The 57,671-nt window shown below is 29.4% G+C and carries 45 protein-coding genes, 1 tRNA gene and 1 riboswitch (1 of these 47 running past the window's edge); of the genes, 15 read left to right on the top strand and 31 right to left on the bottom strand.

Annotation, left to right across the window (positions count from 1 at the left end; genetic code table 11):
* Positions 1–102 precede the first annotated feature (102 nt).
* Positions 103–1,239, bottom strand: a complete 1,137-nt coding sequence (locus tag I6E31_00005; GenBank protein MCF2638345.1) for an ATP-binding protein — start codon at positions 1,237–1,239, stop codon at positions 103–105.
* A 312-nt stretch (positions 1,240–1,551) separates the two neighbouring features.
* Here I6E31_00005 and I6E31_00010 point away from each other — a divergent pair, with 312 nt between their 5' ends.
* From I6E31_00010 to I6E31_00045, 8 genes are all read left to right on the top strand, one after another.
* Positions 1,552–2,028 carry a hypothetical protein gene (locus tag I6E31_00010; protein ID MCF2638346.1) on the top strand — a complete coding sequence of 159 codons (477 nt, stop codon included), beginning with the start codon at positions 1,552–1,554 and terminating at the stop codon, positions 2,026–2,028.
* Entirely contained in the window at positions 2,025–2,582 is a 558-nt protein-coding gene (locus I6E31_00015; protein ID MCF2638347.1) for an RNA 2'-phosphotransferase, read from the top strand. Before I6E31_00010 ends, I6E31_00015 begins: the two co-directional genes overlap by 4 nt.
* Positions 2,583–2,650: 68 nt before the next feature.
* On the top strand, positions 2,651–5,314 hold the full coding sequence (locus tag I6E31_00020; GenBank protein ID MCF2638348.1) for a tetratricopeptide repeat protein: 2,664 nt from the start codon (positions 2,651–2,653) through the stop codon (positions 5,312–5,314).
* A 390-nt stretch (positions 5,315–5,704) separates the two neighbouring features.
* Positions 5,705–5,781, top strand: a tRNA-Ala gene (locus tag I6E31_00025).
* A gap of 170 nt (positions 5,782–5,951) precedes the next feature.
* A complete protein-coding gene (locus I6E31_00030) occupies positions 5,952–6,863 on the top strand; it encodes a membrane lipoprotein lipid attachment site-containing protein (protein MCF2638349.1) in 912 nt (303 codons plus the stop codon).
* Between the two features lie 149 nt (positions 6,864–7,012).
* Positions 7,013–7,939: a TIGR01212 family radical SAM protein gene (locus tag I6E31_00035; GenBank protein MCF2638350.1), complete on the top strand. Its 927-nt coding sequence runs from the start codon at positions 7,013–7,015 to the stop codon at positions 7,937–7,939.
* Positions 7,930–8,781 (top strand): MurR/RpiR family transcriptional regulator, encoded by an 852-nt coding sequence (locus I6E31_00040; protein ID MCF2638351.1) that lies wholly within the window; start codon positions 7,930–7,932, stop codon positions 8,779–8,781. Before I6E31_00035 ends, I6E31_00040 begins: the two co-directional genes overlap by 10 nt.
* Before the next feature lie 66 nt (positions 8,782–8,847).
* Positions 8,848–9,675 (top strand): glucosamine-6-phosphate deaminase, encoded by an 828-nt coding sequence (locus I6E31_00045; protein ID MCF2638352.1) that lies wholly within the window; start codon positions 8,848–8,850, stop codon positions 9,673–9,675.
* A gap of 53 nt (positions 9,676–9,728) precedes the next feature.
* Here I6E31_00045 and I6E31_00050 read toward each other — a convergent pair whose 3' ends face one another.
* Entirely contained in the window at positions 9,729–10,790 is a 1,062-nt protein-coding gene (locus I6E31_00050) for a hypothetical protein (GenBank protein ID MCF2638353.1), read from the bottom strand.
* Positions 10,791–10,820: 30 nt separating this feature from the next.
* Entirely contained in the window at positions 10,821–11,333 is a 513-nt protein-coding gene (locus I6E31_00055; protein MCF2638354.1) for a nitroreductase family protein, read from the bottom strand.
* Positions 11,334–11,540: 207 nt separating this feature from the next.
* On the opposite strand from I6E31_00055, the gene I6E31_00060 reads away from it, so the two are divergent.
* Both I6E31_00060 and I6E31_00065 read left to right on the top strand, forming a co-directional pair.
* Positions 11,541–12,305 (top strand): threonine/serine exporter family protein, encoded by a 765-nt coding sequence (locus I6E31_00060; protein ID MCF2638355.1) that lies wholly within the window; start codon positions 11,541–11,543, stop codon positions 12,303–12,305.
* The gene (locus tag I6E31_00065) at positions 12,306–12,764 is read left to right on the top strand and encodes a threonine/serine exporter family protein (GenBank protein MCF2638356.1); all 459 of its coding nucleotides are present in this window, start codon (positions 12,306–12,308) and stop codon (positions 12,762–12,764) included.
* Between the two features lie 13 nt (positions 12,765–12,777).
* On the opposite strand, the gene I6E31_00070 is transcribed toward I6E31_00065, so the two are convergent.
* Positions 12,778–13,071 (bottom strand): HU family DNA-binding protein, encoded by a 294-nt coding sequence (locus tag I6E31_00070; protein MCF2638357.1) that lies wholly within the window; start codon positions 13,069–13,071, stop codon positions 12,778–12,780.
* 185 nt (positions 13,072–13,256) lie between these two features.
* Between I6E31_00070 and I6E31_00075 the strand changes: the two genes are divergently transcribed.
* Positions 13,257–14,648, top strand: a complete 1,392-nt coding sequence (locus I6E31_00075; GenBank protein MCF2638358.1) for a hypothetical protein — start codon at positions 13,257–13,259, stop codon at positions 14,646–14,648.
* 50 nt (positions 14,649–14,698) lie between these two features.
* Here I6E31_00075 and I6E31_00080 read toward each other — a convergent pair whose 3' ends face one another.
* The 17 genes from I6E31_00080 to aroE all read right to left on the bottom strand — a co-directional run bounded on the left by I6E31_00080 (position 14,699) and on the right by aroE (position 40,611).
* On the bottom strand, positions 14,699–15,568 hold the full coding sequence (locus I6E31_00080) for a DUF2156 domain-containing protein (protein MCF2638359.1): 870 nt from the start codon (positions 15,566–15,568) through the stop codon (positions 14,699–14,701).
* Between the two features lie 80 nt (positions 15,569–15,648).
* Positions 15,649–17,031, bottom strand: a complete 1,383-nt coding sequence (gene pepV, locus I6E31_00085) for a dipeptidase PepV (GenBank protein ID MCF2638360.1) — start codon at positions 17,029–17,031, stop codon at positions 15,649–15,651.
* Positions 17,032–17,052: 21 nt separating this feature from the next.
* Positions 17,053–17,799 carry a VacJ family lipoprotein gene (locus I6E31_00090; protein ID MCF2638361.1) on the bottom strand — a complete coding sequence of 249 codons (747 nt, stop codon included), beginning with the start codon at positions 17,797–17,799 and terminating at the stop codon, positions 17,053–17,055.
* The gene (locus I6E31_00095; GenBank protein ID MCF2638362.1) at positions 17,789–19,063 is read right to left on the bottom strand and encodes a serine/threonine protein kinase; all 1,275 of its coding nucleotides are present in this window, start codon (positions 19,061–19,063) and stop codon (positions 17,789–17,791) included. Before I6E31_00095 ends, I6E31_00090 begins: the two co-directional genes overlap by 11 nt.
* Before the next feature lie 61 nt (positions 19,064–19,124).
* The gene (locus I6E31_00100) at positions 19,125–20,327 is read right to left on the bottom strand and encodes a threonine ammonia-lyase (GenBank protein ID MCF2638363.1); all 1,203 of its coding nucleotides are present in this window, start codon (positions 20,325–20,327) and stop codon (positions 19,125–19,127) included.
* Between the two features lie 128 nt (positions 20,328–20,455).
* Positions 20,456–23,551: a UvrD-helicase domain-containing protein gene (locus I6E31_00105; GenBank protein MCF2638364.1), complete on the bottom strand. Its 3,096-nt coding sequence runs from the start codon at positions 23,549–23,551 to the stop codon at positions 20,456–20,458.
* Positions 23,548–26,217 carry a PD-(D/E)XK nuclease family protein gene (locus tag I6E31_00110; protein ID MCF2638365.1) on the bottom strand — a complete coding sequence of 890 codons (2,670 nt, stop codon included), beginning with the start codon at positions 26,215–26,217 and terminating at the stop codon, positions 23,548–23,550. Before I6E31_00110 ends, I6E31_00105 begins: the two co-directional genes overlap by 4 nt.
* 236 nt (positions 26,218–26,453) lie before the next feature.
* Positions 26,454–27,707, bottom strand: a complete 1,254-nt coding sequence (purD, locus tag I6E31_00115; GenBank protein ID MCF2638366.1) for a phosphoribosylamine--glycine ligase — start codon at positions 27,705–27,707, stop codon at positions 26,454–26,456.
* Between the two features lie 27 nt (positions 27,708–27,734).
* Positions 27,735–29,237, bottom strand: a complete 1,503-nt coding sequence (gene purH / locus I6E31_00120) for a bifunctional phosphoribosylaminoimidazolecarboxamide formyltransferase/IMP cyclohydrolase (protein ID MCF2638367.1) — start codon at positions 29,235–29,237, stop codon at positions 27,735–27,737.
* 15 nt (positions 29,238–29,252) lie between these two features.
* The gene (locus tag I6E31_00125) at positions 29,253–29,831 is read right to left on the bottom strand and encodes a phosphoribosylglycinamide formyltransferase (GenBank protein ID MCF2638368.1); all 579 of its coding nucleotides are present in this window, start codon (positions 29,829–29,831) and stop codon (positions 29,253–29,255) included.
* Entirely contained in the window at positions 29,819–30,820 is a 1,002-nt protein-coding gene (locus I6E31_00130) for a phosphoribosylformylglycinamidine cyclo-ligase (GenBank protein MCF2638369.1), read from the bottom strand. The genes I6E31_00125 and I6E31_00130 overlap by 13 nt, the downstream gene beginning before the upstream one ends.
* Before the next feature lie 98 nt (positions 30,821–30,918).
* Positions 30,919–32,319, bottom strand: a complete 1,401-nt coding sequence (locus I6E31_00135; GenBank protein ID MCF2638370.1) for an amidophosphoribosyltransferase — start codon at positions 32,317–32,319, stop codon at positions 30,919–30,921.
* A gap of 93 nt (positions 32,320–32,412) precedes the next feature.
* Positions 32,413–32,892, bottom strand: coding sequence for a 5-(carboxyamino)imidazole ribonucleotide mutase (purE, locus tag I6E31_00140; GenBank protein ID MCF2638371.1), 480 nt, complete (start codon positions 32,890–32,892; stop codon positions 32,413–32,415).
* Between the two features lie 90 nt (positions 32,893–32,982).
* Positions 32,983–36,708 carry a phosphoribosylformylglycinamidine synthase gene (locus I6E31_00145; GenBank protein ID MCF2638372.1) on the bottom strand — a complete coding sequence of 1,242 codons (3,726 nt, stop codon included), beginning with the start codon at positions 36,706–36,708 and terminating at the stop codon, positions 32,983–32,985.
* A 56-nt stretch (positions 36,709–36,764) separates the two neighbouring features.
* Positions 36,765–38,429, bottom strand: coding sequence for a formate--tetrahydrofolate ligase (locus I6E31_00150; GenBank protein ID MCF2638373.1), 1,665 nt, complete (start codon positions 38,427–38,429; stop codon positions 36,765–36,767).
* Positions 38,430–38,698: 269 nt separating this feature from the next.
* Positions 38,699–38,796, bottom strand: a riboswitch (purine riboswitch).
* Between the two features lie 89 nt (positions 38,797–38,885).
* A complete protein-coding gene (gene aroQ / locus I6E31_00155; protein ID MCF2638374.1) occupies positions 38,886–39,335 on the bottom strand; it encodes a type II 3-dehydroquinate dehydratase in 450 nt (149 codons plus the stop codon).
* Positions 39,336–39,795: 460 nt separating this feature from the next.
* A complete protein-coding gene (gene aroE / locus I6E31_00160) occupies positions 39,796–40,611 on the bottom strand; it encodes a shikimate dehydrogenase (GenBank protein ID MCF2638375.1) in 816 nt (271 codons plus the stop codon).
* Between the two features lie 215 nt (positions 40,612–40,826).
* Here aroE and I6E31_00165 point away from each other — a divergent pair, with 215 nt between their 5' ends.
* On the top strand, positions 40,827–41,240 hold the full coding sequence (locus I6E31_00165; protein MCF2638376.1) for a DUF2628 domain-containing protein: 414 nt from the start codon (positions 40,827–40,829) through the stop codon (positions 41,238–41,240).
* A gap of 52 nt (positions 41,241–41,292) precedes the next feature.
* Here the strand turns inward: I6E31_00165 and I6E31_00170 are convergent, their stop codons facing one another.
* From I6E31_00170 to I6E31_00195, 6 genes are all read right to left on the bottom strand, one after another.
* Positions 41,293–41,727, bottom strand: a complete 435-nt coding sequence (locus tag I6E31_00170) for an N-acetyltransferase (protein MCF2638377.1) — start codon at positions 41,725–41,727, stop codon at positions 41,293–41,295.
* 1 nt (position 41,728) lies between these two features.
* Complete coding sequence (locus tag I6E31_00175) at positions 41,729–41,875, bottom strand: hypothetical protein (GenBank protein ID MCF2638378.1); 147 nt, start codon at positions 41,873–41,875, stop codon at positions 41,729–41,731.
* A gap of 78 nt (positions 41,876–41,953) precedes the next feature.
* Positions 41,954–42,295 (bottom strand): arsenate reductase family protein, encoded by a 342-nt coding sequence (locus I6E31_00180; protein ID MCF2638379.1) that lies wholly within the window; start codon positions 42,293–42,295, stop codon positions 41,954–41,956.
* Between the two features lie 12 nt (positions 42,296–42,307).
* A complete protein-coding gene (locus tag I6E31_00185) occupies positions 42,308–45,103 on the bottom strand; it encodes an SMC family ATPase (GenBank protein MCF2638380.1) in 2,796 nt (931 codons plus the stop codon).
* Positions 45,100–46,278, bottom strand: coding sequence for an exonuclease SbcCD subunit D (locus tag I6E31_00190; GenBank protein ID MCF2638381.1), 1,179 nt, complete (start codon positions 46,276–46,278; stop codon positions 45,100–45,102). The genes I6E31_00185 and I6E31_00190 overlap by 4 nt, the downstream gene beginning before the upstream one ends.
* A gap of 1 nt (position 46,279) precedes the next feature.
* Complete coding sequence (locus I6E31_00195; protein ID MCF2638382.1) at positions 46,280–49,120, bottom strand: ATP-dependent helicase; 2,841 nt, start codon at positions 49,118–49,120, stop codon at positions 46,280–46,282.
* A gap of 213 nt (positions 49,121–49,333) precedes the next feature.
* Here I6E31_00195 and I6E31_00200 point away from each other — a divergent pair, with 213 nt between their 5' ends.
* From I6E31_00200 to I6E31_00210, 3 genes are read left to right on the top strand one after another with little or no spacing between them, the layout of a single operon-like run.
* The gene (locus I6E31_00200; GenBank protein MCF2638383.1) at positions 49,334–49,795 is read left to right on the top strand and encodes a GNAT family N-acetyltransferase; all 462 of its coding nucleotides are present in this window, start codon (positions 49,334–49,336) and stop codon (positions 49,793–49,795) included.
* A gap of 20 nt (positions 49,796–49,815) precedes the next feature.
* Positions 49,816–50,370, top strand: coding sequence for a chromate transporter (locus I6E31_00205; GenBank protein ID MCF2638384.1), 555 nt, complete (start codon positions 49,816–49,818; stop codon positions 50,368–50,370).
* A complete protein-coding gene (locus I6E31_00210; protein ID MCF2638385.1) occupies positions 50,367–50,891 on the top strand; it encodes a chromate transporter in 525 nt (174 codons plus the stop codon). The genes I6E31_00205 and I6E31_00210 overlap by 4 nt, the downstream gene beginning before the upstream one ends.
* Positions 50,892–51,021: 130 nt before the next feature.
* On the opposite strand, the gene I6E31_00215 is transcribed toward I6E31_00210, so the two are convergent.
* From I6E31_00215 to I6E31_00230, 4 genes are all read right to left on the bottom strand, one after another.
* Positions 51,022–54,438, bottom strand: a complete 3,417-nt coding sequence (locus I6E31_00215) for a hypothetical protein (protein ID MCF2638386.1) — start codon at positions 54,436–54,438, stop codon at positions 51,022–51,024.
* Positions 54,439–54,604: 166 nt separating this feature from the next.
* Positions 54,605–55,909 carry an MATE family efflux transporter gene (locus tag I6E31_00220; GenBank protein ID MCF2638387.1) on the bottom strand — a complete coding sequence of 435 codons (1,305 nt, stop codon included), beginning with the start codon at positions 55,907–55,909 and terminating at the stop codon, positions 54,605–54,607.
* Positions 55,910–56,060: 151 nt separating this feature from the next.
* Positions 56,061–57,200, bottom strand: a complete 1,140-nt coding sequence (locus I6E31_00225; protein MCF2638388.1) for an ABC transporter ATP-binding protein — start codon at positions 57,198–57,200, stop codon at positions 56,061–56,063.
* A gap of 9 nt (positions 57,201–57,209) precedes the next feature.
* Positions 57,210–57,671 carry the 3' end of an ABC transporter permease subunit gene (locus tag I6E31_00230; protein MCF2638389.1) on the bottom strand. 1,122 nt of this gene lie beyond the right edge of the window, so the window shows 462 of its 1,584 coding nt (coding positions 1,123–1,584); its start codon lies beyond the right edge, outside the window; it ends in the stop codon at positions 57,210–57,212.

A 57,671-nucleotide genomic window follows, 5' to 3' on the forward strand; every position in this document is an offset into this window, starting at 1 on the left:
AATTTTATCATAGAAAGCTATTTAAAGCATTTATTATTTTAATTTACAGACTTTTTTTCACATTCTCATAATATTCTCTAAGAATTTGATTGTACCTCTTATCTATTTTATTCTTTGTAAAAATTCTTTAAATTGTGGCACTGTAAAATCTATCTCTCCATATCTTGTAGGGTATATTATATTTTTTCTTATTAAACTCCCTCTCACTGGAGATATATTTTTTAAAGGCTTTCCTAATATATTTGCTACATTTGCCATAGTACATGGTAGTTTATCACAATCACTCATAGCAAACATAAATTCTTGCTCTTTTTTAGTGCATTTATTAAATCTTACTTTAAAAAAGCTTTTATCTAATTCCTCTAAAAATACTTTTTTATTTTCTTTTACTATGTCTAAAGTTATATCTTGGCATTTTTCACTTATTAAATAGCAAAACAGTTGGATAAAGAATGGGTATCCACCTGTAATATTATATATTTCTTCTAGAGCTTCCTCTGTATATTTGATATTAAAAGCTTTTCCTGGGTTTACAATAGCTTTTACTGCATCTTCATACTTTAAAGAATCTATTGGCTGAAACAGAAACATTCTTTCTGCATAAGTTTTTGATTCAGACATAGTTACTAAAACTCTAGGTAATCCTGCTCCTATTATAGTAATTGGTAATCTTTCTTGATTTATTTTATGTTGAGCAGTTATTAAAGCTTCCATCTCATCTTGCTTAGCATATTGAATTTCATCTAAAAATATAACTATTGTTCTCTTGGCTTCTCTTGCTAATTTTCCTAAATTAACCATTAAATCTACAAAATTATGTTCAAAAGTTCCCATGCTTATTTTCTTTTCTATGCTTATACTTTCTTCCCCAACACTATATGTTAAGCTTAAATTCATTAAGCTTTGTTTTACTGAATCAAATAGATGTTTAATCTGTTCTATTTTACTTAAACTTATTATCACTTGGTTTGTATAAGCTATTAAATCTTTTATAAAACTATCTTTCTCTTTGATTTCAAAGTTAAAAGTTATTACTTGCTTGCTATCTGCATAGTTCTTTAAATAAGTTAATAGAACTGTTTTTCCTACCCCTCTTAATCCGTAATATATAATAGGTCTTCTTGGATATCCTAAAATTAACGAATCTATACTAGCCTTAGCTTCATCTATAATTTCATCTCTTCCTGCAAGATATTCTGGTAACATTCCTGATACAGGTGTATATGGATTAATCAACATAGTTTCTCACCCCTTTTCTCCCTTATTATATCATAAAGTTTAATTAAATAGAAACAACATTAACTTTTGATATTAAATTTCAATTTTAAAGTGTCTTGAAAATATTTTTTTATATAGAAATATCCTTAAAAATGATATAATAATATTAAATAAAAGATTATTTTTACCTTAAGCAAAGGAGGAAATTTTTATGAGATACAGTGAAAATGAAAGAATAGAAATTATAAAATTTATAGAGGAAAATTTTGGAAAAGTTGAAGAAATATATGAAAGTTAAAAGAATTGGATAGCTATATTAACTAGGAGAGTTTTATGGAAAACTATAAGGTAAAAAGCAAAATAAATATTTTATCTAAAATAGTAGACAGTTTTTTTATAGGGTTTTCTTGCTTTATAGTTTATTTTGGACTAAAAACAGGAGTTTCCTTTTCTAAAAATAGTTATACTATTTTTACAATTTTATTAGGAGTTTTTTATGGATTTATATTTATAAGGGATTTTCTTTTCTATAAAACTCTTAAAATTACTCATTATGAATTGATATTTTTTTATCCTATTTTGAGAAGTGAGATAAGAATAGAGAAAAAAGATATACAAAAAATTGATTTTATAGAGAGTGAGCATATACCTAAACTTTGGATCTATTATTATAGAGTAAAAATAACTATGGAAAATAAAAACTATATTATATCCTCAAAGGATTATAGAAACTTTTGGGAGATTTTAAATAATATTGGAGCAAAACTTCCAAAAAGAAAAATTGAAAGCTATAAGGAGAGGGAATTATGAGAAAAGTAGATGATGTAAAACTAGGAAAATTTTTAAGTCTTATCCTTAGGCACAAACCTGAAACAATAGGGATAACCTTAGATAAAAATGGTTGGGCTGATGTAAAAGAATTAATAGAAAAAGTAAAACTTTCTGAAAGATATATTGATATGGAGATTTTAGAAAGGATAGTTAGAGAAAACAGTAAAAAAAGATATAGTTTTAATGAAGATAAAACTAAAATTAGAGCTAGTCAAGGACATTCTATAGAAGTAGAGCTAAATCTTAAAGAGATGACACCACCAAAAATCCTATATCACGGAACAGCCACTAGATTTTTAGAAAGTATCAAAGAAAAAGGAATTTTAAAAATGAATAGACAATATGTTCATCTATCTATGAACATTGAAACTGCTAGAAATGTTGGACAAAGACACGGAGAAGTGATTATTCTTTCAATAGATATAGAGGGACTTAAAAATATAGGGCATAAATTTTATCTATCAGAAAATAAAGTTTGGTTATGTGATGATATTCCAAGCAGATATATTTTATGGGATAAAGTTATTAGATAAAAACTTTTTATAAATTTTTTTCGTCTAATAAAAGATAAAAACAACTTTAGCAATCTAAAGGAGGGCTTATGGCTATAATTACAGAAAAATGGAAAAAATTATTTGAAGAGGCTGATTACCTTGGAGAGATTTTAAATGGATTGGCAGAGATACAAAGAGAAAATGGCTATACTGATGAAGAGATGGATAACGATTTAGATGTAGCACTTTGGAAAGCTTATGTCTATAACAATATGGATTCTTATGAATATTATGAGCTATCAGAAAAGACACTTGCTAAAGTAAAAGATGAGGGTGTAAAAAGTGGTGTATGGTGTTACAGATACTCTTGTGCTTTAGTTTATCTTAGAAGATTTGATGAGGCTTTGGAATATAGCAGACTTGGAACTAAAGTTGAACCAGAGTACCCTTGGGGTTGGTTACAACTTGGTAGACTTTGTTACAAATACAATCTTTTAGATGAAGCTTACAATGCAATAGATAAAGGACTTGAACTTGTACCAAATGATTATGAATTTTTAACTTTAAAAGATGATATAGAAAATGATAGAGGATATGCTTATACAAATTCTCACTATATAGATGAAGAGGCAGATAAAAATTCAAGAGAAAGATTGATAGATATTGATGATGATGAGCTGTATCAAGATTTTGTCAATAAAAGTGATTTGGAAAAAGAATTAAATATACTTCATAACCAAGGTAAAAACCAAGAGATTATTGCTATAATTAACTCTTTACCTGAAGAGGATTTAAATTATGATATTCTTGGGAAACTTGCAAGAGCATATAATAATAACAATCAATGTGAAGAGGGACTTAAAGTTTTACTCTCTTTAAAAGATGAGGGAGAAGAGAACTCACTTTGGAACTTCCGTGTAGGTTACTCTTATTACTATTCTGAAAAAGCTAAAGAAAATCCAGAATATTTAGAAGAAGCTAAAAAGTATTTTGAAAGATGCCTTGAGCTAAACCCTAACGAACCTGATGGAGATGTTCTTTTAAGATGGGTTTACTCTGATTTAGGAAATAGAAAACTAGATGAAGAGAAAAATGATGAAGCTTTTGAGTATTTCCAAAAAGCTAGAGATTTAGCAAAGGATACAGATGATATTATAGCCACTGAATCAGAATTTGCTTGGGCATATGATTATATAAAAGATTTTGAAAAAGCTTATGAGCATTTACAAACTGCTATTTCTCTAGGAAGAGATGATATTTGGTTACATTCTGAATTAGGGTTCTGTCTAGGTGGAATGAATAAATATGAAGAGTCTATTGTAGAGTTTGAAAAAGCTATTGAGCTTGGTATAGATGATTCTTGGGTATATGCAAAACTTGGAGCTTTGTATAAAGAGTTAGAAAAATATGATAAAGCTTTAGAAAATTATTTAAAAGGTTTAGAGGTAGATCCTGAAGATATCTATATTATTTGTGAATTAGCTTGGTTATATGATAATGTAGAGGAAAACTGTGAAAAGGGATTGGAATATCTAAATAAAGCTCAAGAGTTAGGTAGAGATGATATCTGGATTAACTCTGAATTAGGTTGGGTATATAATCATCTTAGGGATCATAAAAAAGCTCTTTCTTATTTGGAAAAAGCTAAGGAATTAGGTAGAGATGATGAATGGATAGCTTTTGAAATAGGATATTCTCTTGTAAGATTGGATAAAATTGAAGAGGGAATTGAGCAATATAAAAAGGCTATTGAATTAGGGAAAGATGATATTCCTACAAATGGTGAGCTTGGATATTGGCTTGATTATTTAGAAAAATATGAGGACGCTTTTATCTATCTTGAAAAATCTAAAGCTCTTGGAAGAGATGATTTTTGGATAAATTCAGAGATGGGATTCTGCTTAAATAGATTAGGAAGATATGATGAAGCTGTACTTTTTTTAGAAAGAGCAATAGAGTTAGAGAAAACTAATGAATGGGTATTCTCTGAACTTGCATTCTCTTTAAAGAGTTTAAATAGATATGAAGAGGCTTTGGAATATTTTGGAAAATCTGAAGAATTAGGCAGAAATGATGAGTGGTTAAATTCTCAAATAGCTGAGTGTTTAGAAGATCTTGGAAAAGTAGATGAGGCTATTGAAAAACTTAAAGCTTTTGTTGTTACAGAGAATGGAAATAGTGTTCCAATTAATTCACAAATAGCTTACCTTTACGGAAAATTAAATAATCCAGAAGAGGCATTGAAATATCTTTATGAGGCTGAAAAACTTGGAAGAAATGATATTTGGCTATATTCTGAAATTGGTTGGAATTTAAGTGGACAGCCAGAAAAATATGAAGAGGCTTTGGAATATTTTGAAAAAGCTGTTGCTCTTGGTAGAGAAGATGATTGGATTAATGGACAGATCGGTTTCTCTTTAGCAAAACTAGGAAGAACTAAGGAGGCTTTAGAGCATTTTGAAAAAGCTAAGTTTATAAATCCAGATAGTGAATGGATCTCTTATCATCTTGGTTCTTGTTATAGAAAACTTGGAGAGATTTCAAAGGCAATAGAAATTTTAAAAATTTCAGCAGAAAAAGGGGAGTATAGAGGTTGGACAGAGTTAGAACTTGCTTGGTGTTACGCCCTTATTGATGAAAAAGAAAAAGCTCAAGAGTATTTGAAAGAGGCTGATTCATATATTGGTGGAGAAATTCTCAACTCACCTGAGCTAAAAAAAGATGTTGAAACAATAAAACAATTGATTTCAACTACAAGTTATCTAGCTTAAACTTATAAAAATAATTACTTACCTATTTATAACTACAAGCAAATATAAAAAATAAAGATTTATCCCAATATCAACTAAAGCCGTAATTCACTGGAGAATACTAGAATCCCTCAGCGAAATGAAGTTAAGAAAATGCAACGTGTTTGAGACGAAGTCGAGTTTTGCATTTTCAACGGAATAAGCCTAGGGATTCTTTATTCTTTAGTATGAAGGCTAGTTGATATTAAAAATATAAGTTTAGGAAAATGATCTTTAAATGATAACCTAGTATTATGAAAATTAAACTTTAAACTAAATAATCTTTTATAGAATTTAGATAGCTAAATAAAGAGATACTTTAAAAAAATATTGACAAAATAATATGATTATGATATTATAATTTTTGTCCGTGGGGATATAGCTCAGTTTGGGAGAGCGACGCACTTGCACTGCGTAGGTCAGCGGTTCGATCCCGCTTATCTCCACCAAAATTAAAAATTATGCCACTCTTAATGGGTGGCTTTTTTATTTCCTAATTAAAAATATAATTTTCATATAAGATGTTCTTAAATCTAAAAAAATAGCTTATTTATTATCACTTTACTAAAACTTGTGGTATAATAATATTAAGAAACAATTTGAAATATGGGAGGAGCTTATGAAAAAACTATATTTTATTTTAATTGGAATCTTATTAATGTTAACAGGTTGTTCAAGTGATGAGGATTATATAAACACTGTGAAAAAAATCACTTTTCCTGATGGTGTAACAGTTGAAAAATTAGTGGATAACAATATCAAAGGTGGAGAAACTTATCTAGTAAATGATAAAAACTTCCTATTTAATGAAGCTGTTCTACTTATGTTGTCCTTCGGTTCAAAAGATGAAATTAATTTTGCTTTAAAACAAGGTGGTTTCACTGTTCCAGAAAAATTTTCAGAGGTTAAATGGGCAGTTGAAGGAGAAACTAAAAATGGAAAAGTTATAGTAGCATCTAATGATAAAATAAAAGTTAGAATAGAAACTGAAAAAAATGGAGATTACATTGAAACTAAAACAAGTGATATTGTAACTTCTGATATTGCTACTAATAAAGTTATTCCTCAAGAGGAACTTGATATTATGCTAGAATTCTATAATTTAGCATTAAAAAATGGTTACACTAACCAAAAAGTTGAAGAAACTAAAGAGCCTGAAGAGAGTGAATATAAACGTTTTGATGAGAAGGCATTTTTGAAAAATGAGTTTGGAGAAAATGTTGTAAAATACTATCCTAGTGGTAGAGTTCAATTTATAAGTGATGGATATATGGAAGTTGAACTTGAAGATAGAAGTAATCTAAAGGAGATAGCTGAAGGGATAGTATGGCTACAAGATAATATAGGAAAGCAATATGTAAATGCTCTTGTTGATTACTCAATAGAGTTAGAATATCAGATTATAGCTGAAAAATTAAATAAGAAAATAACTAATAGTGATAAAGAAAAAATAAAAAAATTAGAAGTTCAAGCTCTAAAAGTATTTGATAAACTTCAAGAAGAAGTAAATAATACAAACGAAGAGGAATAATTGATATATACTGCACCTAAAATCTTAGACAACTAAGATAGAGGGTGCAGTTTTTTTATAATTTATATTTATTTAACTAAAATACTTGTTATAATAAAAAATTTTGATTAAAATATAGATAAGAATATTAAACTAGAAAGGATAAAATAATGGAAAATAGAAAAAGATATAACTCCTTGGATAATTACTTCAAAAATACCTTTGGAGAAAAAATATATAAAGTTTCCCTTGATGGTGGATTTACTTGTCCAAATAGAGATGGAACTCTCAGTACAAAAGGGTGCATATTTTGTAGTGAGAGAGGAAGTGGAGATTTTGCAGGGAGCAGAGGAAAGAGCATAAATGATCAGATTGAGGAGCAATTAAAACTTATTGAAAGAAAGTTTCCAACTGGTAAAGTTATTGCCTATTTTCAAAATTTTACAAATACTTATGGTAATGTAGAATATCTAAGAAAGATATATTATGAAGCTCTCTCACATCCAAGAGTAATAGGGTTAGCTATTGCCACTAGACCAGATTGTTTACAAGATAAAGTAATAGATTTGTTAGATGAGATAAATAAAAAGCATTTTTTATGGGTTGAATTAGGGCTACAAACTATTAATGAAGAGGTGGCAAAAATAATAAATAGACAATATCCACTTTCTACATATATAGAGGCTACTGAAAAATTAAATTCTAAAAATATTAAGTTTGTAACTCATATAATTATAGGTTTACCACATGAAAAAGAGGATGATCCATTGAATACAGCTATATTTTCTGAAAAGTGTGGAACATGGGGAGTGAAAATTCATCTTTTACACATTATAAAAAATACACGTTTAGAGGAATTTTATAACAACAACGAAATAAAAATTCAAAAAAAAGAAGAATATGTGAAAAAAACAGTTAAAATTTTAGAGAATTTGTCGTATAATATAGTTATACATAGATTGACTGGGGATGGAAACAAAGAGACTTTAATATCTCCACTTTGGAGTTTAAATAAAAGAGATGTTTTAAATTCTATTGAAAAGGAGTTAAAGAATCAGAATATATATCAAGGAGATGGACATAAATCATGGGAATAATTATTAAATTAAATGCTATGAAAAATCAGTTAACATCAATAGAAAAGAAAATTGCTGAATATATATTAGAAGATCCTGAAAGAATAAAAAATCTAACAACTTATGAGATAGCTCAAAATTGTGACACAAGTCAAGCATCTATTGTAAGATTTTCTAAAAAGCTAGGATTTTCAGGTTTTCCAGATTTTAAACTTTCTTTAAGTCAAGATATTGGAAATAGAAAAGCTGAATCTCATGTTAATATAATGCACGAAGAGTTAAAATCAACAGATTCTTTTGAGATCATTGGGAAAAAAGTTGCCACTGAAAATATTAGAGCTGTCAATAATACCTATGAGATTACAGATTTTAAAGAGTTGGAAAAAGCTGTACAAGCTATTAATAGTGCAAGAAAGATTATGCTTGCAGGAGTTGGGTTCTCAGGAATAGTTGCAAGAGATCTTTATTTTAAATTGATGGAGCTTGGAAAAGTTGCATCTTTTGAAAATGATAGCCACATGCAATTAAGTTACCTTTCTACTATGAATGAAAATGATATTCTTTTTGTTATCTCTCATAGTGGAAAAACATTAGAACTTTTCAATCTTGCAAAGGTTGCTAAAAATAAAGGGATAAAAATTATAACTTTAACAAGTGTAGCAAACAATCCTATTAGAGAGTTAGGAGATATCAGATTGAGCACTGTTGAGATGAAAAGCGACTTTAGAGCCACAGCTTTATCACCTAGAATATCACAACTTACTGTTGTAGATATGATATATATAAAATTGATGTTAGAAAATGAAAATTTACAAGATTATATTTTCAATGCAATTGAGCTTGTAAAAGATTCAAAGCTTTAATTTAATAGGGCTGACAGTAGTAGATCTACTTAATTAAAATAAAAAAATTAATTTGGAGGAAAAATTATGAGAGTTGTTATCACAGACAAAAATGTTGGAGATTGGGCAGCAGTATATGTAGCTAGAAAAATCAATGAATTTAAACCTACTAAAGAAAGACCATTTGTACTAGGACTACCTACAGGAGGAACTCCATTAGAAATGTACAAAAGACTTATCCAATTAAATAAAGATGGAATTGTTTCTTTTGAAAATGTAGTTACTTTTAATATGGATGAATATGTTGGACTTGCTCCAGACAATGATCAAAGCTATCACCACTATATGTTCTCTAACTTCTTTAATCACATTGACATTCCTAAAGAAAATGTAAATATTCTTAATGGACTTGCTGAAGATTATGAAGCTGAATGCCAAAGATATGAAGATAAAATCAAATCTTATGGAGGAATTCACCTATTCTTAGGAGGAATCGGACCAGATGGACATATTGCTTTCAACGAACCAGGATCTTCTCTATCTTCAAGAACAAGAGATAAAGAACTTACTATGGATACAATAGTTGCAAATGCTAGATTCTTCAATGGAGATATCAATGCAGTTCCTAAATTAGCTCTTACAGTAGGAGTTGGAACAATTCTTGATGCTAAAGAAGTATTAATAATGGTTACTGGATTAAACAAAGCAAGAGCATTACAACATGGAATTGAAGAAGGAGTAAACCACATGTGGACAATTTCAGCTCTTCAACTTCACAGAAAAGGAATAATCGTTTCTGACGAAGCTGCTTGTTCTGAATTAAAAGTTGCTACTTATAGATACTTCAAAGATATGGAAAAAAATAACCTAGATACAGATAAATTACTAGCTGATCTTTATGCTGAAAAAAGATAATAGATAAAATTTAAGAGCTGTTGCAAATAATTTGCACAGCTCTTTTTTTATATTTATATTTTTTTAAAAGAGCTTTCTTCTTTAAGTTTTGGAAGATTTTCTCTCATAATTAAATTATGATTCTCTTTTTTTAGGTTTATTCTTTTATCATTTTTATATGTATATTTTATTTTCTTTCCATTAGTAGTAATATATTCAGCTGCTCCCTCTTTTTTCCCATTAACATATGTATATTTTTCTATATCTCCATTGATATAAAAATACCTAGCCTTTCCTCTCTTAATACCATCAATATAGAAATACTCTTCTATATCTCCATTATTGTAAGTGTATCTAGCTTTTCCATTCTTTATTTTTTTATCGAAACTATATTCCTCTATGTCTCCATTTGAAAAAATATATTTGGCAGAATTTTTTCTAACTCCTTTAACATAAATATATTCTCTATAATCTCCATTGGGATAAATATGTTTTAATAACCCTTCTTTAAGGTTATTTACATAGAAGAACTCTTCCTTAACTCCATTTGAAAAAATTCGTCTAGCTGCACCTTGTTTAATCCCATCATTATTATATGTGTACTCTTCTACATCTCCATTGATATAAGTAAATTTAGCTGCTCCATTTTTAACATTATTAACATATGAAAACTCTTCCATATTTCCATTATCATATTTAATTTTAGAAATCCCATTTTTTATCCCATTATTATAACTGACTTCCTCTATTTTCCCATCATAATATTCTATCCAAGTACCATCCTTTTTTCCAAAGTAATATTTTCCCTCTCCTATAACACTTCCATTTTGTGAATATTCTTTTTTCACTTCAAAATTATTTTTATAAACAATTATACTAATTAAAGAAATAACAATTGCTAACCCTATAAAAATAAATGATTTTAAAGATTTTTTAGACTCTTTTTCTTGTTCTATTTTAATTTCCTTTATTTTATTTTCCTGTTTTGTTTTTTCAACTTCATTTTGAATTTTTTCATTATTATTATGACTAGTACTATATTTTTCTCTTATTGTTTCAATAGCCTCATTTATTCTTTTTAATCTTTCTTCAGATGTTTCTTGAAAATCTTCTGAGTTTTTAAAACCTTGTTGCATTATCAATCACCTATAAAATTTTTTATTTATTTAAAACCTATTATAATGAACTTTTAATAAATTTATATCTTCATCTGTGTACTCTGCTTTTTCTTCATCAGCATATCCTAAAGCTATAAAGCAAAGAACTCTATAATTTTCAGGAAGCCCTACTATTTTTGCAAACAACTCATCAGAAGGTTCATCATTTGGACTAAATCTATCTCTAAGTTGTAGCCAACAACTTCCAAGCCCCATTTCATGTGCTTTCAATTGAATTGTATAAGCTGCTATTGATCCGTCCTCTATCCATGTTCCAGCTTTATTGCAGTCTACAACAACAGCAATTCCAGCTTGAGCAGTTTCTAAAAAGTTAGCTCCTGCTTTTTTTATACCTATTAATTTTTTTACCTCTTTTTCATTTTCAAAAACTATAAACTCACAAGCTCTTGCATTATGTCCAGTAGGTGCAACTATAGCAACTTTTAAAAGCTCATCTATTATCTTTTTTTCTACAGGAATATTCTTATACTTTCTAATACTTCTTCTTGATAAAAAATTCATAATCTCATCTCCCTTAATTTCTGTTTTAACAATATAATTATATCATAAAGAATAAAATATATTAAAATAAATATAAACTACAAGGGGAAGTTTGTTATAAAATTAATAATAAGTAAAAAAGAGGATTAACTAAAGAAATTTATATTTTTAATATTTAAAATCTATGTTATAATTTACATGGATAAATTAAACATTGGAGAGTATAACATGACAAAAAAAAATGAGTATAAAATTTTATCTCTAGCATGTCATGCTGGAAAAATTCTTCTACAAAATGGAGCAGAGGTATATAGAGTTGAAAACTCTGTATGTCAAGTAGCTAAATCCTATGGATTAATTCCACAATGTTTTGCTACTTTAACTTGTATAATTATAACATTGAAAAATTCAGATGGAGAGGTTGTATCATTAGTTGAAAGAGTTAATTCAAGAAATACAAATTTAGATAAAGTCTATCAAGTTCATACTTTATTAAAAAATCTTTCTAAATACAATTATGAAGAGTTGGAAAATAGATTGCTAGAAATTGAACAAGATAAGCCCTACTCTTTCCCTATAAATATTTTTGGAAACTGCTTAGGAGCTGGTTTTTTTACTTTCCTTTTCTCTGGAAATTTTCATGAATTTATAGCAGCTTTTCTTTGTGGTATCTTGGTAGCATTTACCTCTAAAATCACTGATATGCTAAATTTAGGGGTTTTCTTTACTAATCTATTGTGTGGTGCTATATCATCTGGAGCAGCCTGTATTTTCCTACGTTACGGCTTTATAACTGATGTTTCTATTCCAATTATATCTACTCTTATGATTTTAGTTCCTGGAGTAGCATTTATAAACTCTATGAGAGATCTGTTTTCTGGAGATTTAGTTACTGGTTTTTCAAGATTAGGTGAGGTAGTGATGATTGGAACAGCTATAGCTGTTGGTTCTGGAATTGCTTTAAAATTACTTTTAGATCTAGGAGGTGTATAGATGCCTATTGAGAAAATGATTTTTCAAATATTTTCTGCAGTAATTACAACTTTTGGATTTGGATTGATGTTCAATATAAAAAATAAAAACCTCATTCATACAAGTATAGCTGGAGGTTTAAGTTGGGCTATTTATCTTTTGGGGCAAAAATTAGAGTTTCCAGAAGGATTGTCATACTTTATAGCTACTTTTACAATGGCTATTTATTCAGAAATCGTTGCTAGAAAAATTTCTACCCCTGTAACAACTATTCTAATTGCAGCATTGATCCCTTTAGCCCCAGGAGGTGGAATTTATTATACTATGTATAATCTATTAGATAAAAACTACCCTATAGCTATTCAAAAAGGTATACAGACCTTTATAATAGCTGGAGCAATGGCTGTCGGTATCTTTTCTGCTTCTACTTTATTCAAACTCTATGCTGAGATAAAAACAAAGCTTGTAAAAAACAGCTGAGTGGATTGCTCCACTAGCTGTTTTTTACTTTATCTGCAAATTTCTTTCCTACAGTAAATTTAAAAACTTTTTTTGCTGGAATCACAATTCTCTCTTGAGTTTTTGGATTCCCATAATTTCTTTCTTCTCTTTCTTCAATTTCAAATTTACCCCAATCTTTGAAAATTACTTTTCCCTCTTTTTCGAGAGCTTCTTGTAAAGTATCAAAGAAAACTTCGATTCTTTTTTTAGCCTCTCCAATGTTTTTTAGTCTTCCCTCTTTTTTGAAGGAATTAAGATAATTTTTTGTAAATTCCTTTTCTGTCATATAACTTCCTCCTCAAAACTAATTCATATTTTTTATAGTAGTTTTTTTCTATAAAATGTCTTATACTATAAATATAATACATTATTATACCTTATAGTAACATTGTTTTTAACGAGATTAAATTAGATTTTTTTTTCAATAAAATTGAAAAAAATTTCGCATATTTTATAAAGGGGAGAGGTTTGATGTTAAATGGAAAAAATATAAAAATATTGGAACTTTTATTTCAGGAAAAATATAGTATTGATGATTTTGCAAAACTTTTAAACCTCAATCCTAGGACAATAAGATACAATATCGAAGATCTAAATAGAGCATTAGTTAAACATAATCTTAGTGAGATAAAGAAGGATAAAGATCTATTTTATTTAGATAAAAAAGAGATTTTTAAAATAAAAAAACTGATCTCTTCAAATTCAACTTTAACTTCAATTGATAGAAGAGATTACCTTTTGACAAAACTTTTGTTAAAACACGAAATTATCTTAACTCATGAAAGTGATGTTCTAGATGTCACAAGAAGAACTTTAAACTATGATCTACTTGAAGTAAAAAAGTTTTTAAAAGAGTATCAACTTGAAGTTGAGGCTATCCCAGGAAAAGGAGTTAAAATCTATGGAGAACCTCAAATAATAAATAGACTTTTAATAGCATTTTTTACTAAGTTTCTCTCTGCTGGAATAAACTTAAAAACTATTTTTAAAAATATTATTTTCTCTTTAGTTGATGAAAAAAAGCTTGAAGAGATTCTATTAAAAACTAATATTTTATTGGCTAAAATAAAAAAAGAGCCTCAAATATATAGTTTTTATGCTATTATCTCCATAATTATCTTATCTTTTACTCCTAAAGAAAATAAAAGTTTTTCTTATAAATTAAAAAGTCGTGATTTTAAAAATTATCAAGAGATTAAAACCTTCTTTAAAGATGAGTTACAACTTGATCTTTCTGAAGATTATATCTGTATTATTATAGAGATATTAAAGAGCAAATATATGAGTGATTTTGAATTAATTCTTGAAGAGAATATATCATCTTTTTTTGATGAGTTACAGAAAAATATCTTTAAAGATATAGTGATTAAGAGAAGATTAAAAAATAAAATTTTAAATTTAATTAGAATTTCTGATTTTAAATCTAGGTTTAATATATCAGAAAAAAATATTGATGTTTCAGATCTTCCAGAGTATAATCTAAATCTTTTTTTCTATCTTGAATCTCTACTAAAAAAATATTTTAGAAGTTTTGAAAATGAAGATATTATTTTATTAACTAGATTTATTCAAAGTGAAATTAATAAAGAGAGAAAAAACAGCAGAAAAAAAGTTATTATAGTTGATAATACATTAAACCATTTTGCTGGAAAAAAAGTGGGAAGTTTTTTAGAAAAGATCTATAATATTGAGATAATTCAATATATACCTGTTTACAAACTTAGATACTTTTTAAGTCAAGGAATAAAAATAGATTTAATAGTAACTTTAATTAATTTAGAATTTGAAATTACAGATATTCCTGTATATGAGATTGAATTAAAGCAATTTTGGAGAAACTTTAAATTATTAGAAAATGAGTAATATACAAAAGGCTGTACAGATCAACTAATCTGAACAGCCTTTCTCATTATCTATTTAATTCCAACAATTTCATATTTCTTTAAAAGTTCCAATGGATGGTAAGACTCCTTTGCATCTCTAAGTCCTAAATCACCAAAATCATCTTCTCTATTTACAAACTTATAATCTTTAAACTCATTTTGTAAAAACATCATATTTATCATTTGATAACTTCCAATATATTCATTAAGCCCCTTCTCAATATGAACCACTACATATTCATCATCTAGTGCCTCTCCCAATGAGTAAGCTATTACTTTTCCATCAACTTTTAACATTCCACCTTTGACTCCAAGTCTATCAAAGTGATTTAAAATATTGTGGATTCCAATATCTTCATTTCTTAAAACAGGTATAATTTCACAAGATTTATCGTGACACCAATCTCCTTGAAACTCTAAAACCTCTTTTATATTTTCAGAAGTTATCTTCTCATAAGCATAGTCATAAGTTTTCATAAAGTTGTTAACTCTATTTTTCTTTTTAGAGTATTTTCTTCCCTTTAAATAAGCTAAACTCTCTAAAGAGTAAACATAGTCAAAGCTATCCCTTCTCTCCTCTAAAACAAAACTATCTTCAAGATAATTTTTCCATTTTTCAGGTACAAGAATAATTTGAGCTTTTTCATTTAAAAGGTTTCTTATTATCTCTTTAGCATTATCTAAGTACTCCAATGATCTAGGTACAGGCATAAAGTAGTAATATTTACCCTCATATAATCCTCTTACAACTAGAACATTATTCTCTATAGCATAAGTTGCCTTCTCCCCTTGACTCCAAAGATAAAGATTTGTAAAGTTATAATCACAAGTTATAAACTTCCCTTTGGTGAACTCATCAATAATCTCTTTATCGTCAATGGTTAAATTTTTCCATTCCATTTTAATATCTCCTTAGTAAAATATATAATTTGTTCCTCACTATATAATACTAAAAAAAATATACTTTTACTAGCACTTTTTTATTTTGCTAGTTGATAGATAGCCTCAACATAGATTCTAGCAATAGTATCAATCTTATCTATTTCTAGGCACTCATTTTTTTGGTGCATATTATCTACTTGAGATGAAAGAAGAGCTCCAAAAGCAACTCCATTTGTTACCTCTCTAGCGTAAGTTCCTCCACCAATAGCAACTGGCTCAGCTTCAACATCTCCAGTAATATCTTTATAGATATTCATCAATGTAGAAACTAGGAAACTATCTTTAGCAACATATAGAGGAGCTGTGTTTCCAGCAACAACTACATTTACCTTTCCTTCTACTTTTGCTTTTAATGTATCAATAACTTTTTGGTTAGGTACATGAACTGGACATCTCATATCTACACAAATTTCCATAGCTCCATTAGAGATATTCATCTTTCCAATATTTAAAGTAAGTTTACCAGTTTCATGATCTTCAAAGTTTACTCCTAAAGATGTTCCATCATTTTCCATTTTTACATATTCTTTAAAGAAATCTACTATATTTTTTAGATCTTCATTTAATATTTCAGCAGTTCCTAAGAATGCAAATAGTGCACTAACTGCATTGTATCCTTTGTGAGGTCTTGCAGCATGAGAAGATTTTCCTTCAGATGCAACATAGTATTTTCCATCTTTTAATTCAACAGAGATTTTAAACTCTTTTCCTTCATTATAAGCTTCTACTTTAGATAATAGATCTCCAGTAAACTCTTGAGGAATAACAGCTTTTGCCCCATCAGGAACAGAGTTAAAAGCATTTCCACCAGTAAATGTGAAATCTCCTAAGTTTTTATACTCTTGAGTAAATTTAACACGGATAATTCCCTTTTCTGCAAATGTTACTGGGAAGCTAGAATCTGGAGTAAATGCCATAGTTGGTTGAGGCATTTTTAAAGTATTGAAGTAATGTTCCATACATAAGCTTCCAGTTTCTTCATTAGCTCCAATTATCATTCTTACTTTTCTATTTAATTTTACTCCTGAATCCATGATAGCTTTCATAGCATATAAGCAGATCATAGATGGTCCTTTATCGTCAAGAGTTCCTCTTCCAAATATTTTTCCATCAGCTATAACTCCACCATATGGGGGGTATATCCATCCATCTCCTTCAGGTACTACATCTACGTGTCCAAGAATACCTACAACCTCTTCTCCCTCTCCAAATTCAATAGTTCCAGCATAGTTATCAAAGTTTTCAACTTTAAATCCTAATTTAGCTCCTAAATCTAAGAAATATTGTAATGCTGCTGTTGGTCCTTCTCCAAAAGGTTTTCCCTCTTTAGCAGGTTCTTGTACACTTTTTATTTGTACAGCTCCTTGTATTCCTTTTACAATCTCATCTTTGTAAGTTAAAACTTTTTCTTGTAAATTTATCATCATTACCCCCCTATTAAATTAAAACTGTTCTCCAGTTTCCATCTGTATCTTTCTATATTTTTTATAAAAAAATCTTAAATATTCATATTCAAAAGGTGATCCACTACTATAATATCTAAAACTTGTATTTTTTCTCTTATCTATCCCTTGTAGAGCAACTACTCCAGGTTTATCTATATCTACAATATCAGCAGCTTCATAAGGATCCAATGCTCCTAAAGCGTATGTATTTATTCCACTACCTACTGCATCTCTTAAATTACTAGGTCCTAAAAATGGTAAAATAAGGTATGGTCCATCTCCTACACCATAGTGAGCAAGAGTAAGTCCAAAATCTTCATAAGGTTTAGGCATTCCCAATTTTGATGCTACATCAAATAAACCAAACAACCCTAAAGTAGCATTTATAGAGAATCTTCCCCATGCTTTCATAGCTTTTTTAGGCTTTGCCTGTAAGATAGAGTTTCCTGTTGTAGTAAGATTTACACTATTTGCAAAAAAGTTTTTTACTCCTTTTTGAACAAAAGTTGGAGTTATTAAATTATAGGCATCTACAACAGGTAAAAAAACATATTTATCAAAAGTATAGTTAAAATAGTATATTCTTCTATTTAAAGGCTCCCATGGGTCATATACTCCAAAATATTGAGCAATTTCACTTTTAGTTTTTAGATTTTCACTACTATTTTTATTTTCATCTCCAAAAGCAGTTGCACAAAGTAAAGTGAAGATTAAAAGAGTCAGTATTTTTTTTCTAATTTTCATATTTAAATACCCCCTCTTTTAAGAATTTTAACATTACATCTACATTTTCAGAGTAGAACATATTTCCACAATGTCCCCCATATGGATAGATTATAAGTCTATCTTTGAAAGTATTTTCCAAGAATTTGAAATCATTTTCATTTAAGATAAGCTCATCTCTATTTGTTACAGCTACTATCTTATCAGTTGTTTTCAGATAGTTCTCTATCTGTTTAAGAGTTGTAGTTGTAAGCAGCTGATTTAATGTGATATTTCCACCAAATTTCTTTTTATAATATGGATAGGCAAGTCTATTCATATAATCTTCAAAATCAGCAAAGTCTATCTTTTCAAAGTATGGAAACATATTTGTAAATTTACCAACTGGCTCTGTTACATATACTCCCATATTATTTAAAAGATCTGTTACATAGTTCAGATCTATTGATGTCAATCTAAAGGCAAGTCCTATTAGTTGGCTCATATCCTCATTAGAAAGAACATCATTTTCAAATAATTTATAGATAGTTTCCTCTGTTATCTCTGTATATCCACCTTTTAAAGTTGAAGATACTTTACTTATAACACTATCTATTAACATTCCTATTTTTTTAGGATCATCATCTGTATATTTATTTAACTCTTTATCAAGTTTCATAGCTGAAGAATATATATCCACAGCTGGATTTACCATAAAAACTCTTTTAAAGTTAAATGCCTTTTCTATTTCATCTAAATATGAAACAACAGCAGAAGATGTTCCTCCAAGGCTATAACCTACTACATAGAAATCAGATACTTCAATATCATCCTTTACAATATTGTAAGTTTCCTTCATCACTTTGTAGATATCCTTTCCATCTTCTATAATCATTCCTGGCATCTTATTTGTAGAAGCATTAACAATAAAGTTAGAGTGCATAGGTGAAGTTATAGAGATTACATGGAATCCTGCATCATAAAAAATTCTTTGAAACAATATCATTCTTGTAGCATGATAGTCTGATCCTGTACCAGCTAAAAGAAAAATAAGTGGAGCTTTCTCCTTTTGGTGAACTAAAGAAAACTCAAATTTGCCATTATACCATAAATTTTCAGGTGGCTCCTTGCTATTAGGTAGTTTTACTTTATACACCTTTGTGGGGACAGCTTCACTTACTCCATCTGTCATAAGAGTAGAACTTCCTAATATAGTTGCCATATATGGATTTTTAAATGGATATTTATACTCTCCAAATAGGTTGGAAAATACAAGTATTAATAGTGCTCCTATTATCTTTTTCATTTTTTCCTCCAAACAACATATAATAGTTATTCTACTTCAATTGTTAAAATTTTTCAATAGTTTAGTAGATTTCATATCCAGCTTCTTTGATTTTTACAATAACATTATTTCTATGTTCAATGTCACTGCATTCAATTACAAGGGTAATCTCTTGCATATTAATTCCTAAATCTATATTATACATGCTTTGAGTTATAAATAAAATGTTAGCTCTATTTTTTGTAATAAGTTTTAGAAGTTTTTCTGTTTCTCCAAATCTATCATGAACCTTAACTTTAAATTCAAATCTTCTTCCCTCGTTGATAAGAGCTCTGTTTAAAACTCTCTCAATAAGGTTTACATCTATATTACCACCAGAAACAACAGCACAAACTTTTTTTCCTACACATTTAACTTTTCCAGCAAGAATAGCAGCTAGAGGAGTAGCTCCTGCACCTTCAGCAACAACTTTACTTTTTTCCATAAGGAATAGTATAGCTCTAGCAATCTCATCTTCACTTACTGTAATAACTTCATCTACATATTTTCTTACAAGTTCAAGAGTTTTACAACCAACTTTTTTAACAGCAATACCATCAGCTATTGTAGGTTGAGCACAAACTTCACAACACTCTCCACGTTTTAAAGCCTCTGTCATTGAAGCTGCATTTTCAGATTCAACACCTATTACTTTTATCTTAGGATTTATTGATTTAACAGCAGTTGCTATTCCAGCAAGAATTCCTCCTCCACCGATAGGTACTAAAACTGCATCAAGATCTGCTGCATCTTCTAATATTTCAAGACCTATTGTTCCTTGTCCAGCTATTACATACTCATCATCAAATGGATGTAAAAATACTGCTCCAGTAGCTTTTTGAATTTCACAAGCTTTAGCAAAAGCATCATCATAAACAGTACCACAAAGTACTACTTCTGCTCCATATCCTCTTGTAGCTGCTATCTTAGCTATTGGTGCTGTTTCAGGCATAACTATTGTAGATTTTATACCTTGAGCAGTAGCTCCTAAAGCTATACCTTGAGCATGGTTTCCAGCTGATGAGGCAATAACTCCTCTTGCCTTTTCCTCTTCTGTTAAATTGGCTATTCTGTTTAAAGCCCCTCTTAATTTGAAAGAACCTGTCTTTTGTAGATTTTCAAGTTTAAATAAAACTTTTCCTCCAGTCATTTTTTCTAGTGTAGGACACTCAATTAAAGGTGTTCTTTTAATTGAACTTTCAATCGTGGTTTTTGCTTTTTTTATAGTTTCTAGTGTAACTGCCATTTTGATTCCCCCTTAGTAATGTAAAATATTCATACAAGTTATCTATCTTCATTATAAAACTTTTCTTACTTATTTTCAACATTTTTATTATTTTTCTATCAAAAGTAATAAAAAAAGAGCAATTTATTTTATAATTTATATTCTATAAACTCTGTAATAACTTCATACTCATTTTCTTTTCCCAATCTCTCTAAAAGATTTTCAATAATAGCTTTATAGTTAGCAAGTTGCTCCTCGTTTATCTCTCCAGTTTTATAATCAACTATATAAACACAACCCTTTTCTCCTTCTCTTGCCTCTTTTATCATCAATCTATCTATTCTAAAAGTTTCATCCTCTGTATAGATCTCATATTCAGGATAGATTTTATCCCACTCTTTAGAGAAGATCTCTTTTTTCTTATTTAAAATATACTCAATATTTTTTTCAGATAGAATTTCAGCTATCCCCTTTTCTCCTAAGTTTGATGCAAACTTAGCAAAAGTCAATTTTTTAGCTCTTTCAATCTCTTCAGAAGTTGCATAGATCAAATTCTCAAGGAAATAGTGAACAACTGTCCCCTTCAATCTTTTAATTTCATTTTGAAGAGAGTGAGAATATATTTTCTCTCTATCTTTAAATATGCTCTCTTCTCCCTTTGGATATGATGCCTCAGGAGTGGAAAGATTAAGTTCAAAAGTTTCCCTCTTATCATTTTTATCTTTAGATTGAACTTCAGTAAAAATTATATCCTTATCTCTAAACTCTTTTTCACAATTAATTATATCTAAATTGTAATTATTTTCATCTTTAGTAGAGTTCTTATCATATTTTTCAAGAGCTATATAGATATTATTTTTAGGTCTTGTCAAAGCAACATAGAGATTATTTATCTCCTCATGCTCCTCTTTTATTCTGTTCTCCTCTAAATATCCAAACTCACTTGATAAAATTTTTAAAATATAGTTAAATTTGGTATTTGTTAATAGAAACTCTTTTGCCTCTTCATATTTGTTATCCATTATAAAATAAAAAATTACTTTAGGTATATTGTTTTGACTTGTTTTAGGATTATAGTAATAGAAAAGTGTATCAAACTCAAGTCCTTTAGATTTATGGATAGTCATCAGATTTACACTATTTTCATCTTTCAATACTATTTTCTTAAACTTTGAACTATTTTTTTGATCTTCAAACTCACTTAAAAACTCATCAAAATATCTATAACTTTTAATAATCTTATAGAAAGAGTACAGATTTGAAATATCTCCCTTACTAGAAAATCTCTCTGTAACTCCCAATTTTTGAAGAATATCATAAGTCAAAAAATATGTCTCTCCATCATTAGCATTATATTTATCTTTAAGTTCTTTGACTATCTCCAAAACTTCTCTCTCTTCATCATTTAAATTTATCTCTGAAGAGTAATCTAACAACCAATTTTCTATATCTTCTCTCTCTTTAACTAGATGTTTTAAAGAATCAGCAGAGATATTCACAAGATCACAACGTAAAAAATTAAGTAGAGATAGGTAATCATTTTTCACTAGATATTTTATCAAATAATATATCCCTTTGATTCCTCTACTTTCAATTACATTGACATTTGAATCAACAACAAATGGGATATTTGCCTCAATTAATTTCTTTTCTATCAAATCTAACTCTTTATTCTGTCTAGCTAAAATTCCTATTCCCTCATAAACTCCATTGAAGTCAAGTTGAATTTTTTCTATTATCTTATCAATAACACTTATATTTTCTTTTTCTTCCTTATCTTCTAAATCTTCTAATAAATCCTTAGTCAAAATTTCAATATGTCCTTTTTGGTTTTGATTTTTAGGATTTACCTCTAGAAATTCCCACTTTTTACTACTCTCTTCACTTTTTTCAGATAGAGTTTTAAAAAATTTATTATAGAACATAACTACATTCTCTTCACTTCTATAACAAGTATTTAGATTTTCAACTTCTCCATCTATTATCTTTTCAAGATTTTCAAAGAGGTTTTTCTCTCCACCTCTCCAACCATAGATACTCTGTTTTTCATCTCCTACACATATTACATTTTCGCTTTTATCTATAATATCCTTTAAAATTTTCCATTGTAATATACTTGTATCTTGGAACTCATCTATAAATATAGTTTTTATCTTTCCATCAATAATATCAAAAAAATCATCAGTAACTCCATTTTCATCAACAAAATTTAGATTTTTATCTCTAATATATTTAAATGTGTAGTTACTTATATCTGAAAATGTAAATCTTTGCTCTTTGAATTTTATCTCATCATAAATTTCATAGATTCTATTAATAACTTGAAGGAGTTTCTCTTCATATGGGATAATTTTTTCATTAAACAGAGTTTTAGCAAGATTTAATCTTAACTCCTCTTGTAGATAATTAAGATCATCTACTCTTTTATTTTTTTTAGTTATCTTTCTTCCATCCCAAATATTTCCTTCTAATAACTCTTTAAACTTATCTAATAAAAACTTTTCTTTTTTCAACTCACTTTCTAATAGAAAATAAGATTTAGCTCTTTTAGCAATAAAAGCTTCTATTGGCTCTTTCTTTTCAGTTGCCACAGATCCAACTATTTCTAAAAGATTCTCCATAATATTAAAGTTGCTTTTTACTTGAAAAGGCTTTCTTTTTATATTTAATTTATCACCTAAAACTATTATTTTCCATCTATGGCTTAAAAGTTTATCTATTAAATCAATATAATTATCTATATCTCTTTCTGTATTATCTTTTAAAAACTCTTTAAACTTTGCAAAATCCTCTTTAATAGTAAAAAGTTTATCCAATATTTTAAAAATAGTTTTTTTATTTTCTTCCTCATCAATAATCTCATAAGAGTATATTTTTAAATATGGAGCAATAGCCTTTTTAAAAATTAGATTAGTAAAGGCATCTATTGTGTATATTCTAAGTTTATCTCTATTTTGAACAACCTCTTCATAGATTTTCTCAATCTTACTTTGATTAAAATCTATCTCAGGGTAAAGTTTTAAAATATTTTCCCTTAACTCCTTTGCCTCTTTTCCATTCTCCTTTAATTGCTTTAAAAATTTCAGTATTCTATCTTTTATCTCAGCAGTTGCTTTTTTAGTAAAAGTCATTACTAAAATATCTTTAAAATCATTTCCACAACAAAGAGAGGCTACATATTCAAGGGATAATCTATATGTTTTTCCTGTTCCTGCACTTGCTTTTAATATCAATCTATTTTTCATAAATCCCTCTTCTTTCCACAAATATCAATATACTCACAAATATTCCCATTAATTTCACAAACATTTTTTTTCTCACTTCTAATATAAAAAGGATTATCTATAAACTCTAAAATATTTTCTTTTAACTCCTCTTTAGTCAACTCTATCTTTTCAGCTATCTTTATTTCACCTTTTATAACATTAAAAATAGATTTCTCTGCTCTAGTTTCATCTCCAAATAAGATAATAGAATAATAATCTAATTGTGTCTCTTTAGAGCCACCAGTTTTATAGTCTATAATCTCATTTCCAATGTCACTTTCTATTACTAAATCTGCCTTTCCTCTTAAATAAACATCAATTTTATCTTGAATAAAAGGTGTGTTTTTCCCTGCATCTTTCTCCCCTTGAAATCTTCTTATACTTATATTTTTATATTTTGATGCTAATTTTTTAAAGAAGATCTCAATATTTTCACTTAATAGTGGGATAAGAATCTCTTGAAGATACATATCCATCTGCACTAGAATTTTAGATCTATTATTTTTTATCTCTCTATTTATAGCCTCAACTATTATCTCTCTATCTATTTCATAAATTCCCTTAGATAGAACATCCTTCCAAATATCTCTAACTATATTTTCTAAAATTTTATGTACCATTGTTCCTAAAAATTGTTTATTTAGATAATCAACCTCTGAATCTTTTTCTGGAATCAATTGAGCCAATTTTTGAAAATAAAATTTTAATGGACATTTTACAAGGTTATCATAGTCATAAGCTCCTATATTCAATCTATTATCTTTAAAATCGTTTTCCTCTTTAGAAAACTCCCCTTTTTTAAACTCTAAGTTTCCTATAAGAGAGCTTGGAATAGATTTTTTTAATATCTCAATACTTTTATTAAGTTCAATAGGAGCACTGTTGATTTTCAGATCATATTTTATACATAGCTCATCTATAAATGGAGATATATCAATTCCCTTATCTTCGTTCTTTTTAGTGAAGATAACACTATTTTTATTTGTAAATAACATTTGGAAAAATCTATATTTTTTAACTTCTCTTTTTTCCTCTTTAGTTGTAAGATTTAGCTCTTTTCTCTGCTTTTCAGTAAAAATAAGATTATCTTTGATATTTCCAGGCATCAAATCACTTGTAATATCTATAAAAAAGTTTGTTTTACTAAATCTTCCTTGATCTCTAAATAGATGTTTTGTTTCATTGGCATAGAGAGCAGATTCAATATTTTTTATAATAACTCTTTCAGAATCAACTTTCTCATTAGAAGTTACTACAATATCCTTCATATATTGAATAGTCAGCTTTAAAAGAGCTATACCTAAGTTACCATCAAAATATGATTTAAAACTTTTATGTATACTCATATTTTCATTCTCTTTCATTATTCCAAAGATTTCAAAGAATTTTTCAAAAACATCTCCATACTCTTTTTGGATAAATTTTTCAAGAGATATCTCATTTTTAAAGTAGTTATATAACTCATCTACACTTTTTAATTTTAAGATACTACTAAAATCTTTGAATATCTTTTCTAATTTTTTTGTAAATCCAATATCCTCACCAATAAGATATTGAACCTCATTGCTATGTAAAATATCCAAAGAGATATATTGATAGAAATTTGATGAGATTCTCTTTATCAATCTTATATCATCTTCAGTTAGAGAATAATACTCTTTAAAGGCTCTATTTTCAAAGGCTTTTTCAAATTCTAAAAGATTATATGTTTCTCCTAACTTTTCTTCCATATTCAATAAAAGATTTAATTGAACATTTAAAAAAGCATATAACTTTGTATCATTCATTGTCACAGCTTGAGATTTTCCAAAATAAAATGGAAATAGATTGAAAAATTCATTGTTTTCAGGAGCAGGGGAATAGAATTCTCCCTTTTTAGCTTTCTCTTTAAGAAGATATATAAGACTCATGCTCTCTTCTAATTCATCTTTAGATTGATATATAAATATATTACTTGGGGAAGTTTCTGGTAAAATAGTTTCTTTAAATTTTAAATTTTCCTCATCAAAACTACCTTTCTCCATTTGTAGAGCTATCTCCACTTCTTTTTCTTCTCCTAAATCCACAATTATATCTCTATACACCTTTTCAAACTCAACAATATCCACAAAAATTATCTTGCTAAATCTATCAAAAAAATCTTTCTTATAATATTGTAAATCTTCAATCCAATCACTAGGGATATAATTATATTTTTCCAAAAGCTGATCAAAAGACTCTTTTATCTTTTCAAAGTGTAAAAAATATCTTTCTTGCCAGTTTTGTACATTCTCCACTTTATCAACTTTATTAATTTTTATCTCTCTATAATACTCAAAAAAATCATTGGCAAAATCAATAACATCATAGTATGATTTTATCCCTAACTCCTCTTTTATATCCTTTGGAAGTGATGTATAAAAGGCTAAAATTCTCTTAGCTTCTTTTAATACTATTTTATCTGTATAAAAAATCTGCTCTTTTAACTCATTAAAGGTTAAAAGAGTAGGTTGCTCGCTGAAAAAATTCCATCTCATCTTTTTAGAAAAGATAGATTTCATTCTATTGTCACTAAAAATATATAGATAATCTTTTTGTATATTTTTTTTACCTGAATATTCAACTATAAAACTTGTTCCATATCCTATATATCTAAAATTTATCAAGGTTACCTCCTAAAATGAAAGATCTGATACTGACTAAGATTAATTTATTTTAGATTTTCTCAAACTTTTTTATCTTTAAAAACAAGTTTATTTCTACTAAATAAACTTAATCTTGTATCGAAACTGCTTTATCTCATTATAACATTTTTTTATGTAAAAAATTAGAGTAATCTTTTAAAATAAACAAAAAAATGGTGCTATAAACCACCAATCAGTTTATAGCACCAATTACTTAATTATCTATATAGAACACCTATATCTTTTCTACAATATTTACCTGTAAAGTCTATTTTTTCAGCATCTGCATAAGCTTTAGCTCTAGCATCTTCAAGGTTGTCTCCAACTGCTACAACATTAAGAACTCTTCCTCCACTTGTTAGAAGTTTTCCATCTTCAGCTTTTGCTCCAGCAACAAATACCATATTGTCAACTTTATCAATTCCAGTTATCTCATAACCTTTATTGTAAGCTTCTGGATATCCTCCTGATGCTAATACAACACAACAAGCTGACTTGTTACTCCATTTAACATCTGCATTAGCTAAATCACCTTTTAAACCACTTTCAAGTAGTTCAATAAAGTCTGATTCAAGAAGAGGTAATACAACTTGAGTTTCAGGATCTCCCATTCTCATATTATATTCAAGAAGATAAACTCCTCTATCTGTAATCATAAGTCCAAAGAAGATAACACCAGCGAAGTTCATTCCTTCAGCTTTGATTCCTTCTAATGTAGGATTCATAATTCCATTTATAAAGGCATCATAAACCTCTTTAGTTACATAAGGGTTAGGAGCTATTGTCCCCATTCCTCCTGTATTAAGTCCAGTTTCTTTCTCTCCTATTTTTTTGTGATCTTTAGCAGAGATAAATGGAAGTATAACTTTAGAATCTGTTACTGATAGTATAGAAGCTTCTACTCCATCAAGGAACTCTTCAACAACTATCTTTTCTCCAGCAGCACTGAATACTTTATCTACCATTATTTCATCAACAGCTTTTAAAGCTTCTTCTAAGTTTTGGCAGATTAAAACTCCTTTTCCTGCTGCAAGTCCACTAGCTTTTACAACTAATGGAAATTCACAAGTTTTTATATATTCTTTAGCTTTATCTACTTCAGTAAATACTTCGTAAGCAGCTGTTTTAACTCCATATTTTTTCATAAAGTCTTTAGCATAAGCTTTTGATCCTTCAAGTAGAGCAGCTTTTTTATCTGGTCCAAATATTTTTAAACCTTTTTCTTGGAATCTATCAACTATACCATCTACTAGAAGTTCTTCACTTCCAACGATTGTTAAATCTATTTTTTCTTTTAATGCAAACTCTAAAAGTTCATCTATCCCTTTTATATTTACATTTTCACCTTTAGGAAGCATTGCTGTTCCACCATTTCCAGGTGCACAAAATACTTTTTCTACTTTCTCATTTTGACTTACTTTCCAGCAGATAGCATGTTCTCTTCCACCACTACCAACTACCAATATTTTCATATCTCAATATCTCCCCTTTATTTAATATTAGTGTTTGAAATGTCTCATTCCTGTGAATACCATTGAGATTCCATGTTCGTTACAAGCATCAATAGATTCTTTATCTCTAATAGATCCACCTGGTTGAATTATAGCTTTAATTCCAGCTTTAGCACAAGTATCTACAACATCTCTAAATGGGAAGAATGCGTCAGAAGCAAGGATAGCTCCTTCTATTCTTTCTCCAGCTCTTTCAATAGCTTGTTGAGTTGGCCATATTCTGTTTGTTTCTCCATTTCCAATTCCTACAGCCATTTTATCTTTTACTACTACAATAGCATTTGATTTAACATGTTTTACTATTTTCATTCCGAAAATTAAGTTTTCCATCTCTTCAGCAGTAGGAGCTTTTTCAGTTACTGCTTCATAATTAGTTGAGAAGCTTAAATCTTCATCTTGAACTAAAAGTCCTCCATCAACTTTAACCATATTGATCTTATCTTGTGGAGTGTGGTGACATTTAATAACTCTTAGGTTTTTCTTAGTTTTTAAAACTTCTAGTGCTTCTGGTGTGAAATCAGGAGCGATAACTATTTCTAGGAATATTTTAACCATTTCTTTAGCAGTTGCTTCATCAACAGTTTTATTTAATGCTACTATTCCTCCAAATATAGATACTGGGTCGCATTCATAAGCTTTAACATATGCATCATATACATTGTCAGCTATAGCAGCTCCACATGGAGTTGAGTGTTTAAGTCCACAACAAGCTGGTTCTGTAAATTCGCATACAGTTCTCCAAGCTACATCCATATCTCTTAAGTTGTTGAAAGAAAGTTCTTTTCCATTTAGTTGTTCGAAATCTTTCATAGCTCCAGTATCTGTAGTTGATACATAGTAAGCAGCTTTTTGATGAGGGTTTTCTCCATATCTTAAATCCATTACTTTTTCATAAGATGCATTTAAGTATTTAGGCATTTCATCTCCTAATAGGAATTGAGAAATAGCTGCATCATAAGCAGAAGTTAAGTTAAATACTTTTCCTGCAAGTCTTTTTCTAGTTTCAAAAGTAACTTCTCCAGCTTCCATCTCTTTCATAACTGTTTCATAGTCAGCAGTATCACTGATTACTACTACATCTTTGAAAGATTTAGCAGCAGATCTTAACATTGTAGGTCCTCCAATATCAATAAACTCTACTTTTTCTTCAAATGTAAGATCTTCATTTACTTTTTTAAAGAATGGATATAGGTTAACTACTACCATATCAATAGTAGATATTCCTCTTTCTTTAATAGTTGCCATATGCTCAGCATTATCTCTTATAGCAAGGATTCCTCCGTGAATTACTGGATGTAAAGTTTTTACTCTACCATCTAACATTTCAGGTGCTCCAGTTACTTCAGCAACTTCTATAACAGGCACTCCATTTTCTTTAAGATGTTTATATGTTCCTCCAGTTGAAATTATTTCTACTCCATGTTTTACTAAGAAATTAGCAAAATCTAATACACCATTTTTATCAAAAACTGATATTAATGCTCTTTTCATAAAAAACTATCTCCTTTATTGTCTTTCAGATATTATTTTAGCTATTGAATTTGGTAGAAGTTTATGCTCCTCTACAAGAACTCTCTTTTGTAGTACTTCAGGAGTGTCCCCTTCTAATACTGGTACTTTTACTTGTAAAATTATCTCTCCACTGTCCACTCCAGTATCTACATAGTGAACTGTGCAACCACTTTCCTTTTCTCCTGCTGCAAGAACTGCTTCATGTACTTTTATACCATACATTCCAGGACCACCAAATTTTGGAAGTAGTGAAGGGTGAATATTAATTATTCTACCCTTCCATTTATTTACAAACTCCTCATCAATTATAGAAAGGAATCCAGCTAGAACTATAAGTTCTACTCCCTTTGTAGAAAGTACCTTATCTATCTCTTTACAAAGTTCTTTTTTATAGACTTTTCTATCTATTACACAACTTTCTATTCCTGCTTCTGCTGCTCTTTCCACTCCATAACATGGTCTATCTCCAATAACACAAACTATCTCGCAGTTAAGTTCTCCACTTTTACTTTTATCTATTATAGATTGAAGATTACTTCCTCCACCTGATACCATTACTGCTATCTTAAACATAAACCTTTATCTCCCTTTTGAACATATCCTATTTCATATGCTTCTTCTCCATGTTTTGCAAGTTCAGCTATAACTCCATCTTTATCTTCAGGAGCTACTACAAGTACAAATCCAACTCCCATGTTGAATGTTCCGTACATTTCATCTTCAGCAATTCCACCTTCTTTTTGGATATATTTGAAGATATCAAGTACTCTTACTTTATCTTTAAATACTACTGGTTGATGTCCTTCACTTATTGTTCTTGGTAAGTTTTCAGGAAGTCCTCCACCTGTTATATGAGCCATTCCTTTAACATTGAATTTTTCAAGAACTGACATTACAGCTTTAACATAAATTTTTGTTGGTGTTAATAGTGTTTCACTAATAGGTTTTCCATTATATTCTTTTGTATAGTCAGTAATAACTTTTCTTACTAATGAGAATCCATTGCTGTGAACTCCTGAAGATGGGATAGCTATAAGGATATCTCCTTCAGTTGTAGTGCTTCCATTTACTATTTTAGATTTTTCAACTGCTCCTACACAGAATCCAGCTATATCATAATCTCCTACTTTATAGAATCCAGGCATTTCAGCAGTTTCTCCACCGATTAAAGCAGCTCCTGCTTGATAACATCCTTCTGCAACTCCTGAAACTAATTCAGCAGCTACTTCTGCATCTAATTTTCCACAAGCTAAATAGTCAAGGAAAAATATTGGTTGTGCTCCGTGGCATAGTACGTCATTTACACACATTGCTACTGCGTCAATTCCTACTGTATCATATTTTTTTGAAGTAAGAGCTACTTCTAATTTTGTTCCTACTCCGTCAGTTCCTGATACTAAAACAGGGTTTTCATATTTTCCTAATTCATACATAGCACCAAAACTTCCAAGTCCATTTAATACATGGTTATTTTGAGTTTTTGCTACTGCCTTTTTCATTAATTCTACTGCTCTGTATCCTTCTTCTTTATCTACTCCAGCTTCTTTATAAGAAATTGCCATTTTCTTCCTCCCAAACGAATTTTTTTAGTTACTATCTTAATTTTACAATTTTTTTATACAATATACAAATATTTCTAACTTTTGTTTAAATTAATTTTTTATTCCTCTTCAGCAGGTGTACTCATTGGATATACTCCATTGAAACATCCTACACAGAAGTTATTACTCTTTAGAGATGTTAACATATTATCTAATGATAGATAATCTAATGTGTCTGCATTTATCTCTTGTCTTATCTCTTCAACAGACATTCTAGCTGCAATAAGTTCTTTTCTATGAGCAATATCTACTCCATAGAAACAAGGGTGCATAACTGCTGGAGATGCTGATCTAAAGTGAACTTCTTTTGCTCCAGCTCTTCTTATAATTTCAATAAGAATTTTACTTGTAGTTCCTCTTACTAGAGAGTCATCTACTACTACAACTCTTTTTCCTTCAAGTTGAATTCTTAATGGGTTAAGTTTTACCATTACAGCTTGTTCTCTTAAGCTTTGAACAGGTTTAATAAATGTTCTAGCTATATATTTATTTTTAATAAGTCCCATAGCATAAGGGATTCCACTTTCTTCTGCATATCCAATAGCTGCTGGTACTCCTGAATCAGGAACTCCAATTACTATATCAGCTTCTACTTTACATTGTTTTGCTAATAATTTTCCAGCTTCAACTCTAGCTTGATATACATTGATACCATCTATTGTACTATCAGGTCTTGCAAAATAGATGTGTTCAAATGAGCAAGGAGCTATATTTTTATTTTCAGCAAATTTGATAGATTTAATTCCATTATCATCAATAATTACCATCTCTCCAGCTTCAACATCTCTTACAATGTGTCCTCCGATAGCATCTATTGCACATGATTCAGAAGCTAAGAAATAATCTCCAGCTTCATTTGTTCCAATACATAGAGGTCTAATTCCATATGGATCTCTTATTCCTATAAGTTTTTTATCTGCTAACATTACAAAGGCATAAGCACCTTTTACTGCTGAAACTGCTGCTTTTATAGCTTCTTCTAAACCATCAGCAGCTTTTCTAGCTATCATTTTAATAACTACTTCAGAGTCAGATGTTGAAGTAAATGTAGCTCCTCCATCTTCTAAAAGTTCTCTAATTACCTTACTGTTTGTTAAATTTCCATTGTGAGCAACTGCTATTTGTCCTAATTTAAATCTACTTTCTATAGGTTGTGCATTCTCTATTTTATTATCTTTGAAAGAAGAGTATCTCACATGAGCAATAGCTGCATTTCCTTGTAATTGATTTAATATTTCCTCTGTAAATACATCAGCTGTAAGTCCCATTCCCTTGTAACTAGAAAGTTTTCCATCATTTAAAACTGTAATTCCTGCACTTTCTTGTCCTCTATGTTGTAGAGCATACATTGCATAGTAACACATTTGTGAAACTTCTTTATTTTCTTTACAGTAAATTCCGAATACTCCACATTCCTCTTCCATCTTGTCTTTAGCTAACATCTCTTCAGTACAAATCATTTTATTTCTTACTCCTCCGATTTTTATATCTAAGCTTTAAATTTAGTCTAAATATATTAAATTTTCATACAAACAAACCCATTAAATCTATTCTTATAGATCTACTCCACCTTCGTTATCAGCTATAAATTTAGCTTTCATATCTTTTCTAAATTGAACAAGTTTTGCTTTTAATTCTGGTGATTTTAAAGATAACATTTGTACTGCTAACATTCCAGCATTATATGAGTTATTTACTCCAACTGTTGCTACTGGTATAGATTTAGGCATTTGTACTATTGATAATAATGCATCCATTCCATCAAAAGCAGCTTCAATAGGTACTCCAATTACAGGAAGTACAGTTTTAGAAGCTATAACACCTGGAAGATGTGCAGCAAGTCCTGCTCCTGCTATTATTACTTCATATCCTGTATTTTCTAACATTTCCAATGTTTCTTCTAATTTTTCTGGAACTCTGTGTGCTGAAAGAACATGTGCAGAATACTCAATTCCAAACTCTTTCAAACAGTTTGCAGCTCCTCTCATTTTTTCTGTATCTGATTTACTTCCAAAGATTATAGCAACTTTCATCTGATATTTTCTCCTCCAAAATATAATTAAATAAATTTTATATATCTGTATAGAGGGTTGTCTCCTCTATACAGATAATTTTATTAGATACTATTTAAAATATTTAACTCCATTTTCAAAGATTTTTTGATCTTTATTTCCAATTATATTTTTAAATACATTGTTTCCACATCTTTCTGAATGTCCCATCTTACCAAATACTTTTCCATCTGGTGAAGTGATTCCTTCAATTGCACAAGTAGATCCATTAGGGTTGAATCTAAATTCATTTGTAGGAACTCCTTCTAGGTTTACATATTGAGTAGCAACTTGTCCATTTTCAAATAGTTTTTTGATTACTTCATCATTAGCAAAGAATCTTCCTTCTCCGTGTGATACAGCGATTTCAAATTCTGATCCAACTTCTACACCTGCTAACCATGGTGATTTATTAGAAGTAACTTTAGTTTTAACCATTTGAGATACGTGTCTACCTATTTTGTTAAATGTTAATGTAGGTGAGTTTTCAGTAACTTTTCCAATTTCTCCATAAGGTAGAAGTCCTGATTTTATTAGAGCTTGGAATCCATTACAGATACCAAGGATAAGTCCATCTCTTTCTAAGAATTTAGAGATAGCTTCTGCAATCTTAGGGTTAGTAAGTACAGTAGCGATGAATTTACCTGATCCATCTGGCTCATCTCCTGAACTGAATCCTCCTGGGAACATTAAGATTTGTGAATTATTGATCTCTTTTACCATTTTTTCTATTGAGTCATTGATATACTCTTGAGTGATATTTCTAAATGGAAGAATATTTGCTTCTGCTCCAGCTTTTTCAAATACTCTTGCTGAGTCATACTCACAGTTAGTTCCTGGGAATGCAGGTACTAAAACTCTTGGTTTAGCTATTTTATTTTTGCAAACTATGATCTCTTTCTTTTCATAAGGTGTCCAGATGTAGTTTTCAACTTTTTCTATTGTTTTATGAGGGAATACTGGGAATAATTTATCTAACCAAACTTTTTCTCCCTCTGTCATATCTATCTCTTTATCTCCAACTACAACTTTGTATTCAGCTATTGTTTCCCCTAATAGTTCAACATTTTTTCCACAAAGTTCTTTAGTAGTTTCAACTACAAATGTTCCATATCCTAGTTTAAATAGATCTTCTCCTAAATCTGCTATCTTAGCTCCAACTCTGTTTCCTAGAGTCATTTTACTTACTGCTTCAGCTATTCCTCCATTTTTAAGAGTCATTGCAGATATGATAGTTCCATTTACTATATTTTCATGTACTAATTCAAAGTTTTCTTTTAATTCTTCAATATTAGGCATATAGTTGTCTAACATATGGTGTTTTACTAAGTATAATTTATGTCCAGCTTCTTTAAATTCTGGAGAAATTACTACACTTGCTTTTACTGGTGCAACAGCAAAAGAGATTAGTGTAGGTGGAACGTGAATATCATTAAATGTTCCACTCATAGAGTCTTTTCCTCCAATTGCTGGGATTCCGAATCCTCTTTGAGCTTCAATAGTTCCTAATAGAGCTGAGAAAGGTTTTCCCCAGTTTAAAGGGTTTTGTCCAAGTTTTTGGAAGTATTCTTGGAATGAAAGTCTTACTCTCTTATAATCTCCACCAACAGAAACTAATTTAGCTAGTGATTCAACTACTGCATAAGCTCCTCCATGGAATTGTGACCAAGAAGAAAGTACTGGATTATATCCCCAAGTGATAGCAGAAGCTGTATCTGTTTCTCCTTTTAATAGAGGTATTTTTTGAACACTTACATCAGTTGGAGTCATTTGATATTTTCCTCCAAATGGCATTAATACTGTTGTTGCTCCAATTGTAGCGTCAAATATCTCCATTAATCCTTTTTGAGAAGCTACATTTAAAGATGAAAGCATATTGTACCATCTATCTTTTAATGTTTCTCCTTCATAGTTAGCTTTTAATAGTGGATTTTCTCCAGTAATATCAGCAACTTCAACAGTTGTTTCTTGAGTAACTCCATTTGTATCTAGGAATTCTCTTGAAATATCAACTATTTTCTTACCTTTCCAATTTAAAACTAATCTATTTGTATCAGTAACAGTAGCAACTACTGTTGATAGTAAGTTTTCTTTAGAAGCAAGTTCTATAAATTTATCTTTGTCTTTAGCTTCGATTACAACAGCCATTCTTTCTTGTGATTCAGAAATAGCAAGTTCAGTACCACTTAATCCAAGATATTTAGTAGGTACTACATCTAGGTTGATATCTAGTCCAGGAGCAAGTTCTCCAATTGCAACTGATACTCCTCCAGCACCAAAGTCGTTACATTTTTTAATCATTCTTGTAACTTCAGGATTTCTGAATAATCTTTGGATTTTTCTCTCTTCAGGAGCATTTCCTTTTTGAACTTCAGCACCACAAAGTCTTAATGAATCATCTGTATGTTCTTTTGAAGATCCAGTTGCTCCTCCACAACCATCTCTTCCTGTTTTTCCTCCAAGAAGAATTACTATATCTCCTTTAGAAGCATTTTCTCTTCTTACCCAATCAGCAGGTACAGCACCAACTACTGCTCCAACTTCCATTCTTTTTGCCTTGTATCCATCATGATAGATTTCACAAACATGTCCAGTTGTAAGTCCTATTTGGTTTCCATAAGAAGCATATCCACTTGCAGCTCCAGTAGTTATTTTCTTTTGAGGTAATTTTCCTGGAAGTGTATCCTCTAATTTTTCTAATGGATTTCCTGAACCAGTTACTCTAATAGCTTGATATACATATGATCTTCCTGATAGTGGGTCTCTAATAGCTCCTCCTAAACAAGTTGAAGCTCCTCCAAATGGTTCGATCTCTGTAGGGTGGTTATGAGTTTCGTTTTTAAACATCAATAGCCATTTTTCAAGTTTTCCATCTACATCTACATCTATGTATACTGAACAAGCATTGATCTCATCAGATACTTCTAAGTCATCAAGTTTTCCACTTTTTCTCATCTCTTTACCACAGATAGTAGCCATATCCATTAGAGAGATATATTTTTTAGATAATCTTTCTCCATGAACAAACTCTCTAGCTTTAGAATAGTCATCAAAAGCTTTTTGTAAAGTTTCTCCAAAAGCACTCTTAGGGAAAACTATATCTTTAATTCTTGTTTCAAAAGTTGTATGTCTACAGTGATCTGACCAATAAGTATCTAATACTTTTATTTCAGTTTCTGTTGGTTCTCTTTTTTCTGTATCTCTAAAGTATTCTTGAACAAATTTTACATCTGCAAGAGTCATTGCAAGTCCAAGAGATTCTCTAAATTTCTTTAATTCTTCTTCATTCCAAGAGATAAATCCTTCAAATACTGGAACATCTTGAGCTTTTTCTCCCTCTTCAATTTCTAGTTTTACTAGATCTTTTTCTCTCATTTCAACAGGGTTGATATAGTATTTTTTAACTTTTTCTACATCAGCATCAGAGATTTCCCCTTCAAGAATAATTACTTTACCACTTGTTACAACTACGTTTTGGTTTTTATCTGAAATTAGATTTAAACATTGCATAGCTGAGTCAGCTCTTTGGTCAAATTGTCCTGGTAGATATTCAACAGCAAAGAATTTTGCTCCATTTGTTTCAAGAGTATCTGTAACTGTATCTGATACAACTTCAGAGAAGATAAGTTTTTTAGCTTCTGCTAATTCTGCTTCTTCAATATTAAATACATCATAACAGTTTAAAAGTCTTACTTTTGAAAGTTTAATTCCTTGAAAACTTTCTTTTAATTCATTTTCAAGTCTTTTAGCTTCTAAGTCAAAGCCATTTTTCTTTTCTACATAAATACGATAATTCATCGCGTCCCCCTACTTTATATATTAATATTAATATTATTACTTAACTTACTTTTCTATTAGAATAATCCTTCTATCTTACCATTTTCATCAATATCTATTGATTCAGCAGCAGGTTTTTTAGGTAGTCCTGGCATATCAATAATATCTCCAGCCATTGCTACTATAAATCCAGCTCCAGCAGATATTCTTAATTCTTTTATTGATACAGTAAATCCTGTTGGTCTTCCTAGTAGTGCTGCATTATCAGAAAGTGATTTTTGAGTTTTTGACATACATACTGGAAGTTTTCCATATCCAAGATCATCTATTGTTTTTAACATTTTCTTAGCTGTTCCAACAAATTCTACTCCATCTGCTCCATAGATCTCTTTAGCTATTTTTTCAATTTTTTCTTTAATAGATAGATCTAAATCATATAGTGGAGTATAATTATCAGTTCCTTTTTCAAGTTGAGCTAAAACTTCTTGAGCAAGTGCCATTCCACCTTCTCCACCTTTTGCCCATACTTCACAAAGAGCAACTGGTACATCTTGAGCTTTACAATGTTTATCTATAAATTCAAGTTCTTTTTCAGTGTCACTTACAAATCTATTGATAGCTACTACTACTGGTAGATTGTATTTTTTCATATTTTCAATATGTTTATCTAAGTTTGCAATTCCTTTTTCTAATGCTTCTAAGTTTTCTTCAGAAAGCTCTTTAGCTCCACCGTGATGTTTTAATGCTCTTACAGTAGCAACTATTACTACACAATTAGGAGTAAGTCCACCTTTTCTACATTTGATATCTAGGAATTTTTCTGCTCCAAGATCAGCAGCAAATCCAGCTTCTGTAATAGCATAATCTGAAAGTTTAAGAGCTAATTTTGTAGCTAGAATTGAGTTACATCCATGAGCTATATTAGCAAAAGGTCCTCCATGAATAAATACTGGAGTATTTTCTAATGTTTGTACAAGGTTAGGTTTGATAGCTTCTTTTAATAGTGCTGCAACTGCTCCTTGAATTTTTAAATCTCCAACTGTTAATGCTCTTCCATCTCTAGCATATCCAAATACCATATTTTTAATTTTTTCTTTAAGGTCAGCTAGTGATGTAGCTAAACATAGAGCTGCCATGATTTCAGATGCAACAGTGATTTGGAATGAACTTTGTCTAGGAATTCCATTTGCTTTTCCTCCAAGTCCGATTACAACATCTCTTAAAGCTCTGTCGTTCATGTCTACTACTCTTTTCCAAGTAATTTTAGTAATATCAATATCTAGCATATTTCCAGAATTGATATGGTTATCTATACAAGCAGCTATAAGGTTGTGAGCTACTCCAATAGCATGAAGATCTCCAGTAAAATGAAGGTTAATATCTTCCATTGGTATAACTTGTGCATATCCTCCACCAGTTGCTCCACCTTTCATTCCAAAAACAGGTCCTAATGATGGTTCTCTAAGAGCTGCTATAGATGATTTTCCCATTTTATTAAGAGCTTGTGTAAGACCAACAGTTACAGTTGATTTTCCCTCTCCTGCTGGAGTAGGTGTAATAGCTGTAACAAGTACTAATTTACCATCTTTTTTATTTTCAAGATCTCTAAGTACTTTTAAATCAACTTTAGCTTTGTACTTACCATATTGTTCAACATCATCTTCTCCAAGTCCAATTTTTTTAGCAATATCCATTATGTTTACTATTTTAGCTTCTTGAGCAATTTGAATATCTGTTTTCACAAAATTCCCTCCCTTAATATTTTTATTTTATTCTTTAATTTTTTAAAAAATTATAATAATTAAAAAAGTCTAAATGCACACTACACCTTAGTACACACTTAGACCTTTATTTTCACACTTATTGTATTATCTATTTTGCCAAAATACGTTATTCTTTTTTTCTTCTTTATCTTCTTAAATGATAACATAGTATAATCCTCCTTTAATAATGCTCCATAATATTTTATTTAATTAGATGAAGCAAATTTTTTAAAGATCAAAAAATTTATACATATGTTTACTTCACCCATAGCAGTTAATTTAAGGTTAACCGTAGAGACTCCTGACCATATTACAGGGATATATGAGTTTAATTTCATTACTTAAAGAATAACATAGTTATTACATTTTGTCAAAATAAATGTTATTTAACATAAATTTTACATTTCTTTAGTCTATTTTTATATTTTTTATACGTTAAAAGTTTTCTTTGTCTTTTATATGCACAATTAGCCCTTCTACTGCTAAAATATACCCCTCTTTACCAAAACCACAGATCTGCCCAATACAAGCAGGAGCTGTGAAAGATTTATGTCTAAACTCTTCTCTTTGATGAATATTTGAAAGATGAACTTCAACAGTTGGAATATTTATACTCTTTATTGCGTCAAAAAGAGCTATTGAAGTATGTGTGTAAGCTCCAGGATTTATTACTATTCCATCATATTTTTCAAAATATGCCTTCTGAAGTATATTTATCATCTCTCCTTCAACATTACTTTGTAAAATATCTATCTCTATATCTGTTTCCTCAAAACTATTAAGTATATAATTACACATACTCTCATATGTTTCTTTTCCGTATACCTCTTTTTCTCTAATTCCTAAGAAATTTATATTTGGACCATTTAATATTAAAATTTTCATTTTCTCCTCCTAAACCTTCTTTTTATAAAAACTATAATTTATCATTCTAATGATTAAAATAAAAATAGATTATCCCTAACAACAAGTTGACGTAATTTCCAAAAGTAAAGGAGTGCAAACGACTATTACTTTTGAGACACAGGTGAAGTCCTGTGCTACATTAATTTTTTAGAATCCCTCAGCGAAATGCAGTTAAGAAAATGCAACGTGTTTGAGGCATAGCCGAGTTCCAAAAATAGAGGAGCTTTAGCGACTACTATTTTTGAGATGCAGGAGTGGAACTCCTGCGATACCCATAGTGAATGAGCAATAGGGATTCTTTATTCACTGACATGGAGTCAAATTGATGTTAAAAAAGAATAGGGATAACTTAACTTGACTAATAATCGCTAATGCAAAGGTACTTTGTCAAAATCTAGCGATGTGCTAGATAACTAAGCTTAGTTATATAAATTCTAACTTACCTAAAATTTAAAGATAATTTTTGGTAAAGTTCTTCTCCAAGTTCCTTATCAAACTCTCTATCTTGCCATATCTCCTCTGCTTTTATAGCTTGTTCAATCAACATAAAAAGCCCATCTATATTTTTTATACCATTTTTTTCTGCAAAATATAAAAATTTAGTTTGAAGAGGATTGTATATTATATCAACTACACTTTCAAATCTTTTCACCACATCTTCTGATACAGGAAAGTCCTCAACATTTGGATACATTCCCACTGGGGTACAATTTACTATTACATCTCCATCTATTCTATCTTCATAAGTTGCTACATCAATATATGAAAATCTCTCTTTTAACTTTTCTATTTTTCCCTCTCTACTTCTTGAAACTACAGTTATCTCCTTTGCTCCTAAATCTTTTAGAGCCACTATTATCGCCTTTGCTCCTCCCCCTGTTCCAAGAACAACACACTTTTTATTCTTTATTTCAATTTTTCCTCTTTCAAGAAGTCTTATAAACCCATAGTAGTCACTATTATATCCAGAAATTCTATTCTTCTCTATCTTTAAAACATTTATTGCTCCTATTTCCTCTGCCTCTTTAGATAGAAAATCTACTTTATTTAAAAAATTCTCCTTATAGGGAATAGTTATATTAACCCCTTCTATTCCTAATACTCTCATACTTTCAAGGGCTTTATCTATATTTTCTCTCTCTATCTCATAAAGTGAGTAAAAACCTTTTATTCCATATCTATTAAAAATATATTGATGAATCTCTGGTGAAAGAGAGTGCCCTAGTTTTTCCCCTATCAAACCATAAACTTTCATAAGTCCCTCCTAAAATTTATCCTTCTTCTTATAATATAGCATATATCTTTTCTTTCCTCTAGCAAATGATTATTCTTACCTTTAATTTAATATTAGACCTATTTTTTTAGTTTCTATCATTTACAAGATCGTTAATAGTTATAAATATTTTAAATTTGAATTTTTATTTTCATTTTAGTACAATTTATATGTATTAGTTATGAAAGGGGTAAATTATGAAAAATCCATTAATAATTGAAGATATTGAATTTATTGAAAATAATATTATGAGTATCCGTTCAAAGGTAGGTTTTAATTTTCAATACTATATTGATGAGTGGTTATCTGATAAAACAAAGTTTAATTTCTGGGCATTCTTTCTAGCACCATTTTGGTTAGGAGCAAAGGGAATGTTTGAGTATGTTTTCCTATACTGTATTCTTACTAATCTATTTGTAAATCGTATTCCTAGTTTGCACCTAATTTTAATTGTACTTTTACCTATATATTTTGGTTTTAAAGGTGATATTCTCTATTTCAAAAAGATCAAAAGTGAGATTTCCAATTCCACTGGTTTTAGTGTGAATGGCTTGCTTGGAATTTGCCTTGTTATAGCAATTCAAATAGGGACATATTATCTTATAGCTTAAAATTAAAACTGCACTCTCTATCTTAATAAAAGATTTTGAGTGCACTGTTTTTTTACTCTTTATTTTCCCATTCCATTATATATTCCAACTCTCCAGTGTTTTCATCTACTTGAGTTTTTACAATTTTAAAACTATTTTTTTGATAAAATTCAAGGGCTTTTATATTTTTATCATAGACAGCTAACTCCAAAAATGGATATCTCTCCTTTACAAAATTCAAAAGCTTAGTTCCATAACCTTTACATTGATTATTCACTCCACAAAATAATCCACCTATGAAAGTACTATCTATTAAACTTATAAATCCCTTTATATCTCCTCCCTCTTCTAGAAGATATGTATCAGATATTGGAAGATAGTTATCCCTTACATTTTCATAATTTCCTATCCAATACCCCTTATCTATAAAATCATGTGCCTTTATATTAGAATTTTTCCATATCTCCATTATTTTTTCATAATCTTTCTTTTCTGCTCTTCTTATCATGTTACTTTATTCCTTTCAACTCTTCTAATCTTTCTGTTAGCTCCTTATACCTAGCTATCAAAGCATTTCTTTCAGGTCCATAATCACAATCATGTAACAATTCTTTAACTTCATCAAGTGTTTTGTTAAGTTTTTCCATTTCACTCATGCCATCATCCCCTTTATGAATTTACCTCTCTAATATGGATATACTACTAATTTAAAAAAAATCAATAGGTAAATTTATTTATTTTTCTAATTCAGCCCATCTCTTTAAAATTTCAGGATCATAACCTAGGATTATCTCATTTTTATTTCTCAATATTGGAGATTTAAACAGAATAGGATTTTCTAAAAGAGTTTCCTCTAAGTCAAAGACTATATATTGAAGGTTTCTCTTTTTATACTCTGTTCCATCAACATCTATCAGCTCTTCTAAAGGATATTTTGCTGTTATGCTTTTTAGCTCTCCTTTTGATGGAGCCTTTTCTTTAAGATTGATAAATTGAATTTTTATTCCACGTTCCTTAAAAAATCTCTCTGCTTTTTTACTTTCGTTACAATTTTTCTTACCAAATATCTGTATCATTATTTTTCCTTTCTATAATTCAATTACCTTCTGTGCCATCTCTCTAAATGTATCATCATGGGTTACAATTATACTTTGCTCTAAATTTTTAAGAATCTCTCCAATAGAATCAGCAAGGCTCTTTCTTCTCTCTGAATCCAAATTATTAGTTGGTTCATCAAAGATTGAAAATCTACTCTCTGTAAATAGCTCACTCATAGCCCCTCTTATAGAGATAGCCACTGCCACTTGCTCACCACCAGAAAGTTGCTCAAACCTCAACTCTCCTCTATCACCAGATAGATAAACACTATATTTATCCTTGTCCTCATTTGACCAAATAACTTTCTCTCCTCTACCAGTTATCTTTCTAAAGTTTTCAGTGGCTAAAATCTCTATCTCTTTTAGCATATTTTTCGAAACCTCTTTCCCCATAGATTTTATTCTCTCTCTAAATGCCTTTGTTAGCTCTAATTTCATCTTTAATTTTTCTAAACTTTTCTTCTTATCTTTAATTATATTCTCATGCTCTTTAATCTTAGCTAATTTGTCATTTAGATTTTTAATCTCTCCATTAATTCCACCAAGTTTCTCTCTTATCTCTGCCACTTTCTCATCTTTTTCAACTTGGCTTTTCTCAAGTTCTTCTTTATTTAGAGAAACAAGACTATTTTCTAGTTTTATTAAATCCTCTCTAAGACTCTCTAAAACCTTCTCCTCTTGACTCTCTTTCTCTTTTAATCCCTCTTTTTCAACTTCCAAATTTTCTTTCTCAAGAGCCTTTTTATAGTTTTCTAAATATAGTTCATTGCTCTCTTTCAAAGAGTTTAAAAGAACTTCATATTTTTCAACTTCCTCACTTAATTCTTGATATTTTACAAGAGTAGGTTTATTCTCCTCAATAGAACCTCTTATCTCTTCCTCTTTTAAAGATAACTCATTAATTTTTGAAATCTCATTTTCAATCTTCTCTTTAAGCTCTTTTCCTCTTTCAATATCTTCATTTAAAATATTTTTAATTTTATCTCTCTCAATAATATCTTTTTCACTATTTTCATTTTCAATTTTAGTTTCTAATTGAGTGTTTTTAGCTAAAATCTCCTCACGATTTTTTATATTATTGATCAATTTCCAATTTTCATACTCAAGTTTTTTATTTTTTAACTTCTCCTCTCCCCTTTGGAATTTAGCTTGATCAACTTCTATCTCACTAATTTTTAGTTCAATCTCATGATTAATTCTATTAAGTATAGTTTTCATTTCAACTATCTTTTCTTTATCTTTTAACTCTTCCTCAATCTTTTCAATCTCTGCTATTTTACTCTTAACTATCTCAGTATATGTTTTTCTTCTATTTATAAAAAAACTATTAATATCCTTTCCACTTAAATTTTTACAATTTTCATTTAAAAATGGACAGATTGAAGATTGAAGTTTTTTATATGCTTCATCATTAGCTCTACCAAGTGAGATATTTTGTTCCTTCTCTCTTTCAAGCTCTCTTTTTTTCTCTTCTAAAGCTTCAAATTTAACTATCTTTTCATCTAAATTTTCTTTAATTAAATTTTCTCTCTGTTCTTTTTTGATCTTTAAATCTAACTCTTTCTCTTGAAGTTTTACTTCAAAAGTATTTAAAGTTTTTTCTCCAGTTTCAATATCACTTTCAAACTTTTCCAACTCTTTTAAAAGTGGAGCATTCTTTTCTAATTCAACTTTATATATTTGAAGATTTTTCTCTTTTTTCTCAATCTCCCCTTGTAAAAAGTCAACTCTATCTTTTTTCTCTCGACAACTTACCTTTAAATTTTCAATACTATTTTTCCATAGATTTACTTGATTATTAGAGTCACCTCTCAATTTTTCCAATGAGATTAGCTCTTTTTCTAAACTATTTTGTTTCTCTCTTATCTGATCAAGCTCTTTTTTCTCTTTTTTTATACTTTCCAAAATCTCAGAAGTTTTAATATACTCATTGTGGTTTTCTATATTTTTATCAGCTATCTCCTTAGCTAAAATAGTTTCCTCAATCTGTTTTTTCAATTTCTCTTCTTGTAAAGTAATACTATTTAAAACTTCCTCACTCTTTCTAATCTCACCATTTATCTTTTCTATCTTTAATTCTGTACCGCTTATCTGATTTAATTTTTCCTTAATCTCTTTTAATTCAGCTGAAAGAGTATCCAGATATTTTTCAAACTCCTTCTCTCTCTCCTTTTCAAGCTCTAATTTTTCTTTGACCTCTTGGGAATCTTCCATAACCTCTGATATACTTTTAATGCTATTCTCTTCAATAGCTATCTCATTTTTATACTTTCCTTCAACATCTTTTGAGTACCCATCATAGATCTCTCTATATATTTCAGTATTAAAAACTTTATCAAAAGTTTTCTCTCTATCCTTAGCAGTTGCCTTAAAAGATGATATAAACTCATTTTGCTTAGCTACAATTACATTGTCATAGACATCCTTTATATCCCCTTTTATTCCACAAAGTTCTCTTATTCTATCCTCTTTTCCTTGAAGTTCAAGCTCTGGATTTGATTTTCTATATATAGATGTAGTTCCTGGTAATTTTCTTGTAACTATATACTCTTCCCCATCAACTCCTGTAAACTCAACTTGAATTTTAGCACTTTTCTTTCCATATTGAATTGCATCTTTTTGAGTTCCTCTCAAATCAGAACCAAAAAGAGCATAACCAATAGCCTCTAATATTGAGGATTTCCCCTTTCCATTCTCCCCTAAAAGTAGATTTATCCCCTTATCAAATTCAACTTCAAGTTTCTCATGGATACGATAGTTTTCTAAATATATTCTATTTATCTTCATTCTCCTATCTCCCCTTCTAACATCTTATCAAAAAGTTCAAAAAATTCATCTCCCATATCCTCTTTTAACTCTTGATACTCTTTAAAACTTTGTAGATACTCTACCACCTTTTCCCTATCTGAAAACTCTTCCCAGTGGCTGACAATCTCCTTTTCCACATCTTTTACAGAGTAATATCCATCTTCTCCCATATTTCTATCATATATAGAGTTAGGATATCTCAAATTTATATACCCCTTCAATGCTCCATTATTTTCAAGAATAGACTCTAACTCATTTACATTGACATAACCACTATCCTTTAATTTTACATTGATTATTACCAACTCTTCTCCAGTTAATTCTAAACTTTTTACAAAGTTTTCAAACTCTGAAACTAAATTATCCTCATAGGCAAAATTCTCTTCAACTCTCTTTCTTGGTGAGATCTCAATAAATTTATACTCTCTTGTATCTGTATCAAAAAGTATTCCACCCTTTGTGTTACTTCTCTCATTTAATACATTCCAAAACTCTAAAGAACCGGGAATAAAAAGTATTGGCTCATCTTTAGGGTACACAGAAAATGAGTGAAGATGTCCCCCAGCTATATATATTGCCTTGTCCTTTAGTTTCTTTATTGAGCTTGTTGAAGCTAAACCACCAATAAACTCACTTCCACCACCTATTGCTGTATGTACAAGGACAATATTTTTTTCATTTTCATCTAGCTTTTCACTTAATTTTTCCAATACCTCATCAATAGCAAACCCAGGGTATCCCACTCCATAGAAGTTCACATCATCTATTTTTATCTTTTCAAACTCATAATCCTTACCAGTAAAACTATATTTTCCCCTTTTAACATAATCTTTTCTCTCTAAATAGCTTATCCAAGAGTTTACCTCATCATAACCACTTATATTATCGTGGTTTCCTTCAATAAGTAGCACATCTATCTTGGCATTTTTTAATTTAAGAAATGTTTTTTCACATCTTTCCAAAGTATCTGGAGTAAGCTCCTTCTTGTCAAAAAGATCCCCTGCAATCAGCATCAAATCAACTTTTAACTCTATCCCCTTATCACAAATCTGATCAAAGGCTTTAAAAAAATCAAGATATCTCTTTTGAGAAAACTCCCTTGTTCCAAAGGGTTTCTTCCCTAAATGTATATCTGAACAGTGTAAAATTTTCATTCTATCTCTCACCTCTACAATAAGCTACAAACTCACATTTTTTGCAACTTTCCTCTGAAAATACTCTTCTTTCAAATCTTTTATCCAATATATTTTTTACTATATTGTCAAATTCAACTTTTCCAATATCTAAGCTTTTTTCATCAGCCTCTACTTTAATTATAGAGCCTTCTCCATCTCCTACATAATAAATATATAGTTCCATATCTTCATATAAATATTTTTTCTTTAAAATATATCCATAGATTTCAAGCTGTCTTTTATGTATATGGAAATTTTCACTTTCATATCCTTGGAACTTTCCTGTTTTAAAATCAATCAATTGTATCTTTCTATCTCTTTTTAAAATCAAGTCAACAATCCCTTCTAAAAGATAGTTATCCTCTACACTATATATTTTTTCCTCACTACTTAAAATATTTTTCCAATCATCTCCTATATATTCAATATACTTTTTTAACACTGTAAAAGCTCTATCTTTATCTACCTTTCTAATCAAAGCTCTTATGCTATTGTATAATCCATTACTACTTTTTTCTATAATATCTTTTACTATTTCATCATCAAAAATAGTATCTGGATTTTTTATTCCCTGTTTGTTGATTGCCTCTATACTTTGATGAACTAGCAATCCATAAGATATCTCATTTGTCTTTAATGTTGCAAACTCATACTCTCTTAAAAATCTATATTTTAATGGACACTCATCATATAGAAGAATATCTCTAGTATATGAAAAGCTCTCTTTTAACTCTGCTCCACTATGTTTATCTATATCTAAATCTTTAAAGTTCTCATCTGTAAAATATGGAATTGTTTCATATATAGGTCTAAAAGTTCTAGCTGGTATCTCCTTTCCACCAGATCTATTCTCTATACTTGTTAAAACAAGAAGATTTTTGGCCCTAGAAAATGCAGTATAGAACACTCTCCAAAAATCAAATCTCTCTCTTTGATCTTCTGGCTCAAACTCATTATATATACCTGTAAGTTTCTCCAACATCTCCTCATCTGCTTTATCTCTTATCAATGGATCATTTTCCAATGAACCAACTATTACAACAGGAAATTCAAGCCCTTTAGCTTGGTGGATAGTCATAAAAGATACAGCACCTTTTGGAGTTTCCCCTTTATTTTCATACTCATCTAACTCCTCTTCAAAAAGAAGTTTCATATGTGTAATAAAAAAGTATTTTAAAGTTCTCTCAATATTCTCCATAGTGAATTTTTCAAGTTTACTTATAAATTCAAATTGCTTTAACAATTTAGAGAATAGCCCTAAATTATATGTTGCACTTGCATCCTTTGCCCCTTCAACCTCTAAATTAATCAAGTTTTTAAAAGTTTTAAAGGCAAATAGTGAATAGAAGATCTCTGAAAAATTATCCCTTTTCTCCTCACCAAAATTTAGATACTCTTTTCTCTTTTCTAAAAGCCAATTATATAGCTCAACATCTTCTAAAGTTGTTCTCTCCTTCTTCAAAGTTCCAAGACAATCTTTGTAATAAGCTATTGTTCTTCCTAAAAAAACATTGTCTAAAACATATGCTTTGGTTTGTGGAAAAACTGCAAGCAATGCCCCTATCACAAGCTTTATCTCCTTTTTATAGAAGAAAGTTTTTGAACGTGGTGAATACACAGGTATTCCCCTCTCTTCAAGATAAGATCCTAGATCCTTTACCCTTGAGGAACGAGTACTTTTAAATAGAAAGGCAACTTGACTGTAATCCTCTATCTTCCCAGTTGTCTTTAAAGTTTTTATAAACTTATATATATTCTCTTTCCAAACTCTATCTGAATTTCCACCTATACGAACAACCCCTGCTCTATCTGAGTATTCTATCTCCTCTAGTGGTTCAATATTTTTTTCATATCTAAACCCTCTCCAGTTAATAAGATTTATCCATCTGTTACAAAATGTAATTATATCTTTGTGAGAACGGTAGTTTTTATTTAAAATTATTGTTTTACATTGTATATCTGTAAATCTTGAAGGAAATTCAATAATATTTCTTACTGTTGCACCTCTAAATCTGTATATCCCTTGATCATCATCACCTACTACACAGATATTTTTTCTCTTTTCTCCAATTAAAAATATTATCTTCTCTTGAATAATATTTGTATCTTGATACTCATCTATCATTATATACTCAATCTTCTCTTGAATCTCTCTCAATACCTCTTCTTTTGTAGAAAGCATTCTATATATCTCTCTTTGAATTGAGGCAAAATCTAAAACATTATCCTCTATCAACAAATTTTCATATAATTTATGAGCATCTCTTAAAAAAACTACCCTCTCATTACTATCATCTTTTATATAATCAAGGGTTCTTCCTGTTTCATTTATCTTATTCAACCAATATTTTAATTTCTTAGCTCTCTCCCAAGTATTTCTACAAAAATTATCTCCAGTAAAAAATTCATTGTATCCTTGAAGTTCCTTAAAATATTTAAGTTTACTATATATAAAGAAATCTTGGTCCATATCTTCAAGAACTCTGTACCCCTCTTTAAAATTTGAAAATTCAATATACTCATCTATTAATCTTAAAAATATAGAGTGAAGTGTCCCTATATATATATTTCCAATATTTATCTTTTCATTGTGTTCATCTAGCCTTTTAGTTATTCTTCCGATTAGTTCCTTAGAGGCTCTATCTGTAAAAGTTGAAATAAGAATTTTCTCTGGAGCTACCTTTTTATTTACCAATAGGTTTAATGTTCTCTCAACTAAAACTCTAGTTTTTCCAGAACCTGCCCCTGCTATAATTAAAAGTGGTCCCTCTGTACTTTCTACTGCTTTTCTTTGCTCTATATTCAAATCTATATTTTTCATAATTTCAACTCCATTTTTTAATTTATCATCTAAATAAATTATATCATTTGTTTTATAAAATATTTAGTTTAATTTTTATTAAATAGATATTCTTTTTAATATTTATAGATAATTAAAATAATATAACAATTTACTAAATTTCCACTAGATAAAAATCTGAAAATAAGGTATCATAAAAGATAGGAAAAATATCAAATTTAAGTGGGGTATAATATGGAAATTAAAATTGTTAAGTGGGAAGATAGATTTGCAAAAGCTTATATTGAGCTCTCAATAGAGTGGTTAGAAAAATATGTTTCTGTTGAACCTGGAGATTTAGAGATAATTGAACACCCTTATGAAGCTGTTTTAAATAATGGTGGGATGATATGGTTTGCACTGGTTAATAATACAGCAGTTGGTACAATAACAATGATAAAATCTAGTAATAATTCATTTGAATTAGCAAAATTAGCTGTAACTGAAAAATATAAAAAACTTGGGATAGGTGAGAAATTAATAAATGCAGCTATTGATTTTGCTAAAGAAAACAAAGCTCAAAAAATCTATCTATTTACAAATCATAATCTAATCCCAGCAATAAATCTATATAAAAAATGTAAATTTGTTGAAATACCTCTTATAGATAATAAATATATAGAATCTGATATGAAAATGGAGCTAAATTTAAAATAAAAAGAAAGGATGAAAAACTATTGAAAAAGAATATATATTTTAGATTATTTTTAGTATTTTTTAAAATAGGAGCTTTCACTATTGGTGGTGGATATGCTATGGTACCATTGATAAAAGAAGCTCTAGTAGATAAAAATGGTTGGTTAAATGATGAAGAGTTTGTAGATGGACTAGCAATAGCTCAATCCACACCAGGAATTTTAGCAGTAAATACAGCTATTATTACTGGCTCGAAGATTGCTGGCAAGTTCGGAGCTATTGTAGCAGCACTTGGAGCTGTATTACCATCATTTATTATGATTCTTATTTTGGCAACAACTTTATCATCTGTTAGAAACTCCCCTATATTTATAGCTTTCTTTAACGGAATAAAGCCTGTTACAGTAGCACTAATTTTTATTTCTGTTATAAAGATGGCAAAGGGAGCAAAGGTAAATTTAAAAACTTCAATTATACCTTTAAGCATAGGTTTTTTAGTAGCCTATACACCTTTATCCCCAATTTCAGTTATTATTATTACAATGATTGTGGGAAATATTTATTTTGCATGGAAAGATAAGAGGGATAAAAAATGATATATTTACAACTTTTTTTAGTGTTTTTCAAAATAGGATTATTTAGTTTTGGTGGTGGATATACAATTCTTTCACTGATACAAAAAGATGTAGTTGAAGGGTTTCAATGGATAACAACAGGTGAATTTACAGAAATAGTAGCACTTTCTCAAGTAACACCAGGACCTATTGCTATTAACTCAGCTACATATATAGGCTATAAGGTAACTGGAAATGTTTTTGGTTCTATGTTTACAACTTTTGGAGTTGTATTACCATCATTTATAGTTTTAGCATTGATTTTAATGTTTTTACATAGATTTAAAAACTCTTTGATAGTGGAGAGAGCATTTAAAGCTCTTCGTCCAGCAGTTTTAGGGTTAATTTTAGCAGCTGGACTATCACTTTTAAAGCCTGAAAACTTTATTGATATAAAAAGTTATATCATATTTTTTGGAGCAATAGTCCTATCTTTAAAATGGAATATTGGAGTTATTCCTCTTCTTATAGGGTCTGGAATTTTAGGAGTTATCCTTTATTAAGAAATAATTTATAAAGATGTAGGTAATTACATTACTAGGTAGTTACCTACATTTTTATTTAAAAGAAAATAGCTGAGCAAAGGAACTAATTATTCCCTTTCATCAGCTATTACTTTATCAATTTAACTATTTATTCTACAACTTTTCCATCTATATATTCATATTCTGATATAATCTCTTTATCAGCATTTCTATATTTAGCATTACCATTTTTTAAACCATATTTATAGAAATACTCTTCCTCTTCTCCTGTAAAGTAAATATATCTTCCAGCTCCCTCTTTTACTCCATCTTCATAATTGTACTCCTCTATATCTCCATTTGAGTACATAAATTTAGCTGGTCCTTGTTTCTTATCATTTACATAAGTTATCTCTTCTATATCTCCATTTGAATATTCAATCTTAGCAAATCCTTGCTTTTTATCATTTACTAAATTATATTTTGCAACATCTCCAAACATATTTATATAAACTCCATTGTTACCTTCACCACTTATTGTATGACCTTTGTAGATCTCTTCACCATTTTTTCTTCCATTTATATAGCTATATTTTTCTACATTTCCATTTAAAAATTTAAATTTAGCAAATCCCTCTTTTATTCCATTAGTATAACTATACTCCTCTATATTTCCACTAGCATAGTTCATTTGAGCAACTCCATTTTTTTCTCCATCAATATAGTAGTATTCCTCTATGTTACCATTAGCAAACTTCATTTTAGCTAGACCTTGTTTAACTCCCTCTTTATATCTATACTCTTCTATTTTTCTATCATTATAAATAAATCTAGCATCTCCACTTTTCTCATTATTAGTATAATTGTACTCTTCTATATTACCATTAGTATAGATAAACTTTCCTGTCCCCTTCTCTTTGTTACTATATTTTTCCACATTTCCATTTATATAAGTATATGTAATATCTCCATCAATGTAATTTTCACCTTCATTGATCCCATAGTTATACTCTTTTTTATCTCCATTATAGTAAGTATATTTAGCTTTTCCGATTTTTAAACCTAAAGGTAAATGAGTTTCAACATTATCATTATCTACCTCAAAAACAACTGTATAGCTATACTCTTCAACATCTCCATTACAATAAATATATTTTGCTCCCCCCTCTTGAGAGTTGTTAATAGTGTTTATAACATAGTGTTCTACATCTCCATTTGGATAGATACGTTTAACATCTTTATGAATTGCATTATTAGAAGTATATTGCTCTTTTGCTATTATTTCATTATCGCTATCTAAATATGTAGCTTTTATCTCTCCAACTACAACACCATTTTTATAGTTATACTCCTCTATTTTTTTATCTACAATAAAATCACTAATTGGATAGATACGTCTAGCTGAACCATTTTTCACACCATTAATGTAATTATACTCTTCCTCTATAATCTCACTATTTATCAATTCATTTTGACAATAGAATTTAGCATAACCATCTTTTATTCCATTTCTATAACTATATTCCTCTTTTGCTCCATTAGAATATACAAAAATAGCAGGACCACTTTTAATCCCATCTCTATAATTAAATTCCTCTTTATTTCCATTAGCATAAGTATAAATAGCTGAGCCATTTTTTGCTCCATTCATATATGAAAATCTCTCTACATCTCCATTTCTATGGGTAAATATTGCAGCTCCATTTTTTACACCATGATTATATTGAAACTCTTCTACATCATTAAAATAAGTTATATATTTTCCAGCACCATCTTGTCTACCATTAACATAGTTATACTCTTTAATATCCCCATTTGTATATTTTAATTTTGCTACTCCATGTTTCTTCCCATCTCTATAATTAAACTCCTCTACATCTCCATTTGCAAAGGTATATGTTGCTTCTCCCTCTTTTGCATTATCTTTATAATTATAAACTTCAATATCTCCATTTGTATGAATGTATTTTGCTGAACCATTTCTCTTTTTTCCAATATAGTTGCACTCTTCTATATCTCCATTTTCATAATGATAAGTAGTTGGTCCTTCTTTCATTTTATCTGCAATAAATTTTAAAATATTAAATTTTTCCTCTATATCTCCATTTATATAATTATACTCTTTTATCTTTCCTTCAGCTGTTACAAGTTGAGCTATTCCTTCTTTTTTACCATTTATATATGTTGAAGTTTCTACATCTCCATTTTTAAATATCATTTTAGCTAAACCATCTTTCTTTCCATTCAAATAATTATATTCCTCTATATTACCTGATTTGAAAATAAATTTAGCTGAGCCATTTTTTAAATCATTTTTATAATTAACCTCTTCTATATTTCCATTTATAAAGAAGTTCTTTCCTATTCCCTCTTTTACTCCATCTACATATGAATACTCTTTTCTATCTCCAGTTGGATAAAAGAATTTAGCTGTTCCCTCTTTTTTACTTCCATTTTTAGTATGTCCATAGCTATACTCTTCTCTCCATCCATTAGAATAAGTATATTTAGCTTCTCCTACTTTATCATTTCCATAAATACTAGTATCATATGAATACTCTTCTACATCTCCATTTATGAAAATATGTTTAGTCAACCCTTTTTTCTCTCCATTAATATAAGAATATTTTTCTATACTTTTATCCTTTGAATCTGTATATTTAGCCAACCCTTCTTTCTTTCCATTTACGTAGTTATACTCTTCTATATTTCCGAAAGAATCTATTGTTTTAGCAGGACCACCTTTAACTCCATTTACATATGAAAATTCCTCTACTATCTCATTTCCATCTATATTCTTTTTACTTTTAGCAAGTCCATGCTTTTCTCCATTAATATACTCAAATTCTTCTCTATAATCAAAAGAGTCAATAGTTGCTTTACCTTGTTTAACATTATCTATATATGTAAAACTTTCTATTATTTCATTTCCATCTAACTCTCTTTTTATTTTGGCAGCTCCCTGTTTTTTCCCCTTTATATAACTGTACTCCTCTATATTTCCATTAAAATATTTACGGATAGCTCTTCCTTCTGGAAGATCATCTTTATATTCAAACTCAATTATATCTCCATCATTACGTATAAAAGTTGCTCTTCCTTGCTTCATACCATTATAATAATTGTATTTTAAAACTCCTTCAGAAAAAGTATATTCTGCTTCTCCATATTTAATATCATTTAAATATGAAAATTTCTCGTTACACTCTTTTCCTTCACTTTGAGCCAAACCATTTTTTTGTCCATTAATATAGGTATAAGTTGCTTTATATATACCATTTTCTGTTGGATCAAGATAAGTTATTGTAGCTTTTCCCTCTCTTATTCCAGCTACATACTTAAACTCCTCTACATCTCCATTTGGATATGTACGTTTAGCCTCTCCATTCTTCTTTCCATCTTTTAAATAGAATTCCTCTTTTGATCCATCATCAAGATACTCTTTTTGAATTCCAGGCTTTTCATTAGATTTCTCCAATTTTGTTTCATTTACCTTTTCAGAATTTTGAGAGTCACACCCATAAAAAAGAGTACTTCCTGCTATTAAAATCCCTATTACAGTTAAAATCTTACACCTATTTTTCATACTTTCCCTCTTCCCCTTGTTTTTTCTTAAATTATACCACAAAAAAAATTTTTATATAAATGAAAAATAATGAGTTTTATCCCTATTTTTTTATATGATAGATTACAATAAAAAAAGAGCATTGAACTTGTTTTAAACAATTTTCAATACTCTCTAATCAAAATATTTATCTTCTCTTTCCACACTGTTTAAGAATGCTCTTAAAATTCAAAGCAAATGTTATTGATGCTACAACAACAGAAGTTATATCTGCCATAGGCTCTGCATAGTAAATACCCTTTACCCCCATAAATCTAGGTAAGATTATTGCCAAAGGAACAAGTAGTATAACTTTTCTTAAAAGAGCAATGAAAATTGAGAATTTTGCTTGCCCCATAGCTAAGAAAGTTACTTGTATAGATTGTTGAATTCCAAAGATACACATTCCCAAAGTAAATATTGGCATCATTCTTGAGGTAAGTTCCACTAACTCCTCTGATTCTGTAAACATCTTCACATAGAAACTTGGAAACAACACTGCTATTCCACCCATAAACATTGTTGCTATTAAGCAAACTACCAACAATGTTTTAAAAGTTTTAACAACCCTCTCTCTATTTCCAGCCCCAAAATTATAACTAATAATTGGTTGTACCCCTTGTGCTATCCCTGAAACAGGAACAAATATCAGCTGCAATACACTTGTTAAAATAGACATAGATCCAACATATAGATCGCCACCATACTTTTGTAATCCTGAGTTAAGAGTCAATAAAACTAAACTCTCTGTACTTTGCATTATAAATGGAGAACAACCTAAAGAACCTATCTTTTTTACAAATTGCATATCAAGTTTTAGATTTTCTCTCTTTATTTTTAAGCTACTCTTCTTTGAAATTAAAAAATTAACTACCCATATAGCACTAAAAGCTTGAGATATAATTGTAGCTAAGGCAGCTCCTTTAACTCCCATATTCATAACAAATATAAAGATAGGATCTAAAATAATATTTGTAACTGCTCCAATTAAAACTGAAAACATTGCTATCTTTGCATTTCCCTGTCCACTAATAAAAGTATTTAGCCCTAGAGATAACATTACAAAGATAGTTCCACAAAGATAAAGCCCAATATAATCTTGAGCAAAACCTATAACATTATCACTAGCTCCAAAAGCATAAAGTAGTGGTGTTTTTAATATTTGAAATATTAAAGTTAAAGATATAGAAAACACAAGTAAAAGTGCTGTACTACTCCCTAAAACTTTTTCTGCTTTCTCTTGATCCTTTGCTCCTAATAGAATAGATGCCAATGGTGCTCCCCCTTGTCCAGCAAAAGCACTAAAAGCTGATACTACCATAATTATAGGAAATGTAACTCCCACTCCAGTAAGTGCCAAAGATCCTATATCTTTTATGTGCCCAATATATATTCTATCAACAATGTTGTAGAGTACATTTATTAATTGAGCTAAAACTGAGGGGATTGCCATTGTAAAAAATAGTTTTCTCAATGGCTCTTTCCCTAGTTTTTCTGATTGTTGATTTTCTGCCAGTTTTTCCCTCTCTTTTCAATTTTTCTTTCAATTATATCATATTTTTAGAGGGAAAAATCAGTTAACTAACACTTTTTTATTAAAAATACTAAATTGTTTTTTTATTTGAGTCAACTTCGATTTCAAATTGTTGACTTAAAGTTGTAACTAAACTTGTCTTTGTTATAAGTCCTTTTAATATTCCATTGCTATCAATTACAGGTAGGCTCGAAAGATTTTTCTCATTTACATCTTTAAGTATATCAACTATTGATTTATCAGGATAAGTAACTGCTCTAGGTTGTTCCATTATCTCTTTTACACTTTTATAGTGATCTTTCTCTTTTTGAATCATCTTTCCTGTGATAATACCATTGAATTTTCTCTTTCTATCAACTACAAGAAGTGTATCAACTCTCTCATATCTCATCTTCTTAATACATTTTAAAAGAGAGATTTCCTGAGAGCAAGTAATAGGATTTTCTATCATAATATCCTTTACCTTTATATATTCAGGGGATGACCAAATTCTATTTTTACCAACAAAATCACTTACAAACTCATTGGCAGGATTTTTAAGTATTGTCTCTGGGTCATCATATTGAATTATTCTACCTTTTCCCATTATACATATCTTATCAGCTATTTTTATTGCCTCATCCATATCATGAGTTACAAAAATAATTGTCTTTTTAAATTGTGTTTGAATATTTAAAAGTTCATCTTGAAGTTGTGAACGAGTTATTGGGTCAAGAGCTGAAAATGGCTCATCCATAAGAATAATATCTGGATTTGTAATCAATGCTCTTGCTATTCCTACCCTCTGTTGTTGCCCTCCAGAGAGTTCTGCTGGATATCTCTTAGCAAACTTTTCATAATCAAGCCCCACCATCTCCATTAACTCTCTTGTCTTTTCTTCAATCTCTTTAGAGCTCATCTTTTGCATTTTAGCAACGATCTCTATATTCTCTTTAATTGTCATATGTGGAAAAAGTCCAGTCTGTTGAATAACATATCCGATATTTCTTCTCAACTCTATCACATTTTTATTTGAAATATCCTCACCATTTATAAGAACCTGCCCTGATGTTGGCTTTATAAGCCTATTTATCATCTTAACTGTTGTTGTTTTTCCACAACCACTAGGTCCTACAAATACAATTATATTCCCTTTTTCAAGTTTTAAATTTATATCATATAGAACTATATTATTTTTAAATATCTTATTTATTCCTTTAAACTCTATCATTTTAACCTCCTATTTTTCTAAGCTAATTAAACCTTGCTCAACTAAAAATTTCTTTGCTACATCTTTAGGATCTTTCTTTAACACATCAACTTGGTAATTAAGTTCACGCATTACTTCATCTGTCATAATATCTTTTAAAGAATCAGTTATTCCTGAAAGTTCTGGATATTTTTCAAGAGTTTCTACTTTTGCAACAGGCACTGCATGATAAGGTAAGAAAAATTCCTTGTCATCTTCTAAAATTGTAAGGTCATAAGTTTTAATTAATCCATCTGTTGAAAAGGCATCAATTACATCACTTTCCTTTGCAACTAAAGCTTGATAACGAGGTGCTCCATCTATTGAAATAACATCTTTAAATTTAAGCCCCTCATATCTACCTTGCAATCCTGAAAGTCCGTCATGCTTATTTGCAAACTCCAATGTAGGAGAGATAATCATATTTTTACTAACTTTTTTCAAATCACTTAT

This window comes from Fusobacterium varium (genome assembly GCA_021531615.1).
In the GTDB taxonomy this organism is placed as follows: domain Bacteria; phylum Fusobacteriota; class Fusobacteriia; order Fusobacteriales; family Fusobacteriaceae; genus Fusobacterium_A; species Fusobacterium_A varium_C.

What these genes read in the sequence shown, in the direction of transcription:
- I6E31_00090 (MCF2638361.1), bottom strand. Translation starts at nt 17,799, where the DNA reads ATGAAAATTAGAAAAAAAATACTGACTCTTTTAATCTTCACTTTACTT.
- I6E31_00040 (MCF2638351.1), top strand. Translation starts at nt 7,930, where the DNA reads ATGGGAATAATTATTAAATTAAATGCTATGAAAAATCAGTTAACATCA.
- I6E31_00055 (MCF2638354.1), bottom strand. Translation starts at nt 11,333, where the DNA reads ATGAATTTTTTATCAAGAAGAAGTATTAGAAAGTATAAGAATATTCCT.
- I6E31_00075 (MCF2638358.1), top strand. Translation starts at nt 13,257, where the DNA reads ATGTTAAATGGAAAAAATATAAAAATATTGGAACTTTTATTTCAGGAA.
- I6E31_00035 (MCF2638350.1), top strand. Translation starts at nt 7,013, where the DNA reads ATGGAAAATAGAAAAAGATATAACTCCTTGGATAATTACTTCAAAAAT.
- I6E31_00095 (MCF2638362.1), bottom strand. Translation starts at nt 19,063, where the DNA reads ATGAAAAAGATAATAGGAGCACTATTAATACTTGTATTTTCCAACCTA.
- I6E31_00165 (MCF2638376.1), top strand. Translation starts at nt 40,827, where the DNA reads ATGAAAAATCCATTAATAATTGAAGATATTGAATTTATTGAAAATAAT.
- I6E31_00175 (MCF2638378.1), bottom strand. Translation starts at nt 41,875, where the DNA reads ATGAGTGAAATGGAAAAACTTAACAAAACACTTGATGAAGTTAAAGAA.
- purE (MCF2638371.1), bottom strand. Translation starts at nt 32,892, where the DNA reads ATGAAAGTTGCTATAATCTTTGGAAGTAAATCAGATACAGAAAAAATG.
- I6E31_00210 (MCF2638385.1), top strand. Translation starts at nt 50,367, where the DNA reads ATGATATATTTACAACTTTTTTTAGTGTTTTTCAAAATAGGATTATTT.
- purH (MCF2638367.1), bottom strand. Translation starts at nt 29,237, where the DNA reads ATGAAAAGAGCATTAATATCAGTTTTTGATAAAAATGGTGTATTAGAT.
- I6E31_00005 (MCF2638345.1), bottom strand. Translation starts at nt 1,239, where the DNA reads ATGTTGATTAATCCATATACACCTGTATCAGGAATGTTACCAGAATAT.
- I6E31_00020 (MCF2638348.1), top strand. Translation starts at nt 2,651, where the DNA reads ATGGCTATAATTACAGAAAAATGGAAAAAATTATTTGAAGAGGCTGAT.
- I6E31_00225 (MCF2638388.1), bottom strand. Translation starts at nt 57,200, where the DNA reads ATGATAGAGTTTAAAGGAATAAATAAGATATTTAAAAATAATATAGTT.
- I6E31_00220 (MCF2638387.1), bottom strand. Translation starts at nt 55,909, where the DNA reads ATGGCAATCCCCTCAGTTTTAGCTCAATTAATAAATGTACTCTACAAC.
- I6E31_00145 (MCF2638372.1), bottom strand. Translation starts at nt 36,708, where the DNA reads ATGAATTATCGTATTTATGTAGAAAAGAAAAATGGCTTTGACTTAGAA.
- I6E31_00060 (MCF2638355.1), top strand. Translation starts at nt 11,541, where the DNA reads ATGACAAAAAAAAATGAGTATAAAATTTTATCTCTAGCATGTCATGCT.
- aroE (MCF2638375.1), bottom strand. Translation starts at nt 40,611, where the DNA reads ATGAAAGTTTATGGTTTGATAGGGGAAAAACTAGGGCACTCTCTTTCA.
- I6E31_00065 (MCF2638356.1), top strand. Translation starts at nt 12,306, where the DNA reads ATGCCTATTGAGAAAATGATTTTTCAAATATTTTCTGCAGTAATTACA.
- I6E31_00185 (MCF2638380.1), bottom strand. Translation starts at nt 45,103, where the DNA reads ATGAAGATAAATAGAATATATTTAGAAAACTATCGTATCCATGAGAAA.
- I6E31_00135 (MCF2638370.1), bottom strand. Translation starts at nt 32,319, where the DNA reads ATGATTTGTACTGAAGAGATGTTAGCTAAAGACAAGATGGAAGAGGAA.
- I6E31_00130 (MCF2638369.1), bottom strand. Translation starts at nt 30,820, where the DNA reads ATGGCAATTTCTTATAAAGAAGCTGGAGTAGATAAAGAAGAAGGATAC.
- purD (MCF2638366.1), bottom strand. Translation starts at nt 27,707, where the DNA reads ATGAAAATATTGGTAGTTGGTAGTGGTGGAAGAGAACATGCTATCTGC.
- I6E31_00195 (MCF2638382.1), bottom strand. Translation starts at nt 49,120, where the DNA reads ATGAAAAATATAGATTTGAATATAGAGCAAAGAAAAGCAGTAGAAAGT.
- I6E31_00215 (MCF2638386.1), bottom strand. Translation starts at nt 54,438, where the DNA reads ATGAAAAATAGGTGTAAGATTTTAACTGTAATAGGGATTTTAATAGCA.
- I6E31_00105 (MCF2638364.1), bottom strand. Translation starts at nt 23,551, where the DNA reads ATGAAAAATAGATTGATATTAAAAGCAAGTGCAGGAACAGGAAAAACA.
- I6E31_00200 (MCF2638383.1), top strand. Translation starts at nt 49,334, where the DNA reads ATGGAAATTAAAATTGTTAAGTGGGAAGATAGATTTGCAAAAGCTTAT.
- I6E31_00170 (MCF2638377.1), bottom strand. Translation starts at nt 41,727, where the DNA reads ATGATAAGAAGAGCAGAAAAGAAAGATTATGAAAAAATAATGGAGATA.
- aroQ (MCF2638374.1), bottom strand. Translation starts at nt 39,335, where the DNA reads ATGAAAATTTTAATATTAAATGGTCCAAATATAAATTTCTTAGGAATT.
- I6E31_00190 (MCF2638381.1), bottom strand. Translation starts at nt 46,278, where the DNA reads ATGAAAATTTTACACTGTTCAGATATACATTTAGGGAAGAAACCCTTT.
- I6E31_00080 (MCF2638359.1), bottom strand. Translation starts at nt 15,568, where the DNA reads ATGGAATGGAAAAATTTAACCATTGACGATAAAGAGATTATTGATGAG.
- I6E31_00045 (MCF2638352.1), top strand. Translation starts at nt 8,848, where the DNA reads ATGAGAGTTGTTATCACAGACAAAAATGTTGGAGATTGGGCAGCAGTA.
- I6E31_00050 (MCF2638353.1), bottom strand. Translation starts at nt 10,790, where the DNA reads ATGCAACAAGGTTTTAAAAACTCAGAAGATTTTCAAGAAACATCTGAA.
- I6E31_00100 (MCF2638363.1), bottom strand. Translation starts at nt 20,327, where the DNA reads ATGGCAGTTACACTAGAAACTATAAAAAAAGCAAAAACCACGATTGAA.
- I6E31_00030 (MCF2638349.1), top strand. Translation starts at nt 5,952, where the DNA reads ATGAAAAAACTATATTTTATTTTAATTGGAATCTTATTAATGTTAACA.
- I6E31_00010 (MCF2638346.1), top strand. Translation starts at nt 1,552, where the DNA reads ATGGAAAACTATAAGGTAAAAAGCAAAATAAATATTTTATCTAAAATA.
- I6E31_00015 (MCF2638347.1), top strand. Translation starts at nt 2,025, where the DNA reads ATGAGAAAAGTAGATGATGTAAAACTAGGAAAATTTTTAAGTCTTATC.
- I6E31_00125 (MCF2638368.1), bottom strand. Translation starts at nt 29,831, where the DNA reads ATGTTTAAGATAGCAGTAATGGTATCAGGTGGAGGAAGTAATCTTCAA.
- I6E31_00180 (MCF2638379.1), bottom strand. Translation starts at nt 42,295, where the DNA reads ATGATACAGATATTTGGTAAGAAAAATTGTAACGAAAGTAAAAAAGCA.
- I6E31_00070 (MCF2638357.1), bottom strand. Translation starts at nt 13,071, where the DNA reads ATGACAGAAAAGGAATTTACAAAAAATTATCTTAATTCCTTCAAAAAA.